Here is a 55598-nt window from a genome sequence, read left to right as displayed (position 1 = left end):
TGAACGACGCACTGGCCGGACCGAAGGTGATGCGTCCCCTGATGAAGGTCACGGGGATGGTGCCCGACCCGGAAGCCGCCGCCGATGCGTGGACCAGGATCGACGGTTTCTTCGGGGAGCACCTGGGTTGATCCGTGAGTCTTTCGGCGCAGACCCGGTCCTTGAGGTCCGGGATAGCCGATCTGGATTTGTCGGACCCTGTGGCTAGTGTCTGGGTCATGGCGCGGAGGGTGGTGAAGCGGGCGTACAAGTACCGTTTCTATCCGACTGCGGTGCAGGCGGAACAGCTTGCTCGGACGTTCGGGTGCACCCGGTATGTCTACAACCGGGCGTTGGCCGAGCGGACGCGGGCCTGGTCGCAGGAGCAGCGACGGGTCACCTACACGGACACCTCGAAGATGCTCACCGGATGGAAACGGGACACCGAGACGGAGTGGTTGGCGGAGCCGTCGAAGGGGCCGTTGCAGGAATCGCTGCGGCAATTGCAGGGCGCCTTCGAGAAGTTCTGGCGCAACCAGGCCCGCTACCCGCAATTCAAGAAGAAGGGCCAGTCGAAGGATTCGGCGACCTACTATTCGAATTGCTTCACCTACCGCGGCGGGCAGATCCGGTTGGCCAAGCAGTCCGAACCGCTGGATATTCGGTGGTCGAGGCCACTGCCGGAGGGGGCGACACCGTCGCAGGTGACGGTGTCGCGCAATGCTCGCGGTCAGTACCATGTTTCGATCCTCGTCGAGGACACGATCGCCGAACTCGAGCCGGCCGATCGGGTGGTCGGGCTCGATGCCGGGATCACGAGCCTGTACACGCTCTCGACGGGGGAGAAGATCACCAACCCGCGCCACGAGCGCGCGGATCGTGAGCGGCTGGCGAAGGCGCAGCGCATGCTCGCCAGGAAGCAGAAGGGATCCCGGAACCGGGCCAAGGCCCGACTGAAGGTCGCCAAGATTCATGGCCGGATCGCCGATCGGCGCCGCGATTATCTGCACACACTCTCCACTCGGCTGGTGCGCGAAAATCAAGTGATCGCCATCGAGGATCTGAGTGTGCGGAACATGATCAAAAACCGGTCGTTGTCTCGGGCGATCTCCGATGCGAGTTGGTCCGAGTTCCGGTCCATGCTCGAATACAAGGCCGACTGGTACGGGCGGCGGGTGGTGGCGGTCGACCGGTTCTGTCCGTCGTCGAAGACCTGCTCGGTGTGCGGGGAGATCGCCTCGGCGATGCCGCTGGAATGTGCGGGAATGGACATGCCGATGCGGCGCCGTCCACAACCGGGACGTGAACGCCGCTAAGAATATTTTGGCCGTCGGACTGACGGTGACAGCCTGCGGAGACGGTGTGAGACCGCCCCGCACCTAAGGTGCGGGGCGGCAACCGTCGGTGAAACAGGAACCTCGGGACGCGAGTCCCGCGGGGAATCTCGGTCGTTCACGGCCGAGAGGACGTCAACAGTGGATGTACTGGCGGGCGGGTGGCGTGCCGGTAGTCGAGTCCGCACGCCCGGACGACCTGGCCGAGGCTGAGGTATCCCTCGATGCTCGTGGCCTTCGCGAACTTGCCGTCGGCCCGTACCGACACCGTGACGCTGGACGCGACCGAATCGACCCGAGCGAGTTCGTACTCGTCGACGCCGCCGGCGGCCTGAGCCACACAGGTGACAGCGCCCTGGGCGTACGCGATCTCGATCAGGTCCTCGATCATGTGCAGGCTCCTCGCCTCGAAGTAACGAAATGAGGTTAGCCTTAGCTACTCGGCTTCTGTCAAGTCCCCGGCGTAACGTGACGCACGCTTTCGGACGGTGACAGCAAGGACTGAGAAGGGTTGCAGGTGTTCCATGGCTGACCGCACTTCCTCGACGGACTCGATCGGATCGGGCGGCGACCCAGGGACGGGAGCGGGCGGCGAACCGCATCTCTCCAGGCAGCTCGCCAACCGGCACATCCAGCTGATCGCGATCGGCGGAGCAATCGGCACGGGCCTGTTCATGGGGTCCGGGAAGACGATCTCGCTGGCCGGACCGTCGGTGATCTTCGTCTACATGATCATCGGCTTCATGCTGTTCTTCGTGATGCGGGCAATGGGGGAGTTGCTGCTCTCCAACCTGCACTACAAGTCGTTCTCCGACTTCACGGCAGACCTGCTCGGCCCCTGGGCCGGGTTCTTCACGGGGTGGACGTACTGGTTCTGCTGGATCGTCACGGGGATCGCCGACATCATCGCGATCTCCGGTTACGTGCGGTACTGGTGGCCCGACCTCCAGCTGTGGATCCCGGCGCTGATCGCCATCGCGGCGCTGCTGCTGCTGAATCTGCCGACAGTCCGGGCGTTCGGCGAGACCGAGTTCTGGTTCGCGCTGATCAAGATCATCGCCATCCTCAGCCTCATCGTCGTCGGACTCGTGATGGTGTTCACGCACTTCACGTCGCCGGGCGGCTCGGAGGCGGGATTCGACAACCTGTGGAACGACGGCGGCATGTTCCCGACCGGCGCGATGGGCTTCGTGGCCGGATTCCAGATCGCGGTCTTCGCGTTCGTCGGTATCGAACTCGTCGGCACCACGGCGGCCGAGGCGAAGGATCCGGAGAAGAACCTGCCGAAGGCGATCAACTCCATCCCGATCCGCATCCTGCTGTTCTATGTGGTGTCGCTGATCGTGATCATCTCGGTCACGCCGTGGCGTGAGGTCGTCCCCGGGGAGAGCCCCTTCACGGCGATGTTCACGCTCGCAGGTCTGGGAATCGCGGCGGGAGTCATCCAGTTCGTGGTGCTGACGTCGGCGGCGTCCTCGGCCAACTCGGGAATCTATTCGACGTCCCGGATGGTCTACGGCCTCGCGCAGGAGGGGGACGCACCGGCCAGACTCGGTAGGCTCAGCTCCCGCAAGGTCCCGGCCAACGCGCTGATGTTCTCGTGCGCCTTCCTGCTGTCGGCGATCGCGCTGCTGTTCTCCGGCGACTCGGTCATCGAGGCGTTCACGACTGTGACGACAATCTCATCGGTGCTGTTCATCTTCGTGTGGACGATGATCCTGGCCAGCTATCTCGTGTACCGGAAGCGCCGCCCCGAACTGCACGAGGCCTCGAAGTTCAAGATGCCCGGCGGGGTGGTGATGTGCTGGGTCGTGCTGGCGTTCTTCGTCTTTCTCATCTGGGCCCTGACCCAGGAGGACGACACCCTCGAGGCGCTCCTCGTCACCCCGGTATGGTTCATCGTGCTCGGGATCGCGTGGGCGGTAATTCGCCGGCGCGCCCCGCACCGCGCTCGGTACGCCGCCTTCAAGGCGGAACTCGAGGAGCGCCGAACATAAACGTTCGGTAACGGTGGCGCGGACCTATATCGTTTTGTTACATTCGTCGCCAGACAGAGGAGCCCACCCCGGACGGGGAGGGCTGCAATCCGACGACTGACGAGGTATTTACTGTGGGTTCCCACCACCGGGCGAGCGGGTCTTCCATTCGCTTCGAGATCGATCCGGACGCGGCGCGCGGGCGCCATCGCAACCAGCAGGCCGGAGCGGGTGTGGGCATCAAGGCCGCGACTGTCGCGGCCGCCACCGGAGCCATCGTCGTCGGTGCAGCCCAGCTGGGTGCCGGAAACGCCGCCGCCGCCCCCGTCGACTCCCACGAGACGAACGGTGCGCAGACCCTGCCGGGCCTGCCGTTCGAGATCCCGGCCGGTGTCCTTCCCGCCGGCTTCGAATTGCCCGCAGACCTGGGCACCGCCGCCCAGAACCTCGGGGGCCCGGACCTCGGCGCCCAGGCTCAGCAGTGGCTGTCCTCCGTCAACCCGGTCAAGCCCCACACGGTTCAGCCGGTTTCGGGCAAGCTGACCTCCGACTTCGGTTCCCGCTGGGGAGCCCACCACGGCGGCATCGACATCGCGGCGCCCATCGGCACGTCGGTGCTCGCAGCGGCCGACGGCCAGGTCATCGACGCCGGCGCGGCGTCCGGCTTCGGACTGTGGGTGCGTCTGCTGCACGACGACGGCACCGTCACCGTCTACGGACACGTCAACGACTACACCGTGAGCGTGGGGCAGCGCGTCACCGCAGGGCAGGAAATCGCCCACGTCGGCAACCGCGGCCAGTCCACCGGACCGCACCTGCACTTCGAGGTGCACGACGCGAACGGAAACAAGATCGATCCTGGCCGCTGGCTGCAGGAGCGCGGCGTGTCCGTCACCTGGGGCAACGCGGGCGCCAACGCGTAAGGGCCTACTCCGGCTCGAGATCGTCGTCGTTGCGGAACACGAGTGGTCCGCTGTCGAGGGCGATCGCCCAGCGGCGTGACACGGCCCAGTCCCGGCCGTACGAATCGTTGCTGATGTCCTGGACGCCGGCGAAATCGTCGACGATGACGCCGGCCTCCAGGGGCCACTTCTTCTCGGCCAGTTCGTGATCGGCCGAGTGCCGCGTTTTCACGCGCGTGCCCACGGAGAACTCTGGTTTCTTCTTGGAGTCGGTATCAGGCGTCATCTCCGGTCCTTCCGCTCACCAGCGTCTGGTTCGAGGTTAGCCCGCCATCCCGCATTCGCGCGGGCTGAACGGATATGCTCCCCCGTGAGCGCAGTTCGACGCGCAGTTGGGGAGTGGTATGGGTCGCGAAGTGACGTCTCGGACATTCACCCGAGAAGACCGGCGCCTGTTCCGGCAGAAGGTGCTCATGTGCGTCGACGCGCTCGAGAGGATGCTGCGGGAGGGGGCGTTCGCCGACGACGTCGACCCGCCGAGGCCCATGCTGGGCATGGAGATCGAGTTCAATCTCGTCCACTCCGACATGACGCCCGCGATGTCCAATCTCGCGGTCCTCGAGTCGATCGACGACGATGCCGTGTTCCAGACCGAGCTCGGCCAGTTCAACGTCGAGATGAACGTCCGCCCCGGTCCGCTGAACGGTGAGGGGACGTTCGAGCTCGAACGCACCCTGCGGGCGTCGCTGCACGTCGCCGACGCCCGGATCCACGGCCACGACGCCCAGTTGGTGATGGTCGGCATGCTGCCGACGCTGGAACTCGAGCATCTCGGCCGCGAGTGGATCACCGCGAACCCCCGCTACGAGCAGCTCAACGACCAGATCTTCGCCGCGCGCGGAGAGGACATCGAACTCGACCTCGAGGGCGTGCCGCTCGAGGGGCGGTCTGCCGAACAGCTGAAGGTGGACGCCAATTCGGTGCTCCCGGAGGCCGCGTGCACGTCGCTGCAGTTGCACCTGCGCGTCGCGCCGGACGAATTCGCCGCCCACTGGAATGCCGCGCAGTGCCTGGCAGGCGCCCAGGTGGCGCTCGCGGCGAACGCACCGTTCATGGCAGGCAAGGCGTTGTGGCACGAATCCCGCATCCCGATCTTCGCGCAGGCCACCGATACGCGTCCGCTGGAGTTGAAGAACCAGGGTGTGCGGCCGCGCGTGTGGTTCGGCGAGCGGTGGATCACGTCGGTCTTCGACCTGTTCGAGGAGAACTCCAGGTACTTCCCGGCGCTGCTGCCGGAGGTGTCCGACGTCGACCCGTCGGCCGAACTCGACGCGGGCCGGGTGCCGGACCTCAACGAACTGCAGATGCACAACGGCACCATCTACCGGTGGAACCGCCCGGTGTACGACAGCGACGACGGCAAACCGCACCTGCGCATCGAGAACCGGGTGCTGCCCGCGGGCCCGACCGTGCTCGACACGATGGCGAACGCCGCGTTCTACTACGGTGCGCTGCGCGGGCTCGCCGAATCGGATCGGCCGGTGTGGTCGCGGATGTCGTTCAACGCCGCCGAGGAGAACCTGCACGCCGGCGCGAAATTCGGCATGGACGCCGAACTGTACTGGCCCGGTGTCGGATTCGCGGGCGCCGACGAACTCGTCCTACGGCGGCTGCTGCCCATCGCAGACGAGGGACTCGCGGCGTTCGGGTTGTCGGCGAAGGCCCGCGACCGGTACCTCAGCGTCATCGAGGGCCGGTGCGTCACCCGGCAGACGGGGGCGTCGTGGCAGCGCGCGCAGGTGGTCCGGCACGAGAACGCCGGGCTGAGCCGCCGGGAAGCCCTCGCCGCCATGTTGCGTCAGTACGTGGAGAACATGCGGGAGGGCAGCCCCGTCCACACCTGGCCGGTGTGAACGGCGCCGCGCCCGCAGTCACACGGTGGCCGACCAGCTGTCGGGGCCGAACACCTCGTAGTGGATGTTCTCGGCGGGCACATCCTTGGCGAGGAGCGCTTCGCGTATTCCCAGCATGAAGGGCAGCGGGCCGCACAGGTAGGCGCGGGTGCCGGGCGCGATCGTGACCTCGCCGAGGTCGGCCCGTCCCTCCCGCAGGCCGCCCACGGGACGTCGGGTGCCCAGGTCTTCGTACCAGCGGTGCATCACCGCGAACGGCAGACGTTCCACCAGTTCGGTGAGCTCCGCGCGGTGCGCGTGACTGCTGGCGGACCGGTCGGCGTGGAGCACCGAGATCGGGCGGCTGTCGTCGGTGTCGGCGAGGTGGCTGAGCATCCCGATCATCGGGGTGCACCCGATGCCCGCGGACACCAGGAGCAGCGGCGCGTCGTCGTCCTGCAGGACGAGATCGCCGAACGGCGTCGACACCGTCAAGACATCGTCTTCGAAGACATTGTGGTACAGGAAGTTCGACACCTCGCCGGCGCGTTTCACCGAGATCCTCCAGTCGCCGCGCGACGGGGCCGACGACAGGCTGTACTGGCGAATCTGGCGTGCGCCGTCCGGCAGGCGAACGGCGACGGACAGGTACTGCCCCGGAGTGAACGACGGAAGCGGCGAGCCGTCGACGGAGGTGAGCACGAACGACACCGTGTCCGCGGACTCGTGCCTGCGCTCGCGGACCCGCACGTCGCGCCACACGTCACCGGCGGCCACTCCCGCCGAGGCGTACAGTCCGGCCTCCATCGCGATCAGGGTCTCCGCCATCAGCCAGTACACCTCGTCCCAGGCGGCAGCGACCTCGGGAGTGACGGCGTCGCCGAGGACCTCGACGATGGCCGCGAACAGGTGGGTGTGCACGATCGCGTACTGGGAGGGTTCGATCCCCAGCGAGGCGTGCTTGTTGGCGATCCGCGACAGGATGAGGTCGACGCGCGCCTGATCGGGCTCGAGTTGGAGGGCGGCGAACGCGGCGATGGCGCCGGCCAGCGCCTTCTGCTGTTCGCCCTGCTTCTGGTTCCCGCGGTTGAACAGGTCTCGTTCGAGTTCGGGATGAGCGTCGAACATCTTGCGGTAGAACAGCGTCGTGATGTCCGAGATCGCGGCGCCGACCACGGGCAGGGTGGCGCGGATGACGTCCGTCGAGGTGGGCGAGAGCATGTCATTCTCCGATCGTTCGAGAAAACTGGGAAGTTGAGGTGGCCACCCGGGGGAGGGCGAGCAGCACGGTTCCGGTGGGGGTTCGGGTGAGGTCTTCGACGGTGAGGCCGTCCAGCGACTCGAAGAACGCGTTCTGCGCGCGCCGGAGCGCCGACCGGAGCAGGCACCCCGATCGCAGCGGGCACGGCTGGGCGCCGTCGCAGTCGACGACCTCCGCGTCGCCTTCGAGTCGGCGGGCGAGCCAGCCGACGGACGCGGTGCGCCCGAGTTCGGTGATGGCCAGGCCGCCGGCGCGTCCGCGGCGTGCGTCGACGATGCCGAGTTCGCCGAGTCGGGTGATCACCTTGGCGGCGTGGGTGTACGACACCGACAGTTCCTCGGCGATCGCCCGGCTACCCGGTCGTTCGCCGTCCCCGGCCACGGCCAGTCGCATGACCACCCGCAGTCCGAGGTCGGTGAACTGTGTGAGTTGCATGACCCGAATGTACTTTAATTCGCATCTTGGATACCAAATTTGTGACCGAGATCGCTCGTGATTTTCTGGGCCGAAAAAGGCAGTGGCCCAGTAATATTCGACGAGACACACGCCTCCATTTCTCATTATCGCCTAATCGGGCCGCTGCGGCTACGGCCGGAGAGCCCGAATCGATGGGGACTTAAGTCCCCACGTCGAAAGGTGAAGGGCGGCAGACGCGAAAAGGAGGCCGGGGATAGTGTGAAGCCATGAGCACACGGGACCGCAACAGCGTCGTCGTCGGCGTCGACGGATCGGACAGCTCGAAGTCCGCTGTCCGGATGGCTGCCGAACTCGCCACCGAACGTGGACTGAACCTGAAGATCATCCACGCACTCGACTTCGCTCCGTATGGGTTCGGTGGCCCGTACATGGATTCGGGCGGCGTGTACGAGTGGGTCGAGGCGAGCGGCAAGGCGATTCTCGCCGAGGCGCAGGAGCGGGCGTTCGCGGTCAATCCCATCATCGAGGTCTGCACCGAACTGTCGATCGGGAGCAGCGCTCAGTGGCTCGTCGACCTGTCCGAGAACGCCCGGATCGTGGTGGTCGGCGCGTCCGGGTCCGGGGCGGCGGCCACCGCGCTGCTCGGGAACACGGCGATCAACGTCACCAGCCACGCGCACTGCCCGGTCGTCGTGGTCCGCGGCGACGCCCACGCGGACGGGCCCGTCGTGGTCGGCGTCGACGGCAGCGCCACCAGTGAGCGGGCGATCTCGGTGGCCTTCCAGGAAGCGTCGATGCGGAATGCTCCGCTCGTGGCCGTCCACGTGTGGAGCGACCTCGGATCGAAGGCGTTCGAGGATCCGCGGGCCGCGGCCCTCGTGCCGCAGGGACTCGAGGAGGACGAACGTGCCGTCCTCGCCGAGAGCCTCGCCGGCTGGCAGGAGAAATACCCCGACGTGCGGGTCACCCGCGAGGTGTACATCGACAATCCGCGGGCACGGTTGCTCGACTGGTCGAAGAAGGCGCAACTGCTGGTCGTCGGCAGCCGGGGGCGCGGAGGATTCAAGGGGATGCTGCTCGGTTCGACCAGCAACAGCCTGGTCGGTGGTGCGCATTGCCCGGTAGTCGTCGTGAGGCCTGCACGCCCCTGAGGCGACTACGCGCAGTAGTGTTCTGGAACGAAGCAGGAACAGGTTGCAGGTAACGCCAGGATTGGGGAACGACGTGCGCATAGGTATGGGCTTGAACTACAGCGGCGGTTTCGCCGAGACGGTCGACGAGGTCGCCGACCTGGAGAAAGCCGGACTCGACATCGCGTTCGTGCCCGAGGCCTACTCGTTCGACGCGGTGAGCCAGATCGGCTACCTCGCCGCCAAGACCACCACCCTGGAACTCGCTTCGGGCATCTTCCAGATCTACACCCGCACGCCGAGCCTGACCGCGATGACGGCCGCCGGCCTCGACTTCGTGTCGGATGGGCGCTTCGTGATGGGACTCGGCGCCTCCGGTCCGCAGGTGATCGAGGGTTTCCACGGCGTCAAATACGACGCCCCGCTCGGACGCACCCGCGAGGTCGTCGAGATCTGCCGCAAGGTGTGGCGCCGCGAGAAGGTCGAGTTCCAGGGCAAGTACTACCAGATTCCGCTGCCCGCCGAGAAGGGCACCGGGCTGGGCAAGCCGCTGAAGATCATCAACCACCCTGTGCGTGACCGCATCCCGATCGTCATCGCCTCCCTCGGACCGAAGAACGTGGAGTTGACCGCCGAGATCGCCGAAGGCTGGGAACCCATCTTCTACCACCCGGAGAAGGCCGCGAGCGTATGGGGCGAGCCGCTGGCCAAGGGTAAGGCGAAGCGCGACCCGAGCCTCGGCGACCTGCAGGTCTTCGCGTCGCCCGCCCTCGCTATCGGCGACGACGTCGACCACATGCTCGACTGGGTCCGCCCCGGTCTGGCCCTGTACATCGGCGGCATGGGCGCGAAGGGCAAGAACTTCTACAACGACCTCGCGGTCCGGTACGGCTACGAGAAGGAAGCCGAGACCATCCAGGACCTCTACCTGTCGGGCAAGAAGGACGAGGCCGCAGCCGCGGTGCCGGACGACCTGGTGCGGGCCGTGTCGCTGATCGGTCCGGAGAGCTACGTCGCGGAGCGGGTGGCCGCGTTCGCCGAGTCCGGGGTCACCACGCTCACCGTCACACCGCTCGCCGCGGATCGTGCGGGTCGTGTCGCGTTGGTCGAGAAGCTCCGCAAGATCTGCGGGTAGCACCCGCACACCTCAGCAGTGCACAGCCGGAAGAATCAGGAAAGGTGACCATGACTGGAATCAAGCCGATCGTCGTGGGTGTGGACGGATCCGAGTCGGCGTCGGCCGCTGTGGCGTGGGCCGCTCGGGCCGCCGCCGCACTGTCGCTCCCGCTGCACATCGTGACAGTGGTCCACATTCCTGCCTTCTATTACACCGAGCCGTATCTGGCCGAGAGCTTCAAGGAAGAACTCGAGGACACGGCGAAGGCCCGGCTGGGCAGTGCGCGGGTGCACGCCAAGCAGACGGTGGACGAGCCGCTCGACATCACCACCGAACAGTTCGAGGCCAAGGTGAGTCAGACCCTCATCGAACTGTCCGCCAACGCGCACATGGTGGTGCTCGGCTCGCGCGGGCACGGCGAGTTCACCGGCCTGCTGATCGGTTCCACGACGTCCGCGGTCGCCGCGCACGGCCACTGCCCGCTAGTGGTCGTGCGGGGGCGCACCCTGGACGGGCAGCCGCCGACCGAGGGGCCGATCGTGGTCGGTGTCGACGGTTCGGAAAGCAGCAGGGCCGCGTTGGAAGTGGCGTTCGAGCAGGCCGCCGCCCGGGGTGCGAGCCTGGTCGCGGTCAACGTGTGGAGCGATGTGAGTGTGCAGCCGTCGCTCGGTGCCAGTCCGGACGACCCGCTGTGGAGCAGCATTCAGACGGGCGAGGAAGTGGTGCTGTCGGAGCGTCTCGCCGGGTACCAGGAGCGGTATCCGGACGTGACGGTCGAACGCGTCGTCGCGCGCGACCGCCCCGTGCGGGTGCTCAGCGAATTCGCCGAGAAGGCGCAACTGATTGTCGTGGGCAGCCGCGGCCGGGGTGGCTTCAAGGGAATGCTGCTGGGCTCCACCAGCAACGCATTGCTCCACACCGCGGACTGCCCGGTGATGATCGTCCGGCCGGACAGCTAGGTCTTCGAGGTGCGTCAGCGGGCCGCGATGCGTTCGCCGAGACGGGCCTCGCGGGCGAGTGCGCGATCCCGGGACTCCTCGAACCGGGATGCCTTGGCCTCCATGCCGTGCAGGAACGTCGCCAGCTCCTCGCGGCAGCGTTCCCCTTCCGGACCGAAATCGTTGCGCTCGAACATGTTCCACTTTCGAAGCACGGGCAGTACGACGTCGTCGAGGTGCTGGCGCAGGTCGTAGATGCCGCCCTTCGCGATCAGGACCGCATTGCGGCGGAAGTTGTGCATGCCCGCGCCGGGCATCTGGAAGTTGGTCACCACCTTGTGGATCGCGGCGATCGCCTGATCGGGAGCGATGTCCAGGGCTGCGCCGACGATGTTGCGATAGAACATCATGTGCAGGTTCTCGTCGGCCGCCACCCGGGCGAGCATGCGGTCCGCGACCGGATCACCGCATGCCTTACCCGTGTTGCGGTGCGACACCCGGGTGGCCAGTTCCTGGAACGTCACATACGACACCGAATCGAGCATCGACCCGCCGCCGGGATCGAAGCCCTGTGTCATGTGGGCCATTCGAGCATGCTCGAGCGCTACCGGGTCGACCCCTCGCGTCACGACCAGATAGTCCCGCATCACGATCGAATGCTTGTTCTCCTCCGCGGTCCACCGGCCCACCCACGTGCCCCACGCGCCGTCGAGTGAGAAGTGCTGGGCGATCTCGCGGTGATAGGACGGCAGATTGTCCTCGGTCAGCAGATTGGTGATCATCGCCGCCCGCGCGGTGTCGCTGAGCTGGGATTGTTCCGGATCCCAGTCCTCGCCGCCCAGCGCCGCGAAGTTGCGGCCGTCGTCCCACGGAACGTAGTCGTGGGGGTGCCAGTCCCTGGCCATGGCGAGGTGCCGGTTGACGTTGTCTTCCGCAACGTCCTCGAGTTCGTGCAGCAGTTCGCGGTCCGTGAGTACGCGGCTCACAATGGCGCTCCGTTTCTGTTCTGTCAGTATCCGATTCGCAGGATCAGCTGGGGATGGCCCGGCAGGTTCAGTCGATTCGCGAGCCGAGGAGCCGAGTCGTCGACGCGCAGCGGGTGGGAGAGAACGGAGGCGCCGAGCCGGGCGTCGACGGCGGTGAGCCACGCACGTTCGACCGCGATTCCGGTGCGGACCAGGTCGATCGACTCCTGCGTGTCCGATGCGAACACGAGGACGGTCTCGCTCTCGATGGCGGCGGCGAGGCGTGCCGAATCGGGGACGCCGCGGGTGACGACGGTGCGGATCGTGTCGAAAGACTCGTGACCGCCCCGCGGCAGCCAATGCGACGTCCACGGGAAGAGATCGCGCTGGTGGCCCGGATCCTGCCGAACCCGGTCGGCGGAATAGAGCAGCACGTCGGCGAGCGCGGGTGCCTCGTCCGCGGCGAGCAGGCGAGCGCAGACACCCTCCATCTCGGCCGCGTCGACGATGTCGGCGACGGTGGCCGCGGGAACCGGTATGTCGGCGAACGCCTCTCGATGACTTCGGCGGCGGGCCATGGCGGAAAAGAGCCTCAGATCGGTGCTCGACGGCGAAGCCGTCCCCACTGCGCGAACGGTTGCGACGAGTTCGGGCCGGCGCGGATCGGGCAGCAGATCGGTCTCGATCTGCCTGCCGAGTGCCCGCAACGCGAGTTCCACGTTCGTGACACCAGCGCCACACGAGATCACGCGGTCGGCGCGCGGTGTGTCCGTGAAGCCGCGGCGCTCGCTGATCTGCGCGCACGTGCCGTCCAGCCGCAGATCCCACGGCTGCGTGTCGTGGACCGACGGAGCCGAGACGATGGCGCGGGAGACCACCTCGATGTCACTGAGCGACCAGCTGTTCATCGCGACCTCCAGTAGTGGTGTCCGGGTGTTCCCCCGCATCCTCAGCCTTCCGGTCGCCGGCGTGTCCGCGCTGGGGTCGAAGGTCCCGTTGTGTGCGGGAGAGGTCCCGGATCGGTGGATACCCGGGGTGTGCGCGGTACGGTTCGATGAGTAGACGGTGGAGGTGCACACATGACCACGCGGGTGTTCCTGGTCGACGACCACGAGATCGTGCGACGAGGCCTGGTCGATCTACTCGGCAGCGTGCCCGACCTCGAGGTGGTCGGGGAGGCCGCGTCGGTCGGTGAGGCGATGGCGCGGATCCCGGGCAGCGGCGCCGACGTCGCCGTGCTCGACGTCCGGTTGCCGGACGGCAACGGTGTCGAGCTGTGCCGGGACCTGCGCGCTGCGCTGCCCGAACTGCGGTGCCTGATGCTGACGTCGTATTCCGACGACGAGGCGCTGTTCGACGCCATCATGGCCGGGGCGTCCGGATTCGTCCTGAAGCAGATCCTCGGCACCGACCTGGTGGCGGCCGTGCGGACGGTCGGGGAGGGCGGTTCGCTGCTCGACAGCAGGGCGACGTCGGCGCTGATGAACCGGATCAGGTCCGCCCGCCGGGACGACCCGCTGGCGCAACTGTCCGAGCAGGAACGCGCCGTGTTCGACCTGATCGGCGAGGGGCTCACCAACCGGGAGATCGCCGAGCGGCTCTTCCTCGCCGAGAAGACGATCAAGAACTACGTGTCGCGGCTGTTGTCCAAATTGGGGATGCAGCGGCGCACGCAGGCGGCGGTGCTGGCCACCGAGTTACGCAAAGAGCACTGACAGTTTCGTCACGTCAACGGTACCCGCCACGTGACGACGGTTCCCCCGTCGGCGGAATCGACGGTGCAGGTGCCGCCGCAGTGCTCGGCGCGCCGATCGAGATTGTCCAGTCCGCTGCGCCGGGCGCCGTCGGCGATCCCGATGCCGTCGTCCGCGACGGTGACAACGAGGTCGTCCGCGGCGGCCACCGAGATGTCGATGGTGGTGGCCCGCGCGTGCCGCAGCGCGTTGCTCAGGGCTTCGCGCAACACCGCCTCCGCGTGCGGGTGGATGCGGCTGGGCACGAGAGTGTCGATGGCGCCGGTGAACTGGACGTTCGGCGCGACCGGCGAATGGGAGGTGAGGTCGCCGATCACGTCGAGCAGGCGGCGGCGCAGACTGGTCGCCGACGCGATGCCGGTGGCCTGCAGATCGAAGATGGTGGTGCGGATCTCGCGCACCGTCCGATCGAGTTGCTCGACCGCAGTGGAGACGATGGAGCGCACGCCGTCCGGAACGTCCCCGACCGCGTGCGTGCTCTGCAGGCTCATGCCGGTGGCGAACAACCGCTGAATCACGTTGTCGTGCAGGTCGCGCGCGATCCGGTCGCGGTCGGCGAGCACCGACAGCAGACGTTGCTTGCTCTGCTGATCGGCGAACTCCACCGCGACGGCGGCGAGGTCGGCCACCGATTCGAGCCGGGCCACCTCGTCCGGATCCCACGGAGCGGTGCCGCGCGCCGTGACCACCAGGACCCCGCCGACCCCCGACGCCGTCGACAGCGGCAGCACCGCGGCCCGGCCCGCCTCGGCGGAGAACGGTGCGAGACCGTCGATCCCCGTCAGCAGTGCGGGGGTGCGGGAGCGCAGCACTGCGGCGAACGGTTCGGCCTGGGTGGCGCTTCGGAAGTTGGTGCGCAGCGGCCGCACCGTGCTGTCCGCCCCGACCACCGCGCCCTCGCCGAGCGTGACGACGATGAAGACCTCGTCACCGCTGGACAGTTCGCGTACCTCGGCGGCGAGCGTGTGCAGCGTTTCGTCGAGTGATCCGCCGACCATCAGCCGGGAGGTGATCGCCGCGACGGCCGTCAACCACCGCTCCCGCGTCCGCGATTCCTCGAACAGCCGGGAATTCTCCACCGCCACGCCTGCCGACGTCGCGAGCGCGCGCAGAATGACCTCGTCCTCGTCGGTGAACTCGGGTCCGCTGAGTTTCTCGGTGAGATAGATGCTTCCGAAAACTTTGCCCCGCATCATGATCGGCATGCCCAGAAAGCTCTTCATCGGTGGATGATTGGGCGGGAAGCCGATCGACCCCGGGTGATCGGCCAGGTTGGCGAGGCGCACCGGGCGGGGGTCGTGGACCAGCAGTCCCAGCAGCCCGCGGCCCTCGGGCAGGTGGCCCATGCGCGCACGCTCCTCCGGCGTAATGCCCTCGTAGACGAACTCCGAGAGCCCGCCGTCGGGGGCGTGGACACCGAGCGCGCCGTAGCGGGCCCCGAGGAGGGACGTGGCCGAAGTGACGATGCGCTGCAGGGTGGAATCCAGCTCCAGCCCCGACCCGACCACGAGGACCGCCTCGAACAGGCGCTGCAGACTTCGGCGGGTGGGGACCACGTCGGCGAGCCCCTCCCGGAACTCACTGATCCTCGCCTCGTGCCCACCATCCGATCCCATGCCAGCAGCATAGGTCTGAGGGACGCGTAACACCGCGAACCACGGCGTCGATAAGAGCTCGAGTGTTTACTCATCCGAACTAATGCTTACCCATTGACGTGACGAGGGAGAAGAAGAATGAATCGACGGCACTTCGCACGACGTATCGCGGCAGGTCTGACCGCTGCAGTGGCAGCGACGATGATGTTCACCGGTGTCGTGTCGGCGCAGCCCGCAGATTCCGCTCCCGTCGTCGACCCGGCGACCGCGATCACGAAGCTGCGCACCGTGGCCGCCGGAAACCCCGAGGCGGAGGCCGCCATCGAGCGACTTGCCGCATCCCCGACCGACACGGCGGCGACGAACATCGCCCTGCCGGGTCAGATCTTCCAGGTCCCGGCGTACTCCGACACCGGGCAGGGCGGTCCCGTTCTCGGACAGCTGTACGGAGCGGGCGTGGCGACCAACATGAGCAACCAGTTCCGCTTCGGATTCTTCGGCGGACCGGGCGTCATCGCGAACGACCAGACCGGCGCCGAACTCGACGTCGTGTACTACAGCTTCGCCACCGGTGCCAGCGGCATCGTGAAGCTGGACCAGAACAACGTCGCGGTTCCCACTGTCGTCTCCACTCCGCCGGTCGCCGGGCTCGGCAGCGGTCTCGTCGTGGCGGCCGTGTACGGCTCGCTGAACCACCAGGTGGGGCCGAACGTCGTCAAGAGCACGATCTGGTGGCCCACACTGGGCACCGTGCTCGCCTGACCGGTCGAGAACTCAGGTGGCAGGTTCGGCCCCCGGCCGGGCCTGCCACCACTCCGTCCAGCGCTGCTCGAGTTCGGCCCACTCCTCGTCGTCCAGGCCGTAGGCGGCCAGGAGGATCTGCGCACCGCCGTTCGGACGCGCCGCGTTGACGGGCTGCTCGCCGAACTGCAACAGTCCGGGGCCGAGATCGTCGACGCTCACCGCGGTCTGGTGCTCGCCGACGAAACACACCACCCCGTGCAGCAGGTCGCCCGTGTCGGCGACCGCGGTGAAGTGATCGCCCACCGTCAGGCCCGCGAGCTTGTCGAGGCCGAGCAGGTGCCGCGCCGAATCTCCGTCCGCGACCGGGCCTTGCAGAAACAGTGTGCGACGCTCGTCGAGTCCGTGCCGTTCGATGCCGAACTTGAGGAACTGCAGAAACGTGGTCCAGCCCTCGGTGACGTCGTCGTACCAGTCGTCGGCGGCGGGATCGGCGCCCCGGGGCGGCCGGGTGATCCGCACCAGCGTGGTGCCGTCGAGCTCGTGGAGGCTGAACCGGTCGGCGCCGCCGAGGGCGAGGATGAAGGCCTCGGCGTCCTCCGTCACGTCGTCGCCGAAGTAGATTTCCCTGATCTCGTCGTCCAGGCCCTCGCAGTCCCAGCCGTGCCAGCGGCGAAGCAACTCCGGGTCGCGCAGGGCAGGCCATACGACCGACGGCGCCGCAGCCACCGATACCTCGATCACGGGTGGGGTTTCCGTCATGCGCTCTCCTGCGTCTCCACTGTTGCCGGTCCGACCTGCACCACCGACCGCCAGAGATGCACCACCATGACGACGAACGCCACGCACCACACGGTGAATGCACACCACAGTTCGGCACTACCGACCATACCGACGAGCGGGATGTGATCCGCCCGGCCCAGGTAGATGCCGGCGACCGCGTACATGCCGAGGGGGAAGACGATGCTCCACACGGTGGCGTCGTAGCGCAGCGGCACCTTGTTGGTGATGTGACGCCACCATCCGGCGGCCACCAGGACCGGGATGAGCCAGGTCGCGAACGCCCAGAACACCACCGCGAATCCGCCGATGAGCCCACGTGTGGCGTTCACCATCGGCGCGTCCTCCATCTCGACGATGCGGGCGCCGGCCAGGACGGTGATCGCACACGCACCCATCGCCACCCAGTACGGCGCCGTGAGGTCGCGCGGCCGCAGCGGATACAGCAACATCCGTGCGGCGACGAAGATCCCCGCCGCGCCGTACAGGCACACCCCGATCGACCAGGTGAAGACGGCGACCACGGCCAGGAACCGGCGGGCGCCGTCGTACACCGGTTCGAGGGTCGCGGCGGCCACGGCCACCGACTGGGCGGCGACCACCCAGATGAACCAGGTTCCATTGGCACGTGCCACCACCGGACGTTCGGACGTGCCCAGGACGGCGGTCCACGGGACGACGTAGCCGAGCACGATCCAGGTCAGCCCGGCGACGGTGAGCAGCACCGCGGTGGCAGCGTGGTGGCCGTCCATCGCCAGGCGCACGCCGAACACATCGGTCCCGGCGATGAACGTGAAGAAACCGAATCCGCGGCTCGCGTCCGTCAGGTCGTCGACGACCTGACGGCGATACGCCGCGATCCGCCAGATCGTGAGGATCACCAGCGTCACGTAGGCCGCGGCGCAGACGATGAACAGCAGAACCGAGAGCACGTCGAATCCGCCCAGTTTCATGCCCACCGAGATGATCCCGCTGGCCATGACGATCGCGAAGTAGCCCGGGTTCAGGCTCCGAACGGAATCCTCGAGACGATCGCGCACGACCGTCACATGGCGACGGTGAGCAGGAACGCGACATCCTCGATGGCCTCGACGCTGTGCCGGTCCGTCGGGAGGACCAGCAGATCGCCGGTGGAACCCTTCCACGAGTCCTCGCCGGCCACGAGGTTCAGTTTGCCGCTGAGAATGAACAGGGTGGCCTCGCCCGGGCTCTCGTGTTCGGCCATCTTCTGACCCGCGGCCAGGGCGACGACGGTCTGCCGGAGGCTACGTCGATGCCCGCCGTACACGGTCTGCGAACTGCGGCCGCTGGACGTCCCGCCTGCCAACTTCAGTTGCTGACGGGCAAGGGCGGTCAGTGACTTCTTGTCCATGCTGTGAGTATGAACCACTGCGCCCATCGTCACCCGTCGAATCGGGTAACGGTGCGGTGGCAAACAGGTGGCCGGTCAGCGCCGGGTGTAGGTGATCCAGCGGTACCGGGTGCCGTCCTTCGCCGACGTGAGCCACTCACCGGTGTCCTGTGCGTGCCAGGACTCGTCGATGGGGGGTGCCCAGGCGTCGCCGTCGATCGTCACGTCGATCTCGGAGACCAGCAGCTGCGTGGCGAACGGCATTGCCGCCGTGTAGATCTGGCCGCCGCCGATGACGCAGACGTCCTCGTCGGTGAGCGCGAGCGCCGAGGCGATGCCGTCGGCGGACTCCGCCCCCTCCGCAGCCCAGTCGGGCTGACGGCTGATCACGATGTTGCGCCGACCCGGCAGGGGCCGGAATCGCGGGGGCAGCGAGTCCCACGTCCTGCGGCCCATGATCACGGGGTGGCCCTGCGTCACCTTCTTGAAGTACGCCATGTCCTCGGGGACGTGCCACGGGATCGTGTTGTCGCGACCGATGACGCCGCCGACACCCTGCGCCCAGACCAGCTTGACCTCGCGGGCCACTAGACGGCCACCGGCGCCTTGATGGCCGGATGGTGCCGGTAGTCGACGATCTCCACGTCCTCGAACGTGTAGTCGAAGATCGAATCCCGCCGGTTCAGTTTCAGCGTCGGATACGGCAACGGCTCCCGGCTCAACTGCTCGGTGACCTGGTCGACGTGGTTGTCGTAGATGTGGCAGTCGCCGCCTGTCCAGATGAAGTCGCCCGGTTCGAGCCCGGCCTGCTGCGCCACCATGTGGGTGAGGAGCGCGTAACTTGCGATGTTGAACGGCACGCCCAGGAACATGTCGGCGCTGCGCTGGTACAACTGGCACGACAGCTTGCCGTCCGCGACGTAGAACTGGAAGAACGCGTGGCACGGCGCCAGCGCCATCTGCGGGATGTCGCCGACGTTCCACGCCGACACGATGATGCGACGCGAATCCGGGTTCGACTTCAGTGTCTCGATGGTCTGGCTGATCTGATCGATGTGCTCGCCGGACGGGGTCGGCCAGCTGCGCCACTGCACGCCGTAGACCGGGCCAAGTTCGCCGTCCGCGTCTGCCCACTCGTCCCAGATCGTGACGCCGTTGTCCTGGAGCCACTTCACGTTGGAATCGCCGCGCAGGAACCACAGCAGTTCGTACACGATCGACTTGAGGTGCACCTTCTTCGTGGTGATCAACGGAAACCCGTCCGCGAGGTTCCAGCGCATCTGATGCCCGAAGACGCTCTTCGTGCCGGTCCCGGTGCGGTCGGCCTTCGGGGTGCCCGTGTCCATGACGAGTCGGAGCAGGTCTTCGTACGGGGTCGGCACAGATGTCACGGTACGAGCATAGGCGGCTCCGCCACCCGTGCGCCTTTCCGGTAGCTGGAGCAACCGGAAAGGCGCACGAGCGTTAGCCTCGCCACATGCGTGAACTCTTCGTGATCGGAATCGGCGCCGGCGACCCCGACCAGGTGACGGTCCAGGCGATCAAGGCGATGAACAAGGCGGACGTGTTCTTCGTCATCGGCAAGGGCGACGAGAAGCAGGACCTCGTCGATCTCCGCACCGGCATCCTCGAGGAGCACGTCGCCGGCCCGTACCGCGTCGTGGACATCGTCGACCCGCCCCGCGACCGCACGCCGTCCGACTACGAGGGTGTCGTCGACGACTGGCACGAGCGCCGGGCGGCGCTGTTCGAGGCCGAGTTCGCGTCGGAGCCGGGGGTCGGGGCGATCCTGGTCTGGGGCGACCCGTCGCTGTACGACAGCACGCTGCGGATCGTCGAGCGGGTGCTCGCCCGCGGCAACGTGTCGTTCGACTACTCGGTGATCCCGGGCGTGACCAGCGTGCAGTCGCTGGCCGCCCAGCATCGGATCGTGCTCAACCGGATCGGCGAACCCGTCCACGTCACCACCGGACGCCGCCTCGCCGAGGGGCTGCCCGACGGCGTCGACAACGCGGTGGTCATGCTCGATGCCCACTGCACGTTCACGCAGGTCCCCGGCGACGACGTCCAGATCTGGTGGGGCGCCTACCTGGGCACCCCCGACGAGGTGCTGATCTCCGGTCGCCTCCGCGACGTCGAGGACGAGATTCAGCGGGTGCGCGCCGAACTGCGCGAACGCAAGGGCTGGATCATGGACACCTACCTCCTCCGCAGGTGAGTGCGAAAGTGTGGAGGAGCACACTTTCCCGCTCACATGCCGTTAGCCTGGGAACATGCCCGAGCTGCCCGAGGTGGAGGCGTTAGCCGAGTTCCTGCGTGAACACGCCGTGGGAGCGGTCGTGGGCCGGGTGGACGTGGCGGCCCTGAGCGTGCTGAAGACGTTCGACCCCCCGATCACCGCCCTGCAGGGCCGCGACGTCACGGGTGCCGCCCGGTTCGGCAAGCACCTCGCGCTCGACTGCTCCGGGTTGTGGCTCGTCACCCACCTGTCGCGTGGGGGCTGGCTGCGCTGGACCGACAACCCGTCTGTTGCGCCGCCGAAACCGGGCAAGGGCCCACTGGCGCTGCGGGTGCACTTCTTCACCCCGGAGGGCGCGACGCCGGCGTTCGACCTGACCGAGGCTGGCACGAAGAAGCGGCTCGCGGTGTGGCTGGTGCACGACCCGCAGGAGGTGGAGGGGATAGCCCGGCTCGGGCCCGATGCCCTCGCCGTCACCGAACCCGAGTTCGCGGCGCTGCTGTCCACCACGTCGGCGCGGATCAAGAACGCGCTCGTCGACCAGTCGCTGCTCGCCGGCGTCGGCAACGCCTACTCCGACGAAATCCTGCACACCGCAAAGATTTCCCCGTTCGCGACGTCACGCACCCTGCCGGAAGACCAGGTGCACGTGCTGTACGACGCGATGCGTTCCGTGCTCACCGACGCCGTCGACAGGTCGCTCGGCCAGGACGCGGCACGGCTGAAGGGGGAGAAGCGGTCCGGGATGCGCGTCCATGCCCGAACCGGTCTGCCCTGCCCCGTCTGCGGTGACACCGTGCGAGAAGTGTCGTTCGCGGAGAAGTCTTTTCAGTACTGCGCGACGTGCCAGACCGGAGGCAAGGTGCTCGCCGACCGCCGGATGTCGCGGCTGCTGAAGTAGGCGCTGGTGCGAAACCGTGCCCGCATAGAGAAACTGTGCCCGCATATAGTTGTGACTATGCGTGAACAGGCACCCGGACGGTTCGGTACCCCTCTGACGGCAGGCGCGACCCGCGTCATGCTGCTCGGGTCGGGTGAGCTGGGCAAGGAGGTGATCATCGCCCTCCAGCGGCTGGGGGTCGAGGTGATCGCCGTCGACCGCTACGACAAGGCGCCGGGCCATCAGGTGGCGCACCGCGCGCATACGATCGACATGAGCGACCCGGAGGCGCTGCTTCGGCTCGTCGACGCCGAGAAGCCGCATTTCGTGGTGCCCGAGATCGAGGCCATCGCCACCGATGCGCTGGCCACGGTCGAGGAGCGCGGCGTCGCGGTCGTGGTGCCCACCGCGCGGGCGACGCAGCTGACCATGAACCGCGAGGGAATCCGGCGGCTCGCGGCGGAGGAACTGGGACTGCCCACGTCGCCGTACGAGTTCGCAGAATCGCTCGAGGAGGTCCGGGCGGCGACCGGACGCATCGGCTTTCCCTGCGTGATCAAGCCGGTGATGTCTTCGTCCGGCAAGGGGCAGTCCACGGTGCGTGCCGCCGACGACGTCGAGAAGGCCTGGGACTACGCGCTCGCGGGCGGCCGCGTCAATTACGGCCGCGTCATCGTGGAGGGGTTCGTCGACTTCGACTACGAGATCACCCAACTCACCGTCCGGGCGATCGGCTCCGACGGCGAGGTGGGCACCTTCTTCTGCGAGCCGATCGGGCACCTGCAGGATTCGGGTGACTACGTGGAGTCGTGGCAGCCGCAACCGATGAGCGACACGGCGCTCGCCCGCTCGCGCGAGGTGGCGGAGAAGGTGACGTCGGCGCTGGGCGGCCGCGGGATCTTCGGGGTGGAACTGTTCGTGAAGGGTGACGACGTGTATTTCTCGGAGGTCAGCCCCCGCCCGCACGACACGGGACTGGTCACCCTTCGGACGCAACGACTCTCGGAGTTCGAACTGCATGCCCGTGCGATCCTCGGGTTGCCCGTCGACACCACCCTCACGACACCCGGTGCGTCCGCGGTGATCTACGGAAAACTGGATGCCGCCGGGATCGGCTTCGAGGGTGTCGCCGACGCGATGGCCGTCCCCGAGACCGACCTGCGGCTGTTCGGCAAGCCGGAGAGCTTCGCGCGGAGGCGGATGGGCGTCGCCGTGTCCACGGGGCCGGACGTCGAGACCGCCCGCAGCCGTGCGCGGGAGGCGGCGTCCCGCGTCGAGCCCGTCGCGTGAGTCCGGGCGCAGAAGTCCTCGTCGGCCTGGCCATCGTGGTCGGGCTCGTCGGGATCGTCATCCCGATCCTGCCCGGCACGATCCTCATCTTCGCCGCAATCCTGGTGTGGGCCATCATGACCGGCGGTGCGACGGCGTGGACGGTGTTCGCGGTCGCCACGCTGTTCCCCGTGATCAGCGGTGTCGTCAAATACACCTGGCCCGGCAAGCGGATGCGCAGCGCCGGCGTGCCCAACGTGTCGCTGATCGTCGGTGGGCTGCTCGGGATCGTGGGGTTCTTCGTCGTTCCCGTGGTGGGACTGTTTCTCGGGTTCATCGCGGGAACGTATGTGGGCGAGCTGTACCGGTTGCGTGCCCACAACCGGGCGTGGGCGTCGACGTGGCACGCGTGCAAGGCCGTCGGACTGTCGATGCTGATCGAACTGCTCGGCGCCCTGATCGCGTCGGGGGTGTGGCTGACCGCGGTGGTCGCGACGTAGGTCGCCGAAATCGTCGCCGGGGGTATCCAGGAGCGACCTCCACCTGCGATGATGAAATGCGGATGTTGATCTTCCCGGCTAGCGGAGGAATGCGCCGTGAACAAGAAGACGACCTGGATCCTGGCCCCGCTCGCTGCCGCGACCCTCGCACTGAGTGGCTGCGGCAACGACTCGTCCGACTCGTCCGCGCCGAGCGCCACCAGCGCCGCGGAGGCCACGAGCAGCGGCGCAGCGGCGCCCGCGTCGAACATGATGGAGAAGATTCCGTCGCCCTTCGTGATGACCCCGCAGATGGACCCGACCTATGTCGGGTCGGTCGACGGATCCGACGCATACGTTGCGCTGGCCAGGTCGGGGAACGACATGGTCGCCTTCCTGTGCGACGGGGACCAGATGTGGACGTGGATGACCGGCACCATGGAGGGTGACAAAGCGACGCTGTCTTCGCCGGACGGGGCGACGCTCACCGCGTCGATGAGCAACGGCACCGTGACGGGGCAGGTCAGCGCGCCGGGCATGCCCGACAAGGCGTTCACCGCTAAACCTGTCGCCGCGGAGGACGGGCTGTTCCGGGCCACCACCAACCACGACGGCACCGACTACACCCTCGGCTGGATCATGACCCCCGACGGCGTCCGCGGGCTGGAACGGCAGGCCAACGGCTCGACCACCGGTGGCATCGCCGTCGACCGGAACGGCGACGACATGGACGACCGGCAGCGGGAGCGGCGGCAGGAGCGCCGCGAACAGCTGGACTGCGATCAGATGCAGAACTACAACACGTGGCTGGTGTCGCAGCCGCAGACGCCGCCGGTGGCCGAGATGGTGTCGATGAACAGCGTGCAGATGGAAGGCTGCTGACGAGGGGCCTGCGTGCTAGCAGCGTCCGTCCGGAGTGTCGCAGCGGTACCACGCACGCGCGTTGCCGCCCATGACCTTGTCGAAGTCGTCGCCGACGGCGTCCGCCACGATGTCGATGTCGCTGTCCTGGAACACTCTTCGGGATCGGCTGCCCGGTAGGTCGGTGCCGAACATCAGCGCCTCGGGGTTGACGGCGTGGATCTTGCGCAGCACGTCGCCGACGTTCTCGATGGTGGTCCGCCCGAACCCGGTGGCCTTCACCCGGACTCCCCGGTCGACGAGATCGAGGAGGTACGGCAGGCCCCGCGTCGACATCCCCAGATGGTCGATGCACACGGCGGGCAGTTTGGCGAACACCGGCTCGAGCGACAGCAGCAGGGTGGCGTCCACGTAGAACTCGGCGTGCCAGCCGGCCAGCTCGTACGCCCGCAGGGCCTGTTTGGTGAGGAGCTTCACGTCGGTCGCGCTGCGCCGAAGGTTGAACCGGACGGCCCGGACCCCGGCGCGGTCGAGTTCGAGGATGCTCTCGTCGGTGGTGTCGAGTTCCATCTGGGTGACGCCCACCCAGCTGGGGCCGAGCTCCTCGAGCGCGGCTTTCAGGTAATTCTGATCGGTGCCCTGGTACGAGGCCGTGACGACGGCGCCGCCGTCCACGCCGAAGCCTGCCGTGCGGGCGCGGTAGTCGGCGACGGTGAACGGCTCCGGAAGGTAGCCGTGGTTCTCGACCACCGGGAACCGGGGATCGATGATGTGAACGTGGGCGTCAAACACGACTCATATCCTGCCTTCTGCGGGCGACGGCGCGGGGCATCGCGTCAGCAACCGGGGTGAGCCTCGCGGCCATCCGGAGACACCTGGTCCGAGACGACGGAAGGGAACCTCCCGCGGGAGGTTCCCTTCGCACCGAGTCGGAAGATCAGGCCTTGTCGGGCTCGCTGGCCTTGAGCATGTCCTCACGCTCGACGACCTTGATCCGCTCGCGGCCCTCGGGCTCGCCCAGGCTGCGCTCGTGCGCGTCGAGGCGGTACCAGCCCTGCCAGGTGGTGTAGGGGACCTGCTTGCCCTCGAGGAACTCGATGATCGCGTCCTCGCCCGGGTTCGCGGGCTCGGGGAAGCCGGTCCGGTCCTCGAGCAGGTTCGCGACGGTCTCGTTCGCGTCGCCCTTGGTGTGTCCGATCAGGCCGACCGGGCCGCGCTTGATCCAGCCGGTGACGTAGGTGGCCGGCATGAACCGGGCGTTGCCCTCGGCGGTGTCGTCGGCGATGACGCGTCCGGCCTCGTTCGGGACGGTGCCCGCCTGCTCGTCGAACGGCAGCTTCGCGATGTTCTGCGACAGGTAACCCACGGCGCGGTACACGGCCTGGACGTCCCAGTCGTTGAACTTGCCGGTGCCCTTGACGTTGCCGGTGCCGTCCAGCTGGGTGCGCTCGGTGCGCAGACCGACGACCTTGCCGTCCTCGCCGAGCACCTCGGTGGGCGACTCGAAGAAGTGCAGGAACAGCTTGTGCGGGCGGTTGCCCACGTCGCGGATGGCCCAGTCCTGCAGGGTGTTGGCGACCATGTCGACCTGCTTGGAGTTGCGGCGCGCCTGCTCGGAGCCCTCGTCGTAGTCGATGTCCTCGGGATCGACGATGACCTCGATCGTCGGCGAGTGATCGAGTTCACGCAGCTCGAGGGGGGTGAACTTGGCCTGCGCCGGTCCGCGGCGACCGAACACGTGGACCTCGACGGCCTTGTTGGCCTTGAGTCCCTCGTAGACGTTGGCGGGGATCTCCGTCGGCAGCAGTTCGTCGCCGGTCTTGGCGAGGACGCGCGCGATGTCGAGGGCGACGTTGCCGACACCGAGGACGGCGACCTTCTCGGCCTCGAGGGGCCAGGTGCGCGGGACGTCGGGGTGGCCGTCGTACCAGGAGACGAAGTCGGCGGCGCCGTAGCTGCCGTCGAGTTCGATGCCCGGGATGTTGAGGGCGCGGTCGGCGTTGGCGCCGGTGGAGAAGATCACCGCGTCGTAGAAGCTGTGCAGGTCTTCGAGGGTGATGTCGCTGCCGTAGTCGATGTTGCCCAGCAGGCGGACCGACGGCTTGTCGAGCACCTTGTGCAGGGCGGTGATGATGCCCTTGATGCGCGGGTGGTCGGGGGCGACGCCGTACCGGATCAGACCGAAGGGGGCAGGCATCCGCTCGAAGAGGTCGATGCTGATCCCGCCGTCAGACGCGGCATCGGATTTCATGAGTGCGTCGGCTGCGTAGATACCGGCGGGGCCGGCACCCACGATCGCAACGCGCAACGGACGTGTCTGATCAGTCATCTGGAGCGAACTACCTTCTGAAGGGCGGACAACGAAACCTCAGCTTAAATTAAGCCCAGCCTAATCGGGTGGCCGAGGTGCAGCAGACAGGGCAAAGCCCATTCTCGGGACTCACGCCTGTAGAGGGTAGTCGCCTCCGCGTTGGGGGGTCACAAACACGATTTGTAGGGGCAGCTCTATACACTCGTGGCCAGCCGAGATCGAAGGGAAGTCATGTCCGGTTCGAGCGAATCGCCTCAGCACGACGTGGGAGGCGCGGAAGATTCGGTGGATCCCCGGCGCATCACGGCGGTGCCGTTCATCGCCGCCGTCACCGTCATCGTCGTCATCCTCGTCGCCATCGTGGTGTCCAGCATGCTCTCGCCCGCCGACGAGAACGTCACGGAAGCGGACCGCATCAACCGTTCGGTCGCCGACTTCATCCAGGCCCACAACCACGACGACGCCGATCTGCAGAAGACGCTGGTCTGCCCGACGTGGTCCGACGACCGGTCCGTGCTCCGGGGCAGGGAAGGCGACGTCACGCTGCAGGGCGTCGAGTCGTCCGAGGTCAACGGCGACCGTGCCCGGGCAGAGGTCCGGGTCAGCGCCGACGACGGCAAGGGCGAGACGACGGATACCTGGCAATTGACGCGGGACGGCGAGACATGGGTCGTCTGCAACTGACCGTTGCCCGGAAGGGCGCACAGAACAGGGTTGTGAAAAGCTGACATGGTGAGTTACGCAGGCGACATAACGCCGGAGCATGCCTGGGAGCTGCTCCGCGACAATCCCGACGCGGTGCTGGTAGACGTGCGGACGGACGCCGAGTGGAAATACGTCGGAGTCCCCGACACGACCTCCCTCGGGCGGAAGACCGTGCTGATCGAATGGGTCAGCTACCCGACGGGCAGTCGTAACGACAACTTCGTGGACCAGCTGAAGGAGGCCGGGATCGCGGGCGGCGACAACGCCCCGGTGATCTTCCTGTGTCGCTCCGGCCAGCGGTCCATCGGTGCGGCGGAAGCCGCGACAGCGGCGGGCATCGGCCCGTCGTACAACGTGCTCGACGGTTTCGAAGGCGGCCTGGACGCCGACGGTCATCGTGGGGCGGTCGGCTGGCGGGCTCTGGGCCTGCCGTGGAGGCAGTGGTGAGTGCAATTCCTCAAGGCGGCGCGTTTCAGAAGGCGCTGCCGGACGACATCGGCCAGGGCACGATCAGCGTGCGCGGAGGAACCCTCCGTTCCGGCTTCGAAGAGACGTCCGAAGCGATTTTCCTGAACTCCGGTTTCGTGTTCGAGAGCGCGGGAGCGGCCGAGGCGTCGTTCACCGGCGACATCGACCACTTCGTCTACTCCCGGTACGGCAACCCCACCGTCAAGATGTTCGAGGAGCGGCTGCGCCTCATCGAGGGCGCGGAGGCCTGCTTCGGCACCGCCAGCGGAATGTCCGCGGTGTTCACCGCACTCGGTGCGCTGCTCAAGGCAGGCGACCGACTCGTCGCGGCGCGCAGCCTGTTCGGCTCCTGCTTCGTGGTGTGCAACGAGATCCTGCCCCGCTGGGGTGTGGAGACGGTGTTCGTCGACGGTGAAGACCTCGACCAATGGGAGAAGGCTCTGTCCGAGCCGACCACCGCGGTGTTCTTCGAGACACCATCGAACCCGATGCAGACACTCGTGGACGTGCCCCGGGTGGCGGAACTCGCACACGCCGCCGGCGCCAAGGTCGTGCTCGACAACGTGTTCGCGACCCCGCTGCTGCAGCACAGCCTGGAACTGGGCGCCGACATCGTCGTCTACTCCGGCACCAAGCACATCGACGGCCAGGGCCGCGTGCTCGGCGGGGCGATCCTCGGTCCGAAGGACTACATCGAGGGACCCGTCCAGAACCTCATGCGCCACACCGGGCCGGCACTGAGCCCGTTCAACGCGTGGACGCTCCTCAAGGGGCTCGAGACGATGCCGATCCGGGTGCGGCACTCCGTCGGCTCGGCACTGGAGATCGCCCAGTTCCTCGAAGGCCACTCCGCCGTCGACTGGGTCAAGTACCCGTATCTCGAGTCGCACCCCCAGTACGACCTCGCCAAGCGGCAGATGAGCGGCGGTGGCACCGTCGTCACCTTCGCGCTGAACGCGCCCGAGAGCGAAGCGAAGAAGCGGGCGTTCGAACTCCTCGACGCCCTGCGGCTGGTCAACATCTCCAACAACCTCGGCGACTCCAAGTCGCTCATCACCCACCCGGCCACCACCACCCACCGGGCGATGGGCCCGGAAGGTCGTGCGGCAGTGGGCATCACCGACGGCGTCGTCCGGCTGTCCGTCGGACTGGAAGACACCGCCGACCTCCTGACCGACCTGGAGCAGGCACTGGGATAGGCGCTTCGCGCCCGTGCGCCTTTCTGGTTGTTCCAGCAACCAGAACGGCGCACGAGCCCGGAGGGCCTAGAGGTCGAGGCTCGTGGCCGGCGCGACCGCGTGGAGGCGCTCGGCGGTCGTGGCGTCCTGGGTGTCGTATCGGTGGGCGCACTCGACGAGTGTCGCCGACATCTCGGCGAGGGTGCGCTGCAACGACTCCTGCCTGCCGTCGAGGTAGGACGTGAACAGGGCGAACCCGGCACCGGCCGCGTCCGGCCACGCAGCCCCCGAGTCGGCGACGGCAGCGTCGATGGGGTTCAGCCGTGAGAGTGCATCGTCGAACAGGGCGTCGAGCTGACCGGCCGCTGCGCGCAGGGTACCGGTGTCGACGTGGGTGGAACCGCTCATTTTCGATCCTTCGTGTCGGTCGAGACGAGATCGGACTCCCGCGGGCGCGATCGATCCGCTAGGGTACGGGCATTATGCATCCTGGGGGGGATCGTGAATCTGAGGGACATAACCCAGTGGGACGTCCGCGCGCTGCAGGCCGTGCAACGGTCGCTGTCCGAGCGGGCGGCGACCATCGCGTTCGTGCAGGACGGTCTCGCCGACATCGGCTGGTTGCCGGCGTGGCAGGACGAGGCTGCGGACGCCGCACGTGAGCGGTTCCGGATCGCCGCGGATGAACTGAGCGGCGAGGCGGCGTCGGTCGCCGTCGTCGAATCGCTGACCCGCGAGTTGTTCGACGCGGTCACGCACTTGCAGACCGAACTCGACGGCGTCCGGGACACTGCTCTCGCCCACGGTATGGCAGTGTCGGACAACGGGGACGTCGAGGACGTACCGGGACCGCCGGTCGACGTGCCGGACGCGTCGGGGCGCGAGGAAATCCGCGCCGAACTGGGTGCCGCGGCCCGGGCGTTGATCCTGCAGGCGGAGGACCTCGTCGACGACGCGGCTGCCGTCCTGACGCGGGCCGCGGACGGCGGTGTCGAACCCGGTGAGGTGGGTCGCGGCCTGTCCGCCCCCGCGCCGCCACCAGACGGTTCCCCGCTCGCCAACCGCGAGTACTGGGATGCCCTGCCCACAGCTCAGCGGCGCGAGGTGATCGAGCGGCATCCCGAGTGGGTGGGCGCCCGTGACGGCATTCCGTCCGCGGTGCGGCACGAGGCGAACGTGAGCCGATTCGCCGACGAGCGGTCGCGGTGGGAGTGGGAACGGGACCGCCTCCGGGAGAGGCTGGACCACAACGTGTTCGGTGGCGCGTTCACCGACGACGATGCACACCTGTGGTATGCCGAGCAGAAGCTGCAGGACCTCGACCACCTCGAGGCACTCGTCCGCGACCACCCGGACGGCAGGCTGATGCTGCTCGACCTGCAGTCGGGTGAACGGACGATGGCCGCGTTCGCGCTCGGCGACCCCGACACCGCCGACCACATCTCCGTCACCACCCCGGGCATCGACACCACCGTCGGCTCCCTCGCCGGAATGACCGACGAGGCGAGGGCGCTGAAGGCGGAAATCGAACGGCAGCTGGACCTGTCCGGACACACCGGCGACACGGTGTCGACGATCGCGTGGCTCGGGTATCAGCCGCCGACCACCACGGGCCCGGGCAATTACGACGTCCCGTTCATCGACCAGAACCTCGGGCGCGGATGGCTCCTCGATGCATGGCAGTCCGACCGCGCGACCGCGGGAGCCCCGAAGCTCGCCTCGTTCTACGAGGGTCTCGACGTCGCCTCGCAGACGCCCGACCCGCACATCACCGCCCTCGGACATTCGTATGGTTCGTACACCCAGGGCCTGGCCCTGCAGGTAGCGGGACCGCGGCAACCGGTGGACGACGCCGTGTTCTACGGTTCGCCCGGCTTCGATGCGAACGACGAATCGGACCTCGGGCTGGCACCCGGCCACGGGTTCGTGATGCGCGCGCACGACGACCCGATCACCGTGGCTGACGGGTTCGGCCGGCTCGGACCGGATCCGGTGCAGACCGATCTCGAGCAACTGTCGGTGCGTGCGGCGACGACCCCCGACGGCGTCCGGCGGGAAGATGCCAACGGGCACAGCGAGTATCCACGGCCGAGTGACAACGGCGAACTCCGGGCGTCGGGCTACAACATGTCCGTGATCGCGGCGGGTCTGCCGGAACTGGCGCTCCGGTGACGATCCGGTGGGTGACGAAGACGGTCGCCGTGATCGGCGCGGCGATCCTGACGAGCGGATGTGGTGGCATGACGGACAACCCGTACAACTTCGGCGACGAGGAGATCGCGGCGGCGGCCGAGAGCCTGAGCGGCAGGCCGACGCTCGCCGTCACCGAGAGACACGTCACCGATGCGCTGGTGCGGATCAGCGAAGCCGTCGGCGCGCTCGCTCCGGATGTCCAGTGGCGGTGGCATCGTGAACGCAGCCAGGGTGGCGGATGCCCCGGACCGTATGCCTACACGGCGGGGAAGTCCGTCACCACGCGAGCGCTACTGTCCGACAACCCGATCCGCGACGACGACTGGACGGCGGTGCTGGCGGCGGCCCGCGCGGTCGCCGCCGACGCCGGGATGGATCGGCTCGACGTCCACGTCGACGAGCCCGGACGTCACGATGTGACGTTCGCCGGTGGAGACGGGAACCGGATCACGTTCGGGACGTACAAGGCAGCCTCCCTCCGCGGCGTCACCGGCTGCCGCCACCCGTAAGTACTTGTTAACGTCCGGCGGTTAATAAGTACTCACGGGTGGCGCAGCCGCATCGCCGAACGGATCCGACGTGCGGCCGACCAGGTCGGCGACCGATTTGAGGACCGCGGTGGGGCGGTAGGGGAACAACTCCACCGAATCCCGCGTCGAGATTCCGGTGAGGACGAGGATGGTCTGCAGCCCGGCCTCGAGACCGCAGACGATGTCGGTGTCCATGCGGTCACCGATCATCAGTGTGTTCGCGGAGTGCGCGCCGATGGCCCGCAGGGCCGAGCGCATCATCAGCGCGTTCGGCTTGCCCACGTAGTACGGGTCGCGGCCGGTGGCCCGGCTGATCAGTGCCGCAACGGATCCCGTGGCCGGAAGGGAACCCTCGCGCGACGGTCCGGTGGGGTCGGGGTTGGTGGCGATGAAGCGAGCGCCTCTCTCCACCAGTCGAATTGCGGTGGTGATGGCCTCGAAGGAATAGGTGCGGGTCTCGCCGAGGACCACGTAGTCGGGATCGTTCTCGGTGAGGACGTATCCGATGTCGTGCAGTGCGGTGGTGAGCCCGGATTCGCCGACGACGTAGGCGCTGCCGCCGGGGCGCTGGTTCGCCAGGAACGTCGCGGTGGCCAGGGCGGACGTCCAGATCGATTCCTCGGGAATGTCCAGGCCGGTGCGGAGCAGCCGGGCGCGGAGATCGCGCGGAGTCCTGATGGAATTGTTGGTCAGGACGATGAACGGGGTGCCGGACTCCCGGAGTTCGGCCAGGAACAGGTCGGCGCCGGGGACCAGATGCTCTTCGTGGACGAGAACGCCGTCCATGTCCATGAGATAGGTCCAGCCCGGGTGCTCTACTTCGTTGCTCACCGACTCAGTATGGGGGAGCGGGAGGGTGCATGCGTGACTATGCGAGCAGCCGGAACAGGCCGATGAGACCGACGACGACGATGGTTCCCCGTAGTGCGGTGGGGGACAGGCGGCGGCCGTAGCGGGCGCCGAGGACGCCTCCGAGCAGCGAGCCCACCGCGATGAGGCCGGCGGCCGCCCAGCTGATCCGGTCGAAGGCCACGAGCGTGTACGCGGTCGCCGCGACGACGTTGACGATGAGCGACAGCAGATTCTTCGCGCCGTTCATCCGTTGCAGGCTCTCCGGCAGGATCGCGCCCATCACGCCCATCAGCAGAATGCCCTGCGCAGCGGTGAAGTATCCGCCGTACACGCCGACGGCGAACGTGCCGACGGTCAGCAGGGTGAGTCGCGCCGTGCTCAGGCCCGCCTCGTGGCTGCCACGCTGCTTCGCCCAGGCCTGGATCTTCGGCTGCAGCACCACCAGGATCAGGGCGAGGATCAGCAGCACCGGGACGACGAGTTCGAACACCGTTTCGGGGAGGTGCAGCAGCAGCCACGAGCCGAGAACCGCACCGCACAGGGACGCCGGGATCTGCCACCGCAACCGCGGCCCCTGCCCGGCCAGCTCCCGCCGGTACCCCCACGTGCCGGACACGCCACCGGCGACCAGGCCGATCGCGTTCGACATCGTCGCGGTCACCGGAGGGAACCCGAAAGCCACCAGGGTGGGGAAGGTGATGAGCGTGCCGCTGCCGACGATGGCGTTGATCGCGCCCGCGCCGACGCCGGCTACCAGGATCGCGATGACTTCGAGTGGTGTCACCGAGGCGACGTTACAAGGGCCTCGGACGGCCCGGCAGCCGGGTCACGCGGCGGTGGCGATACGCGACTGCTCGTCTCATCCAACCGCATCTCCGACCACTTGTCAGCACTTCTGCGCACGGTGATTCTTGCGTCCGCTCGACGCCATTTCCCCTGTGTTGCAGGGAAATACCCCGTGTTGACGACGTCCGGGAATGCAGCTAGTGTTCGCTTCAACCATCCAGAGCGACCGAGAGACCTGGCTCGTTGACGTCGCAGCAACCCTTCCGAATTTTTCGGGTGCGGGTGCTACCGCCGGGATCGATGGAAGGCAGCACATGAACTACCCCGCGCGCCCTGCGTGGCGCAGACGGCACATCGACCTGTGCCGTACCACCTCCTGCCACTGTTGACGAGGTCTCACCGCACGCTCACCGGGTAAAACGCCAGGTGAGCGCCTGACGCGCGCCCGCATCCCGCGGAAGACGCGCCCTCTTCCCCGTCCCGTCTCCAGGTGAAAGGCCGCCTCAGTGATGTCTGTTCCCAGTGGTGAGCGAGCGTGAGCGCCCCCGTCCGGGCGCGTTCGGCCGCGCCCCTTGATTCCGAACCGTCCGGCAATGGTGACCGGCCCGCGGACGCCGCGCTGGAGGTCGCACGGCGGTGGCACCCGTGGCGGTGGGTGGTCAGCGCCGCCGTGCTGGTGCTGCTCGCCCAGTTCGTCCACGGCCTCGCCACCAACCCGGGGTGGGACTGGGCGACGTTCGGCAAGTACTTCACCGCCGGCTCCGTGCTGCAGGCCCTGTGGATGACGGTGAAGCTGACCCTCTGGGGGACGGTCCTCGGATTCGCGCTCGGTGTGGTGCTGGCGGTCAGCCGCCTGTCGCACAACCCGGTGCTGCAGGTGATCGCCTGGGTCTACATCTGGGCGTTCCGGTCGATCCCGCTGATCGTGCAACTCCTGTTCTGGTTCAACATCACGTACCTGTATCAGACTCTGTCGCTGGGAATTCCGTTCGGACCGGGCTTCTTCACGTTCGAGGTCAACGGCGTCATCAGCGGCTTCACCGCCGCCGTCATCGGTCTGGCCCTGCACCAGGCCGCGTACTCCGCCGAGATCATCCGTTCCGGCATCATCTCGGTGGACCACGGGCAAATCGAGGCGGCGCAGTCGCTGGGTATTCCGCGTCGTCGCCAGTTCTTCAAGATCGTTCTGCCGCAGGCGATGCGCGGCATCCTGCCGAACGCCGCGAACGAGGTGATCAGCCTGTTCAAGGGCACGTCGATCGTGTCGACGATGGCGATCGCGGAACTGTTCTACCAGGTTCAGGTGATCTTCGGCCGCAACGGTCGCGTCGTGCCCCTGCTGATGGTCGCGACGATCTGGTACATCATCCTGACCACGCTGTTGTCGGTCGGCCAGTACTACGTCGAGCGGCACTACGCCCGCGGATCGGCTCGGGCACTGCCCCCGACTCCGTGGCAGAAGGTCACCCGGAAATTCGCCGAGATCCGCGACGCCGGCGTCTCCGTACCGAGAGGGGCCACGAAATGACGACCGACACCCAGCAGGCAGAGTTCGCGGTGGAGGTTCGCGGAGTCCACAAGTCCTTCGGCGCACTCGAAGTCCTCCAGGGTGTGGACCTGCTGGTCCGCAAGGGCGAGGTGACGGTGATCCTGGGCCCGTCGGGTTCCGGCAAGTCCACGCTGCTCCGCACGCTCAACCACCTGGAGAAGGTCGACCGGGGCACCATCCGGATCGACGGCGACCTCATCGGCTACCGGCGCAAGGGCAACAAACTCCACGAACTGCGGGAACGCGACATCCTGAAGCAGCGGTCCCGGATCGGATTCGTGTTCCAGAACTTCAACCTGTTCCCCCACCTCACGGTGCTGGAGAACGTGGTCGAGGCACCGGTGTCGGCGCAGGGCCGTGACCGGGCCGAGGTCGAGGCCGAGGCGATCGCCCTCCTCGAACGGGTCGGCGTGGGTGACAAGGCCCACGAGTACCCGCGGCAACTGTCCGGCGGCCAGCAGCAGCGGGTCGCGATCGCCCGGGCCCTCGCACTGCGCCCTGCGGTGATCCTGTTCGACGAGCCCACGTCGGCGCTCGACCCGGAACTGGTCGGCGAGGTTCTCGCCGTCATCAAGCAACTGGCACGCGACGGCGCCACCCTCGTCATCGTCACCCACGAGGTGGGTTTCGCGCGGGAGGTCGCCGACACGGCCGTCTTCATGGACGCCGGAGTCGTCGTGGAGCAGGGCCCGCCCGCGCAGGTCATCGACGACCCACAGCACGACCGCACCAAAGCTTTTCTCTCCCGAGTTCTCTGACCTCCACACCCCGGTGTGGATCCCCGAAAGGCACACATGTCCACCGCACGGTTCCGTAAGAAGATTCTGGCCTCGGCTCTCACCACCGTCGCGCTCCTCGCCGCCGCGTGCGGGGGCGGCGACGTCGAGGACGAGGGATCGGGGCCCACCTCGGCCGCCGGCTACAACCTCACCGCCGATCAGAATCGCATCACCACCGACGAGGTCGAGTCGATCGCCGCGAAGGTTCCCCAGCAGATCCGCGACCGCGGCACGCTCGTCGTCACGGGCAGTGCCGGTTCCGCCCCGCCGCTGCGCTTCTACGCCGACGACGACAAGACGCTGATCGGCTCGGAAACCGACTTCGCATACCTGATCGGCGACGTCCTCGGCCTGAAGGTCGATCTCCAGGCCGCGGACTGGGCGCAGAACTTCGTCCGGATCGACTCGGGGGAGGCCGACGCCTTCATCTCCAACGTCACCGTCACCGAGGAGCGGAAGGAGAAGTACGACTTCTCGACATACCGCCTCGACACGGTCGCGTTCGAGACGAAGAAGGACAGCGGCATCCAGATCAAGGAACCCAAGGACGTCGCGGGCCTGAAGATCGCGGTCTCCTCCGGCACCAATCAGGAAGCGCTGCTGGTGAAGTGGAGCGAGCAGAACGTGGCGGCCGGTCTCGAACCCACCGACATCACCTACTACCAGAACGCCACCGACTACTACCTGCCGCTCGCGTCGGGGCGGATCGACGCCTACTTCGGCCCCAACCCCTCCTCGTCGTTCCACGTGGCGCAGGCCGGGGAGACCGAGATCGCCGGAACGTTCTCGGGCGCCGGCGACGCACTCCAGGGTGAGATCGCCGTGCTCACCAAGAAGGACAACGGGCTGATTACCGCCGTCAACGAGGCCATCAACCATGTCATCGAGAACGGCACGTACGCACAGGTTCTCGACCGCTGGAACATCGCGAACGAGGCCGTGAACACGTCGGTCGTCAACCCGCCCGGGCTCCCGAAGACCAGCTGACAGGAGGAACAGTGAGCGAGAGGACCGACCCCGTGCAGACCGTGTTCGTCGATCAGACCGATCCACTGGCCGCGCCGCTGCTCGAAGAACTGGCGACCGAATACAGCACTCGGTACGGGCGGTCCCGCGACCAGATGTACGAGGATCTCAGCACGTATCCGGCGGAAGAGTTCGCCGCGCCGGGGGGCGCGCTGCTCGTCGTGGTCGAGGACGGGATGTCGGTGGCGGGCGGGGCCTTCCGCCGCTACGACGACACGACCGCGGAACTCAAGCGGATCTGGACCTCGTCCTCGCACCGCAGGCGCGGACTCGGGCGCATCGTGCTGCGGGAACTCGAGGCCGAGATCGTCCGGGCCGGCTACTCGCGCATCTTCCTCACCACCGGGCCGCGGCAACCCGAGGCGGTGGCCCTGTACCTGGCCGCGGGGTACACGGCGCTGTTCGACCGCTCCCTCCCACCGCAGGAAATCGGGGTCCACGGATTCGAGAAGCTCCTGCACACCGCCCTGCCTTCCGACTGCGCCGCAAAGGAGTACGAGTCCGTATGAAGTTTCTGCTGATGAGCCTGATCACTCACCACCCGGATCCGGTGACCGGGGAGAAGATCGGCACCGCGGCCAGGCTGCGGGAGGTCGTGGAATCGGCCGTCCTCGCCGAGCAACTGGGGTACGACGGTTTCGCGGTGGGCGAGCGCCACGAACACCCCTTCCTGTCCTCGTCGCCGCCCGTGGTGCTCAGCGCCATCGCGGCGCGGACCACCACCCTGCAGTTGTGGACCGCGGTGACCACGCTGAGCCTGCTCGACCCGGTCCGTGCGTTCGAGGACTACTCGACGCTCGACAACCTGTCGGGTGGCCGGCTGCAGCTCATCATCGGCAAGGGAAACGGCACCGCGCAGGCACAGCTGTTCCACGTCACGCCGGACGACCAGTGGGACCGCAACCGAGAAGGGTACGAGCTGTTCCGGAAGTTGTGGGAGAGCGAGGACGTCACCTGGGAGGGCACGTTCCGGCCGTCGCTCGAGCACGCCGTCGCGCTGCCCCGCCCGTTGCAGCGGCGGATCCGGATCTGGCACGGCAGCGCGACGAGCAAGGAATCGGTGGATCTCGCCGCCCGCTACGGAGATCCGATCTTCTCCGCGAACGTGACGTATCCCATCGACTCCTACGCCGAACTCGTCCGGCACTACCGCGAACGGTGGACCCATTACGGTCACGATCCCGCCGACGCCCTCGTCGGCGCCGGGACCGCCGGGTTCTACGTCACACCGAACTCGCAGGACGCGCTCGACGTGTGGCGGCCGATTCACGCCGCCCGGCTCGACTTCGCCCGCAGGGCAGGACTTCCCGTGGTATTCGAGACCCTCGAGGACTTCGTCGAACGCAGCTCCGCGCTGATCGGCAGCCCGCAGCAGGTGATCGACAAGGTGCAGCGCTACCACGAGCAGTTCGGCCACGAGGTGATCCACCTGAGCGCCGACCGCGTCGGCAGCGACAAACAGCACCGCGAGAGCCTCGAGCTGTTCCAGGCCGAGGTGGCGCCCGTGTTGCGCGAGACCATTCCGAGCCGCCCCCTCGCGGCCGACACAGAGGAGGAACGGCCATGAGCCTGCATCTGGGCATCGAACTCGACGGCGAGGGAACGCATCCCGAGGCCTGGCGGCGCGCCGCGCACACACCCGACCGGTTGCTGACCGGGCGAACGGTGGCGGACCGGGTCGCTGCGGCGGAGAACGCCGGTTTCACATTCGCCTCCTTCGACGATTCGCTGCTGCCGCCCGGCGCCGTCGGGGGACCCGTCGGCCGGATCGACGCCGTGAACCGCGCCGCGTTCGTGGCCGCGACCACCAGCACGATCGGTCTCGTACCGGTGGTCGGCACCACCTACGCCGAACCGTTTCACACGTCCTCCCAGCTCGCGACACTCGACTACGCGTCGCGGGGCCGCGGCGGCTGGATCGCCGCACGCGACACCGACCCGCGGGTCGCGGGCGCACTGGGCCGGACCGAGATCACCGCACCCGCCGACCTCGCGCGGGAGGAGCGGGACGCGATCGCCGTGGTCCGGAACCTGTGGGATTCCTGGGAGGACGACGCGGTGATCCGCGACTACGCCACCGGCCGTTTCGTCGACCGCGACCGGCTGCACTACATCGACTTCCGGGGCGAGACGTACTCGGTGAAGGGTCCGGCGATCGTGCCGCGGCCGCCGCAGGGGCAACTGGTGGTGTTCGGACTCGACGGGCAGACCGATCCGACCCAGGTCGACGTGGTGCTGGTGTCCGGGACGACGCCCGGTGACATCGCCGACGCCGCCGCGCGGGCGAAGGACCGCGGGGCGGCGCTGGTGTTCGCCGAACTCGACGTGGCGCTGGGCGCAGCCACTCCCGCCCCGTCGAGTGAGCGGCTGTCGTTCGCCGGCGAGGCCACCGGACTGGTGGAACTGCTGCGCGCACTGGATTCGCAGGTCGACGGTGTGCGCCTGCATCCCGCCGTGGTCGACGAGGACCTCCCGGTGCTGGCGCGGTACGTGATCCCGGCACTCCTGCGCGCCGGTGCCGCCCACCGTCCCGTTCCCGGTTCGACTCTGCGCAGCACGCTCGGACTCGACCGCCCCGCCAACCGATTCCGGGCCGAGCGCCTCGCAGAATCCTCTCGCTGAAAGGTTGTGGAGATCATGACCGACGACTCATACGCCCGGCCCGAAGCCCAGGTGCATTTCGGGGTCTTCTTCCAGGGCGTCAACCACACGACGATCTGGTCGGATCCGACGAGCGGATCGCAGATCGACTTCGAAACGTTCCGTCGGGTGGCACAGACCGCCGAGCGGGGCCTGTTCGACGCCTTCTTCCTGGGTGAGGGTCTACGCCTGCGGGAACAGGAAGGCAAGATCCTCGATCTCGACATCGTGGGCAGGCCGGATGCGATCACCCAGCTCTCGGCGCTGGCCGGCATCACCCGGCACATCGGGCTGGTGGCCACCCAGAACACCACCTACAACGAACCGGCCGACCTCGCCCGGCGACTGTCCGGGCTGGACCTGCTGTCCGGCGGACGCGCCGGCTGGAACGCCGTCACCACGGACAACGCGTGGACCGGTGAGAACTTCCGGCGCGGCGGCTTCCTCGATCACGCCGACCGGTACGAGCGGGCCGGGCAGTTCCTGGGCACCGCGCGGGCGATCTGGGACGCGTGGGCCGACGGCGCCGTCGCGACGAGCACCGAAGCGCCGTCCTGGGCCACCGCGGGCAGTGTGCAGGACGTGTCGCGGCGCACGTCGCAGTTCGACGTCACGATCACCCCCACCCTGCCGCGCAGCGCCCAGGGCCATCCCGTCATCTTCCAGGCCGGCGACTCACCGGCAGGCAGGGACTTCGCGGCCACGCACGCCGACGTGATCTTCTCCCGCCACGGAACCCATTTCGACGAGGCGCTCGGCTTCGCCGAGGACATCCGGGCGAGACTGCGCCGCGCGGGGCGCCCCGAGGACGACGTCAAGATTTTGCCGGGCACCCAGATCGTGCTCGCGGAGAACGCGTCCGAGGTGGAGGACAAGGTCCGCTGGGTCCGCGAAGGCCAGTACACCGGGCAGACGGCGCTGTCGCTGGTCGGTCAGGTGTGGGGCCGCGATCTGTCCGATCGCGACCCGGACGGTCCACTGCCCGAATTCGATCCGGTGCCCGCACCGATCTCCGTCACCCGCGGGGCCGCCCGCGACGGCAAGGACCCGCTCGCCATCGCCCGCGAGTGGCGCGCCCTGGCGGAGGCGCAGAACCTGTCGCTGCGGCAGGTCGCGATCGCGACCACTCAGCGGTCCGGTTTCGCGGGCACCCCCGGGCAGGTCGCCGACGAACTCACCCGGTGGGTTCGCAGCGGGGCGACCGACGGATTCAACATCTCGCCGTACCTGGTGCCCACCGGACTCGACGAGATCGTCGACCTGCTCGTGCCCGAACTGCAGGAGCGCGGCTCGTACCGAACGGAATACGAAGGCGCGACCCTGCGTGAGCATCTCGGTCTCCGCCCGCCGCTGTCGCGACGGGAACTCCCGCCCCGGCAGGCAGTCGGGTAGCGGGGGCCGTGTGGCGCGGCGACCGGCGATCTCTTACACTCGGTAACGACCATCCAGAGCGACCGAGAGACCTGGCTCGTTGACGTCGCAGCAACCCCCCCGCCCCGCGGGTGCGGGTGCTACCGCCGGGATCGATGGAGGAACCATGTTGACCGAAGGCTTCGTGAGCGCCTGGGGGCGTCTGCACGTCGATCTCTGCCGGTTGTCCACCTCCATCTGTCACAGCTGATCTGACACCCCGGCAGACATCCGGGGTTCTTGCTCTACACACCGCATCCGCGTCGGATCCGGTGTCCCTCACCTTTCTGTGCGCGTGAGCGCTGCCCACTCGACGGGTAGCGCGCACGGCACTTCTTCGAGATCACGGAGTTCTCGGTGCCATCAGTGCCTTTGTCCTCGTCCCACCGCGGCCGCATCGCGGCAGGTATCGGCGCCGCCGCCGTGCTGGCCACGGCGCTCACCGCCTGCGGTGGCGGCTCCAGCAGTTCCTCCGCGGACGCGGGCCCGCCCCAGCCCGGCGGCACCCTCCGCTACGGCCTGTCCCAGGCACCCACGTGCGCCGACCCCGCGCAGTCGGGCACCAACCAGACGATCTACGTGGCCCGGCAGGTGGTGGACTCGCTCACCGACCAGGACCCGGAGACGGGCGAACTGAAGCCGTGGCTGGCCGAGAGCTGGGACACCGACGCCGACGCGTCCTCCTTCACGTTCCATCTGAAGGAGGGGGTGACGTTCAGTGACGGAACGCCTTTCACCGCGGAGTCGGTGAAGAAGAACCTCGACGCCATCGTGAACACCCTCACCGGGGCCAAGGCCGCACTGGGTGCCAGCTACCTCACCGGGTACACGGGCACCACCGTGATCGACCCGCAGACCGCGCAGGTCGACTTCGCCGCACCCAACGCGCAGTTCCTCCAGGCGTCGTCCACCCCGCAGCTCGGCATCCTGTCCGACGCGTCCGTCGCGAAGTCCGCCGAAGAGCGGTGCACCGGCAACATCTCGGGCACCGGGCCGTTCACGTACGCCGACTACCAGCAGGACAAGTCGGTCACCCTCGCCAAGCGCGCCGGATACAACTGGGGTTCCGACGTGTTCGCCCACGACGGCGAGGCCTACCTCGACACCATCGAGTTCACCGTCGTCCCCGAATCCGGTGTCCGCACGGGCAGCCTGTCCTCGGGACAGCTGGACGCGATCAGCGACGCGCTGCCGCAGGACGCCCCGCAGATCGAAGGTGCGGGCGGGCAGGTGCTCACCACCTCGAATCCCGGAACCCCGTTCGGCTTCCAGCCCAACGTGACCCGCGGACCGCTCGTCGACCCCGTCGTGCGCAGCGCGCTGGTGCCGGCGATCAACCGGCAGGAACTGGTCGACACCGTGCTCGGCCCCAACTTCAAGCCGGCCACCAGCACCCTGGCCAGCCGCACCCCGGGCTACGTGGCACTGCCCGGCGTGACGTACGACCCGGAGAAGGCGAAGTCGATCCTGGATCAGGCGGGCTGGGTGCCCGGCGCCGACGGCATCCGCGAGAAGGGTGGTCAGAAGCTCGCCTTCCCCGTTCTGTTCAGCTCCGTGTTCGCCGGCAACCAGGCCATCCTCGAACTGGTGCAGCAGCAGCTCAGAGCGGTGGGAGTGGACCTGCAGCTCGACCTCGTGTCGACCCCGGAGGCCACCGCCCGCCAGAATTCCAAGGACTTCGACGCCACCTACTACAACAGCACCCGTGCCGACGGCGACATCCTGCGCACCCAGTTCGGGCTCGAAGGCCGCAACCTGAACAGCCGCGGCCCGATTCCCGCGCTCGACGACGTGCTGGCGAAGCAGCTCGCCACCACCGATCCCGCCGCGCGGAGCGCGCTCGTCGCCGACGCCCAGCAGCAGATCCTCGACAACGGCCTGTGGATCCCCACGGTGGAGTTGTCGCAGGCGATCGGCGCGGGCCCGAACGTGCAGGACCTGAAGTTCGAGGCCTCGGCCCGGCTCCAGTTCTTCGACACCTGGATCAGCGGACGCTGAGCCATGATTCGCTACCTCGGACTCCGCGTGCTGCAGGCGATCGCCGTCCTGTGGGCGACGTTCACCGTGTCGTTCGCCGTGCTGTTCCTCCTGCCGTCCGACCCGGTGAGCATCGCCGTCGACTCGGCGTCCACCGGGACGACGGTCGACGCGGCGGCCGTCGCGGAACTGCAGGCGCGGTACGGACTCGACCAGCCGGTGTGGGTGCAGTACTGGAACTCGCTGAGCCACGCCGTCCGCGGTGACTTCGGGTACTCGATCGCCACCGGGCAGTCGGTGACCGAGGCCATCGGCAACGCGGTGCCCAGCACTCTCGCGCTGGCGTCCGCGGCGCTGGTCCTCGCCGTCGTGTTCGGGGCGGGGGTCGCGTTCCTCGCCACCTACACGCGCGTCCACTGGGTGCGGAACCTGCTGTTCTCCCTGCCCCCGCTCGGTGTCGCGGTGCCGACGTTCTGGGTGGGCCTGATTCTGCTGCAACTGTTCTCGTTCCGGCTGAAGGTCTTCCCCGCGTTCGGCGATCAGGGGGTCGCGACGCTGGTGCTGCCGGCGGTGACGCTCGCGCTCCCGACCGGGGCCGTCATCGCCCAGGTGCTCGCGGCGAGTCTGCAGACCACGTGGCGGCAGCCGTTCATCGAGGCCGCGCGGGCGAAGGGGGCGTCGCGCTGGCAGATCCAGACCCGGCACGCGCTGCGCCTGTCGAGCATTCCCGCGTTCACCATCGCCGGTGTGCTCGTCGGCAATCTGCTGGCGGGATCGGTCGTCGTCGAGACGGTGTTCTCCCGCGCCGGGGTGGGGCGGCTCACCCAGACTTCCGTGATGGCGCAGGACATTCCGGTGGTCCAGGGCATCGTGGTGTTGAGCTCGCTCGTCTACGTCCTCGTCAATCTCGCCGTGGATCTGCTCTACCCGCTGATCGACCCCAGGATCGTCGAGGGCAGGCGGAGTTCCGAGCGCAGCGACACCGTCGCGAATGTGGAGGAGAAGGTTCATGTCTGACATCCTCACCAGAGAACTGATCGAGGAGGCCGAGGGTTTCGGCCCTCCGCCGGTCGACGCGCCTCCCACAGTCGCGCCCCGTCCGCACGGCCGCGGACGCCGCGTGGTGGCGTGGTGGCGTCGCAACCTCGTGCTCGTCGCCTCGGCGGCGGTGCTCCTCGTCGCGGTCGGATTCGCGGTGGCGCCGTCGGTGTTCGCGAGCGGCGACCCGCTGGTCGGGGTGCCCGCGCAGAAGCTGCAGGCGCCGAGTGCCGCGCACTGGTTCGGCACCGACAACATCGGACGCGACGTGTACACCCGGGTGGTGCACGGCGCCGGATTGTCGCTGACCGCGACACTGCTGGCGGTGGGCATCGCACTGGTCGTCGGTTCGCTGATCGGACTGCTGTCCGGCGCCCTCGGAGGTGCTCTGGACGCCGTCCTGATGCGGGTCGTCGACGTCCTCCTGTCGATTCCCGCGCTGCTGCTCTCGCTGGCACTGGTGACCGCACTGGGATTCGGCACGGTCAACGTCGCGATCGCGGTGGGCGTGTCGCTGATCGCGAACTTCGCCCGCGTGATGCGGTCGGAGGTGCTGCGGGTGCGGCGGTCGCTGTACGTCGAGGCCGCGTTCGCGTCGGGTGTCCGCTGGCACACGGTGCTGCGCCGCCACGTGCTGCGGAACTCGTACGCGCCGGTCGTCGCCCTCGCCGCCGTCGAGTTCGGCATGGCGGTCCTCGCGGTGTCGTCGCTGAGCTTCCTCGGGTTCGGCGCGGTGCCGCCCACCCCGGAATGGGGCTCGCTGATCTCCGAGGGCCGGAACTACCTCGCCACCGCGTGGTGGATGACAACCCTGCCCGGACTGGTGATCGTGGCCGTCGTGCTGTCGGCGCACCGGCTCGGGCATGCACTCGAACAGAGAGAAGTGCGATGAGCGCGAACGACACTCCGCTGCTGCAGGTCTCCGGACTGCGGGTGGCGTACGGGAGCGCCGGCGAACCCATCGTGGCCGTGCAGGGCGTCGACCTCACGGTCGCGCGCGGTGAGGTGGTGGCCGTGGTCGGCGAGTCCGGCTCCGGAAAATCCACCACGGCGCACGCCATTCTCGGACTGCTCAGCGGATCCGGGCGGGCCGTCGCCGGCACCGTCACGTTCGACGGTGAGCGTCTCGACACCAAGTCGGAACGCGCACTCGAACGCGTCCGCGGCGCCCGGATCGGCCTCGTTCCGCAGGACCCGACGACGTCGCTCAACCCGGTCCTGCGGGTCGGCGCCCAGGTGGCGGAGGTGCTCCGGATCCACGGTCTCGCCGACCGGCGGACGGCAGGCATCGAGGCGGTGCGCATTCTGGCCGAGGCCGGGATCGACGAGCCCGAGGTGCGGGCGCGGCAGTACCCGCAGGACCTGTCCGGCGGGCAACGGCAGCGTGTCCTGATCGGGATCGCACTGGCGTGCAGCCCCGAACTCGTGATCGCGGACGAACCGACCAGCGCCCTCGACGTCACCGTGCAGCGCCGGATCCTCGATCATCTCGACGCGCGGATCGCCGAATCCGGCACCGCGGTCCTGCTGATCACGCACGATCTGGGTGTCGCGGCCGACCGGGCGGACCGGATCGTGGTGATGAGCCAGGGCGAGGTGGTGGAAGCCGGCCCGACCCGTCAGATCCTCGCGAACCCACAGCACGAGTACACCCGCACCCTGCTGGCCGCGGCGCCGAGCCTGTCGGTGGGACAGGACCGCACCCGCGGCGAGGAGGCGGGCGGAGCCGGCCCCGACGTCCTGCTGCGCGTCTCCGGGGTGTCCAGGACGTTCAGGATCGACCGGCGCACGTCCATCGACGCCGTCCGGGACGTATCGTTCGAGGTCCCCCGCGGGCGCACCCTGTCGCTGGTGGGGGAGTCCGGGTCGGGCAAGTCCACGGTGGCCCGGATCGCGATCCGGCTGGAGTCGCCCACCGCGGGCCGCGTCGAGTTCGACGGCCGGGACATCACCGGTCTGCGCGGCGGCGCGCTGCGGGCACTGCGCCGGCGGGTGCAGATCGTGTACCAGAACCCGTACGCCTCCCTCGATCCGAAACTGGCGATCGCGGACATCGTCGCGGAACCGCTCGGTGCGTTCGATGTCGGAACCAGGGCGGAGCGGGCCGCGCGGGTGGCCGAACTGCTCGAACAGGTCGCGTTGCCGCGCACCTACCTCGAACGCCGGCCGGCCGAGCTGTCCGGCGGGCAACGTCAACGGGTCGCCATCGCCCGCGCGCTCGCTCTGCGCCCCGAACTCGTGGTGCTGGACGAACCGGTGTCGGCCCTGGACGTCTCGGTGCAGGCGCAGATCCTCGGACTGCTCGAGAGCCTGCAACGCGACCTCGGGCTCAGCTACCTCTTCATCTCGCACGACCTCGCCGTGGTCCGGCAGATCAGCGACACGGTCGCGGTGATGCGGTCCGGCCGCATCGTCGAATCGGGCACCGCGGCCGACATATTCGACAACCCGCGCCACGACTACACCCGGCAGCTGCTCGACGCCATCCCGGGACGGTCCGTCGGGCGCCCACGTTCCGCACAGCTGGAGGAATCGATTCATGCCTGAGCCACACCGTCCCCTCGTCGCCGTCGATCTGTACGGCACGGGGATTCATCCGCAGTCCTGGCGTCGCCAGGACTCGCGCGCCGAGGACCTCTTCACCGCCGCCTACTGGACCGGCCTGATCGGGCAGGCCGACTCGGCCGGCGTGGACCTCGCGTTCGTCGGCGATTCCTTCGCGATCGCCACGACCGGACATGCCGATCAGCGTGGGCAACTGGACGCCGTGGCGATCACCGCCCGGGCCGTCGCGTCCACCGAGCGCATCGGCCTCGTCCCCACGGTGACCGTCACGCACACCGAACCGTTCCACGTGTCCAAGGCGATCGCCAGCCTCGACCACGCGTCGGGCGGCCGGGCCGGGTGGCAGGTCGACGTGTCCTCCGGTCAGGTCCAGGCGGATCTGTTCGGGCGCAAGGACGCGCAGGACGCCGAGAATCTGTGGGCGGAGGCGGCCGACGCGATCGAGGTGGTCGGCCTGCTGTGGGACAGCTGGGAGGACGACGCCGAGATCCGCGACGTGGCCACCGGCCGTTTCATCGACCGGGACAAGCTGCACTACATCGATTTCGAGGGAGACCACTTCTCCGTCAAGGGTCCCTCGATCACGCCGCGGTCGCCGCAGGGGCAGTCGCTGATCGTGATCGGTGCGCGGGACGAGCACTCCACCCGGGTCGCCGCCGCCCGCGCCGACGTGATCCGCATCGCCGCGCCCACCGTCGACGCCGCGCGCGACGTCGCGGTCCGGGTGCGACGTGCTGCGGCCGAGGCCGGTCGCGACCCCGCGACGCTGCGGATCCTGCTCGACGTCGAGGTGGTGATCGCCGAGACCGCCGATGCCGCCGAGCGTGACCTCGCGCAACTCGAGAACTGGTCCGGCGCCCGGTACGAGCCGGCGTCGGTTCTCTACCGCGGCGACGCGCCGGGACTGGCCCGGCTGATCACGGACGTGGCGGCCACCGGGGACGTCGACGGCGTCACCCTGCGGCCGCTGGCGCTGCCGTCCGGCCTGGATGCCATCACCGGCAGCGTCCTGCCCCTGCTGCGCTCGAACGACCCGGCCCCGGGCGGCGGACTGCTCCGGGAACGACTCGGCTTCACCCGTCCCGCCAACCGCTTCGCCGGACAGGACTGACAGCATGAGCAACCAGCGCAAGCAGATTCACCTCGCCGCACACTTTCCCGGCGTCAACAACACCACCGTGTGGAGCGACCCCGAATCGAAGAGCCAGATCGACTTCGACTCGTTCGTGCACCTCGCGGAGACCGCCGAACGCGGCCTGTTCGACTTCTTCTTCCTCGCCGAGGGCCTGCGCCTGCGCGAGCACCGGGGCCGGATCCACGACCTCGACGTGGTGGGCCGCCCCGACACGTTGACGGTGCTCGGCGCACTCGCCGGCGCGACGACCCATCTGGGCCTGGCCGGGACGATCAACACGACGTTCAACGAACCGTACGAGCTGGCACGGCAATTCGCTTCACTCGACCACCTGTCCGGTGGCCGGGCCGCCTGGAACATGGTGACGTCCTCGGACGCGTTCACGGGGGAGAACTTCCGGCGCGGAGGATATCTCGACAAGGCCGACCGCTACGTCCGCGCCGGCGAAGTGATCCAGGGCGCCCGAAAGTTCTGGGACAGCTGGGATCGGGACGCACTGCAGATCGACCGTGCCCGGGGAGTGTTCGCCCCGGACCAGTCGATCCGCGAGGTCACGCACTCCGGCGCACAGTTCGACATCCGGGGACGCTTCACCGTTCCCCGGAGCCCACAGGGGCACCCGGTGTTGCTGCAGGCCGGCGATTCCGACGAGGGCCGTGAATTCGGCGCCGCCCAGGCCGACGCGATCTTCACCATCCACGGATCACTCGAGGACGGCCGGAAGTTCTACTTGGACGTCAAGGGCAGGCTCGCGAAGTACGGGCGCGGCCACGACGACCTCAAGGTGCTGCCCGCAGCGACGTTCGTACTGGGCGACTCCGCGGCGGACGCGGCCGAACGCGCCGACCACATCCGGCATCAGCAGGTGGGACCGCAGACCGCGATCGCGTTCCTCGAACAGGTCTGGGGGCGTGATCTTTCCGGGTACGACCCGGACGGACCGCTGCCGGACGTCGAACCGGCGGAAGACTCGACCATCACCCGCGGCCGGGTCCGCCACGCGAAGGACCCGCGCGAGATCGCGGGCCAGTGGCGGGCGAAGGCGGAAGCCGAGAAACTCAGCATCCGGGAACTGATCATCGCCGTCACCACCCGCCAGCAGTTCGTCGGAACTCCCACCGAGGTGGCCGAGGAGATCGACCGCTACGTGCAGGCCGACGCGTGCGACGGCTTCATCCTGGTACCGCACCTCACCCCGGCCGGGCTGGACGAGTTCGTCGAGAAGGTGGTCCCGGAGTTGCAGAACCGCGGCAGTTTCCGCTCCGAGTACTCGGGGACGACCCTGCGCAGCCATCTCGGACTGCGCCATCCGCATCATCAGACAGAAGGAGTTCGGGCATCATGACCGCAGTCACCGAAGACGCGACATTCGAGCAGGGCTGGCAGGACTGGCATTCGGCGCGCGAGGACTACTTCCGCGAACCGCTGGGCTGGCTGAGCCTCACGGCGCTGCACTGGCTCGTCGAGACCGACACCACGTTCCCCGACCTGCCCGGCAAGTGGCGGGCCGACGCGGACGGCCTGATCGTCACGGCCCCGGCCGACGCCGGTCTCGAGATCGACGGCGAGACGGTCGACGGCACGGCGACGCTCGCACCGCAGGAGGGCGCCCCCGGTCTGCTCGTACGCCACGGCAATCGCACCGTCGAGGTGATCCGCCGGACCGGCGACGTCGCCCTGCGGATCCACGACCCCGAGGCCGCCACCCTCGCCGCGTTCACCGGCATCCCGGCGTTCCTGCCGGCACGGCAGTGGGCGGTGCCGGCAACGTTCACCCCGTTCCCGCAGTCCCGCGTCGTGACGACGGGTGCCGTCGTCGAAGGGCTCGAGCACCACCACACGGCGCTGGGGTCGCTCGCCTTCGAGCACGACGGCGCCGCACACGAACTCGTTGCGTTCGCGGGCAAGGACGGTGGGCTGCAGGTGCTGTTCACCGATGCCACCAGCGGGGTCAGCACGTACCCCGCGGCGCGGTCACTGGCCGTCGACGCCCCCGCCGCGGACGGCCGGGTGATCCTCGACTTCAACCGGGCGTCCAACCTGCCGTGCGCGTTCACCGACTACGCCACCTGCCCGGTCGCGCCCGCCGAGAACCGGCTGACGCTCGCGGTCGAGGCCGGCGAGAAGAACCCGCGGTAGGCATGACCGACAAGCAGGTCGTGCTCGGGGCGGCGGCGCCCGCGGGCCGGACGGATTTCGCCGTCCTCGCGGACGCCGCCCGCACCGCGGAACGGGGACGGTTCGACTTCTTCCTCGCCGACGGCGTCATCGCGGCGAACGCGCTGGCCGGATTCACGGACGCGGTGGGGCTCGCGGCGACGCTGGACACGACCTCCGCCGAACCCTTCGACGTGGCCCGCCGGTTCGCCTCGCTCGATCACCTGTCCGGCGGCCGGGCGGCGTGGAACACCGTGGCCCCTGCCGGCGGGCGGGCCGCCGAGTTCGTCGGCACCGCCCGCACCCTGTGGGATTCCTGGGCCGAGGGCGTCGTGACCCTCGACCGCGGCGCGGGGCGGTTCGTGTCGGATCCCACCGCAGGCGCGTTCTATCACCGGGGCAGGCACTTCGACATCGGCGGACGCTTCACCGTCCCCCGCAGCCCGCAGGCGCAACCGGTGGTGATCGTGTCCGGCGACGGCCCGGAAGCCCGGGATCTCGCCGCCCGCCACGGCGACGTGATCATCGCTCCGCTGGGCACGTTCGAGTCCGCTCACGCCGCCTACACCGACGTCGCGCGCCGGACGGTCGACGCAGGCAGGCCCGCCGGTGCGGTGAAGGTCCTGTTCAGTGCGACGTTCGCGGGCACCGCCGTATCCGTCGCGGACCGGATCGTCCGGTGGGTCCGCGAGGACGCCGCGGACGGGTTCGTCCTGCCCTCCCTTCCCACCCCGGACGGACTCGACCCGTTCGTCGACACGGTGGTGCCGTTGCTGCAGGACCGTGGTGTTCTGCGCACCGACTACACCACCGCCACGCTGCGGCAGCACCTCGGACTCGGTGCCCCGCCCAGCCATCGTGCCGTCAATCCCCGCTCTCTCCAGAAAGTGCCCTCATGACCACTCCGTTGTCCGTTCTCGATCTGTCGCCCGTCAGCGAGGGCGCCACCGCCCGCACGGCGCTGCGGAACACCGTCGACCTCGCCCAGCACGCCGAGGCGTGGGGATACAAGCGGTACTGGGTGGCCGAGCACCACTTCGTCGGTGTCGCCAGTTCCTCGCCGGCCGTGCTCGTCGGGATCCTGGCCGCGGCGACCAGCACGCTCCGGATCGGTGCCGCCGCCGTGCAGCTGGGGCACACCACCGCGGCCGCCGTCGTCGAGGCGTTCGGCACAGTCGACGCGCTGTACCCGGGTCGCCTGGACCTCGGGCTCGGACGGTCGGGCCAGCGGCGGGCCGAGGCGTTGAAAGCGGTTGCCGAACGCAACAACCAGCCGGCCCCGCCCCGCAGGGAGACCGAGATCCGCGACGGCGTGGTGATCCCGGCGCCGTTCGACCCGTCCGGGCTCCTGCTGTCCCCGCGGCTCGCGGCGGCGCAGTCGGTGCTGCAGCAGCCCGGCGCGCTGTCGCCCGCATTCGACCAGCAGGTCGACGACATCCTGGCACTGCTCGGCGGCACGTACCGCACCCCGGACGGGATCGAGCTGCACGCGAGTCCCGGTGAGGGCGCGGACGTCGAGGTGTGGGTGTTCGGGAGCAGCGCGGGGCCGAGCGCCGAACTGGCAGGCCGGCTGGGGCTGCCGTTCGGCGCGAACTATCACGTGAGCCCGTCGACGACCCTCGAAGCGGTCGAGGCCTACCGCGCCGCGTTCCGCCCGTCGCCGAGTCTGCCGAAGCCGTACGTCGTCGTCTCCGCCGACACGGTCGTGGCGGAGGACGACGCGACCGCGCAGGAACTGGCGTCGACGTTCGGGCACTGGACGCACAGCATCCGTAGTGGGCACGGCGCGATCCCGTACCCCGACCCCGCGCACACCGCACCGCTGGGCGACACGGAACGCGCGCTCGTCGAGGACCGGCTGATCACCCAGTTCGTGGGGGCACCGGCCACCGTCGCGGACAAACTCGACAGTCTGCGAAGGCTCACCGACGCCGACGAACTGGTGATCACCAGCGTCACCCACGATCACACCGACCGGTTGCGCTCCTACGAACTGCTCGCGGCCGAGTGGGGACTGCCGAGGTTGCTCGCCGCCTGAGAGCGCGATGATTGAACGCTGGTCCAATTGGGAATCCCAGGCCCATGGACACAGCAAATGCACCTGTGCCCGAGTCCCATGACGAGCTGGTCGAGCAGCTACGGCAGTACCTGAGCTCGATCACGTCGACGGAACTCGGTCCCGACGACGACTACTTCACCCTGGGACTGGTGAGTTCGTTGCGGGCACTGGAGATCGTCACGTACATCGAAGGCTCCCACGACGTCGTGGTCGAGGTGGAGGATCTCGACCTCGACAACTTCCGCACTGCGGCCCGGGTTGCGGGGTTCATACGGAGGAAGCGGGGCGAGCAGCTTCGTGCGACGGACGGGGCGTCGCCGTGATCGGAATCGACACACTTGTCGCCTCCGCCGAGATCGACGCCGGCAACTGGGACGAGACCGGGCTGCCGGTCGAGGTCATCGAGGCCGCCGCGAAGGCGGGTGTCCTCGGGCTGGACCGGACGACGGAGTGCCGGGGGCTGGGCCTGAACGCCGCCGAACTCGGCTCGGTCGCAGAAAGACTGGGGGCGGTCTGCACGTCGTTGCGGTCGCTGCTGACCGTGCAGGGGATGGTGAACGCCGCGGTCGATCGGTGGGGCACCGCCGAACAGCGGGCGAGGTGGTTGCCCGCCCTGACGACGGGTGAGCTCCTCGCCGGATTCGCCGCCACCGAAACCGGGGCGGGCAGCGACCTCTCCTCTGTGGCTACCAGTTTCGAGGAGCACGGCACGGACCACCGCATCACGGGGCGGAAACTGTGGGTCACGTTCGGCGAGGTGGCGGACGTCCTGCTCGTCCTCGGCCGGTCGCAGGCCGGGCTGACCACCGCACTGGTCGAGACGGACGCGCCGGGGGTGACCGTCGAACCGCTCCACGGTCAGCTGGGCATGCGCGGCGCCCGGATCGCGCACATCGCGCTGGACGGCGTCGTCGTCCCCGCCGACCACCTGATCGCACCGCCGGGATTCGGGCTGTCCCACGTGGTCGGAACGGCCCTCGACCACGGCCGGTACACCGTGGCGTGGGGGTGCGCCGGCATGGCGCGCGGGTGCCTCGCCGACGCCGTCGCACACGCCTCCACCCGGGTGCAGGGCAGTGCCGTGTTGTCCGAGCACGACTCGGTCCGTGCGATCCTCGGGCGCAGCTGGGTCGACGCGGCCGGCGCCCGCGCGCTGTGCGAACGGGCCGCCGAACAACGCGATGCGCGTGAGCCGAGCGCGCTGTTCACGACGATCGCCGCGAAGTACGCCGCCGCCCGCGTCGCCGCATCGGTGAGCCAGCAGGCGGTCCAGGTGCTCGGTGCCGCCGGGTGTGCCCCCGGCAGCAGGGTGGGCCGCTTCTTCCGTGACGCGAAGGTCATGCAGATCATCGAGGGCTCGACCGAGGTCGCCGAACTCCAGATCGGTGACTACGTGCTCGGGGGAGGTGTGCGATGACGGCAGACCCGCCGGTCACGATCGAGTCCGTCGCGCTGTGGTTCCCCGACGACGAGGTGACCGTGGCGGGACTGCCGGAACTCGACGAACTCCCGATCGCGCAGCGCGAGCACGCGCTGGCACTGGGCATCGACACGGTGCGGATCGGAATCGGTCTCGCCGAGGTGGATCTGGCGCAGGCCGCGGCGGAGGAGGCGCTCCGCACGTCCGGCCTCGACGCCACCCAGCTCGACGCGCTGCTGCTCGTGCAGGGCCGGGTTCCGCAGTATCTGCTCGCGTCCGAGGCGACGCGGCTGCAGCACCGACTCGGCGCGACCCAGGCGTTCACGACCGGGGTGGGGGACCTCGGGTGCGTGTCCGTCTCGGCGGCGTTCACGCTCGCGTCGGCGATGCTCCGCGGCGACCCCCGCTGCCAGAACGTGCTCGTCGTCGCGGCGGCGAAGACACCCACCCGGTCGCGGTACCGGCCGCCGATGACGCTCCTCGGCGACGGCGCCGCCGCGGTCCTGCTGACGAAGTCGGGGACCGGACGGTACGAACTCGTCGACCAGATGATCCGCAGCGACGGAAAATACGCCGACCTGTTCCACATCGACTACCGCGACGTCCGCGAAGCCGACTGGATCGAGGAATGCGCCGACGAACCGACGTACTCGTTTCGCCTGGCGGTCGAGAGCAGGAAGCGGTTCACGGAGATCAACGCGGAGCTGCTGGCCCGGAACGGGGTGCAGCAGGACGGGATCGGCGTGTTCCTCATGCAGAACCTGTCGCTCGGTGCGTTCGCGTTCTGGCAGGAGGCACTCGACGTCGCGATCGATCCCGTCTGCCGCGACAACCTGGCCCGGTACGGCCATCTCGGCTCCGTCGACGTGGTGGCGAATCTCGAGCGCGTGGCGTCCGCGCAGGCGCCCGGCGACTACTGCGTGATAATGAACAGCAGTCCGGTCGCGGCGTGGAGCAGTGCGCTGCTCCGGCGCCTGCCGGACCGGCCCGGGCGCGGGGCGTGATCGCGATGGCGCCGACGGTCAAGTGCATGGTCTGGGATCTCGACGACACCATCTGGGACGGCGTCGTCCTCGAACAGGACGCCCCGGTGCCGACCGCGGACGCCCTCCGCGCCCTGGACGTGCTCGATCGGCGCGGAATCCTGCACGCCGTGGCGAGCCGCGGCGAATTCGAACCCGCCGCCGCGCACCTGCGGATGCACGGCATCGAGGAACTGTTCTGCGCCATCGACGTCGGGTGGGGCCCGAAGTCGGAGGCCGTGCGCCGCATCGCGGAGACCCTGAACCTGGGTCTCGACACCATTGCCTTCGTCGACAACGATCCCGTCGAGCGCGCCGAGGTGTCCGAGGCGCTGCCCCCGGTGCGGTGTTATCCCGCCGAGCAGATCGCGTCGTTCCCCGACCTTCCCGAGTTGACCCCGCCCGCCGTCACCGCGGAGGCGAGGCAGCGGAGGGCGCTGTACCGCGCCGAACGGATCCGGCAGGTGAGCGAACAGGAGTTCCACGGGTCGAACACCGAGTTCCTGGGCTCGCTGGACCTGGTCATGACGGTCCGCAGGGCGAACGAGGACGACCTCGAACGCGCGCACGAACTGACCGTGCGGTCTCATCAACTCAACACGACGGGACGCACTTTCGGGATCGACGAACTGCGCGGGCTCTGCGCCTCCGACGATCACGAGGTGCTCGTCGCGTCGCTCGCCGACCGGTTCGGCGGGTACGGCACGATCGGTCTCGCGGTCTCGGAGATCCGCGGCGACGATTCCGTCCTGCAACTGCTGCTGATGTCGTGCCGGGTGATGTCGCGTGGCGTCGGGACGGCGCTGATCCGGCACGTCGTGGAGCGGGCCCGCGCCCACGGCAGGCGGGCGCTCGCCGAGTTCGTGCCGACCGACGTCAACCGGGTCATGCTGGTGACGCTGCGATTCGCGGGCTTCGACGTCGTCGACCCGAATCCCGGCCGGATGCTGCTGCTGTGCAACGACATCCGGAGTGCGGCGGCACCGAACGCCGATCACGTCACGGTCGTCTCGGGAGACGTGACGCCATGACGGACGTGGTCTCGAGCGGCGGAGTGACGTCCGGGATCCTCCGCCAGTGCAGGCGGGTTCCCGGCCGGATCGCGGTCGTGGTGGGCGACCGTGCGCTGACGTACCGCGAACTCGACTCGGCGAGCGAGGCATTGGCGCGCAGGCTCGCGGCCCTCGGCGTGCGACCGGGCCAGGTTGTGCTGATCCATCAGCGGCAGAGCGTCGAGACGGTCGTCGGGATGATCGCGGCTCTGCGGCTGGGCGCGGCGTGGTGCGTGATCGAGCCCGGACATCCGGTGGGGCAACTCCGCGCACTCCTCGGCGACATCGACTGCGGTGCCATCGTCTTCGGGTCCGCGGATCCCAAGACGTCGCCGGAGACGATTCGGGCACTGGCCCGTAGTGCGGGCGGACGTGTTCCGGGACTGCACGACCGGGATGCGAGCCCCGCGCCCGGAGACGAACCGGCGGCCGAACTTCCCGCGGACGTGCCCGCGGCCACCCCGGCGTACGTGATCACGACGTCCGGTTCCACCGGCATCCCCAAGGCCGTCGTCGCGAGCCGCGCCAACCTCGCGAGCATGGTCGACGGCCGCAACTACGACTACGACGAGGACGACCTGGTCACGTTCTCCGCGTTCCGCCTCACGTGGGACGGCTCCCTGCTGAAGACCCTCTGGGCGCTGTGCGCCGGCGGCACCAGCGTGCTCCCTGCCGCGCACGAACTGATGGACGCCGAGGCGGTCGCCGCGCTCGCCCGGACGTGGCGGGCCACCCACCTGGTGGCGACTCCGTCGTTCTACCGGCTGCTGCTGCCGCACCTCGCCCCGCTGCGCGAGCGCCTGCGGTTGGTGACGCTTGCGGGAGAAGCCCTTCCGGGGGTGTTCGTCGCCCAGCACCGGGCAGTGCTGCCGGGTGTTCCGCTGAG

At 68.5% G+C, this 55598-nt stretch carries 59 protein-coding genes, 1 pseudogene and 2 riboswitches (2 of these 62 running past the window's edge); of the genes and pseudogenes, 43 read left to right on the top strand and 17 right to left on the bottom strand.

Annotated elements, in window-relative coordinates:
* Together JWS14_RS11825 and JWS14_RS11820 are read left to right on the top strand one after the other, a co-directional pair.
* Positions 1-131: the 3' end of a dienelactone hydrolase family protein gene (locus JWS14_RS11825; RefSeq protein ID WP_206013220.1), read on the top strand. It extends 640 nt beyond the left edge of the window; 131 of the gene's 771 nt are visible here — the last part of the coding sequence; its start codon lies off the left edge, out of view; the stop codon is at positions 129-131.
* 87 nt (positions 132-218) lie between these two features.
* Positions 219-1362, top strand: a pseudogene (locus JWS14_RS11820) (RNA-guided endonuclease InsQ/TnpB family protein).
* Positions 1363-1431: 69 nt separating this feature from the next.
* Here the strand turns inward: JWS14_RS11820 and JWS14_RS11815 are convergent.
* Positions 1432-1704, bottom strand: coding sequence for a hypothetical protein (locus JWS14_RS11815; RefSeq protein WP_241031321.1), 273 nt, complete (start codon positions 1702-1704; stop codon positions 1432-1434).
* A gap of 133 nt (positions 1705-1837) precedes the next feature.
* On the opposite strand from JWS14_RS11815, the gene cycA reads away from it, so the two are divergent.
* Both cycA and JWS14_RS11805 read left to right on the top strand, forming a co-directional pair.
* Entirely contained in the window at positions 1838-3310 is a 1473-nt protein-coding gene (cycA, locus tag JWS14_RS11810) for a D-serine/D-alanine/glycine transporter (RefSeq protein ID WP_072947180.1), read from the top strand.
* Between the two features lie 113 nt (positions 3311-3423).
* Positions 3424-4212, top strand: a complete 789-nt coding sequence (locus JWS14_RS11805) for a M23 family metallopeptidase (RefSeq protein ID WP_072947179.1) — start codon at positions 3424-3426, stop codon at positions 4210-4212.
* Between the two features lie 4 nt (positions 4213-4216).
* On the opposite strand, the gene JWS14_RS11800 is transcribed toward JWS14_RS11805, so the two are convergent.
* Positions 4217-4477, bottom strand: a complete 261-nt coding sequence (locus tag JWS14_RS11800; protein WP_005251602.1) for a hypothetical protein — start codon at positions 4475-4477, stop codon at positions 4217-4219.
* Positions 4478-4595: 118 nt separating this feature from the next.
* Here JWS14_RS11800 and JWS14_RS11795 point away from each other — a divergent pair, with 118 nt between their 5' ends.
* Positions 4596-6104, top strand: a complete 1509-nt coding sequence (locus tag JWS14_RS11795; RefSeq protein WP_206013218.1) for a glutamate-cysteine ligase family protein — start codon at positions 4596-4598, stop codon at positions 6102-6104.
* Between the two features lie 18 nt (positions 6105-6122).
* Here the strand turns inward: JWS14_RS11795 and JWS14_RS11790 are convergent, their stop codons facing one another.
* Positions 6123-7304, bottom strand: a complete 1182-nt coding sequence (locus JWS14_RS11790) for a globin domain-containing protein (protein WP_072947177.1) — start codon at positions 7302-7304, stop codon at positions 6123-6125.
* A gap of 1 nt (position 7305) precedes the next feature.
* Complete coding sequence (locus JWS14_RS11785; RefSeq protein ID WP_072947176.1) at positions 7306-7779, bottom strand: RrF2 family transcriptional regulator; 474 nt, start codon at positions 7777-7779, stop codon at positions 7306-7308.
* A gap of 248 nt (positions 7780-8027) precedes the next feature.
* Between JWS14_RS11785 and JWS14_RS11780 the strand changes: the two genes are divergently transcribed.
* The 3 genes from JWS14_RS11780 to JWS14_RS11770 all read left to right on the top strand — a co-directional run bounded on the left by JWS14_RS11780 (position 8028) and on the right by JWS14_RS11770 (position 10967).
* Positions 8028-8912, top strand: a complete 885-nt coding sequence (locus tag JWS14_RS11780) for a universal stress protein (RefSeq protein WP_206013216.1) — start codon at positions 8028-8030, stop codon at positions 8910-8912.
* A gap of 73 nt (positions 8913-8985) precedes the next feature.
* Complete coding sequence (locus JWS14_RS11775; RefSeq protein ID WP_012689174.1) at positions 8986-10026, top strand: LLM class F420-dependent oxidoreductase; 1041 nt, start codon at positions 8986-8988, stop codon at positions 10024-10026.
* Between the two features lie 50 nt (positions 10027-10076).
* Positions 10077-10967 carry a universal stress protein gene (locus JWS14_RS11770; protein ID WP_072947174.1) on the top strand — a complete coding sequence of 297 codons (891 nt, stop codon included), beginning with the start codon at positions 10077-10079 and terminating at the stop codon, positions 10965-10967.
* Between the two features lie 14 nt (positions 10968-10981).
* On the opposite strand, the gene JWS14_RS11765 is transcribed toward JWS14_RS11770, so the two are convergent.
* Positions 10982-11932: an acyl-ACP desaturase gene (locus JWS14_RS11765; protein ID WP_206013215.1), complete on the bottom strand. Its 951-nt coding sequence runs from the start codon at positions 11930-11932 to the stop codon at positions 10982-10984.
* A gap of 23 nt (positions 11933-11955) precedes the next feature.
* A complete protein-coding gene (locus JWS14_RS11760; RefSeq protein WP_206013213.1) occupies positions 11956-12819 on the bottom strand; it encodes a nitroreductase family protein in 864 nt (287 codons plus the stop codon).
* 171 nt (positions 12820-12990) lie between these two features.
* Here JWS14_RS11760 and JWS14_RS11755 point away from each other — a divergent pair, with 171 nt between their 5' ends.
* Entirely contained in the window at positions 12991-13626 is a 636-nt protein-coding gene (locus JWS14_RS11755; RefSeq protein ID WP_072947172.1) for a response regulator transcription factor, read from the top strand.
* Between the two features lie 8 nt (positions 13627-13634).
* On the opposite strand, the gene JWS14_RS11750 is transcribed toward JWS14_RS11755, so the two are convergent.
* Positions 13635-15281, bottom strand: coding sequence for a sensor histidine kinase (locus tag JWS14_RS11750; protein ID WP_206013211.1), 1647 nt, complete (start codon positions 15279-15281; stop codon positions 13635-13637).
* Positions 15282-15398: 117 nt separating this feature from the next.
* Here JWS14_RS11750 and JWS14_RS11745 point away from each other — a divergent pair, with 117 nt between their 5' ends.
* Positions 15399-16022, top strand: a complete 624-nt coding sequence (locus JWS14_RS11745) for a Tat pathway signal protein (protein ID WP_206013210.1) — start codon at positions 15399-15401, stop codon at positions 16020-16022.
* Between the two features lie 12 nt (positions 16023-16034).
* On the opposite strand, the gene JWS14_RS11740 is transcribed toward JWS14_RS11745, so the two are convergent.
* From JWS14_RS11740 to JWS14_RS11720, 5 genes are all read right to left on the bottom strand, one after another.
* Complete coding sequence (locus JWS14_RS11740; protein ID WP_206013208.1) at positions 16035-16763, bottom strand: SRPBCC family protein; 729 nt, start codon at positions 16761-16763, stop codon at positions 16035-16037.
* The gene (locus tag JWS14_RS11735; protein ID WP_206013206.1) at positions 16760-17830 is read right to left on the bottom strand and encodes a tellurite resistance/C4-dicarboxylate transporter family protein; all 1071 of its coding nucleotides are present in this window, start codon (positions 17828-17830) and stop codon (positions 16760-16762) included. The genes JWS14_RS11740 and JWS14_RS11735 overlap by 4 nt, the downstream gene beginning before the upstream one ends.
* A complete protein-coding gene (locus JWS14_RS11730) occupies positions 17827-18153 on the bottom strand; it encodes a cupin domain-containing protein (protein ID WP_012689167.1) in 327 nt (108 codons plus the stop codon). The genes JWS14_RS11735 and JWS14_RS11730 overlap by 4 nt, the downstream gene beginning before the upstream one ends.
* 75 nt (positions 18154-18228) lie before the next feature.
* Entirely contained in the window at positions 18229-18720 is a 492-nt protein-coding gene (locus JWS14_RS11725) for a dihydrofolate reductase (protein WP_074933895.1), read from the bottom strand.
* Positions 18720-19478: a thymidylate synthase gene (locus tag JWS14_RS11720; RefSeq protein WP_236580952.1), complete on the bottom strand. Its 759-nt coding sequence runs from the start codon at positions 19476-19478 to the stop codon at positions 18720-18722. Before JWS14_RS11720 ends, JWS14_RS11725 begins: the two co-directional genes overlap by 1 nt.
* Positions 19479-19609: 131 nt before the next feature.
* Here JWS14_RS11720 and cobF point away from each other — a divergent pair, with 131 nt between their 5' ends.
* The 5 genes from cobF (at position 19610) to JWS14_RS11695 (ending at position 23881) form a co-directional block, all read left to right on the top strand.
* Entirely contained in the window at positions 19610-20350 is a 741-nt protein-coding gene (gene cobF / locus JWS14_RS11715) for a precorrin-6A synthase (deacetylating) (protein ID WP_072947156.1), read from the top strand.
* Between the two features lie 55 nt (positions 20351-20405).
* Positions 20406-21272 carry an Fpg/Nei family DNA glycosylase gene (locus JWS14_RS11710; protein WP_072947155.1) on the top strand — a complete coding sequence of 289 codons (867 nt, stop codon included), beginning with the start codon at positions 20406-20408 and terminating at the stop codon, positions 21270-21272.
* Between the two features lie 57 nt (positions 21273-21329).
* Positions 21330-22541, top strand: a complete 1212-nt coding sequence (purT, locus tag JWS14_RS11705) for a formate-dependent phosphoribosylglycinamide formyltransferase (protein WP_206013205.1) — start codon at positions 21330-21332, stop codon at positions 22539-22541.
* Entirely contained in the window at positions 22538-23020 is a 483-nt protein-coding gene (locus JWS14_RS11700) for a DUF456 domain-containing protein (RefSeq protein WP_206013203.1), read from the top strand. The genes purT and JWS14_RS11700 overlap by 4 nt, the downstream gene beginning before the upstream one ends.
* Before the next feature lie 96 nt (positions 23021-23116).
* Positions 23117-23881: a hypothetical protein gene (locus JWS14_RS11695; RefSeq protein WP_206013202.1), complete on the top strand. Its 765-nt coding sequence runs from the start codon at positions 23117-23119 to the stop codon at positions 23879-23881.
* Between the two features lie 15 nt (positions 23882-23896).
* Here JWS14_RS11695 and JWS14_RS11690 read toward each other — a convergent pair whose 3' ends face one another.
* Both JWS14_RS11690 and JWS14_RS11685 read right to left on the bottom strand, forming a co-directional pair.
* Positions 23897-24652: an amidohydrolase family protein gene (locus JWS14_RS11690; protein ID WP_072947151.1), complete on the bottom strand. Its 756-nt coding sequence runs from the start codon at positions 24650-24652 to the stop codon at positions 23897-23899.
* A gap of 145 nt (positions 24653-24797) precedes the next feature.
* On the bottom strand, positions 24798-26189 hold the full coding sequence (locus JWS14_RS11685; RefSeq protein WP_072947150.1) for an FAD-dependent oxidoreductase: 1392 nt from the start codon (positions 26187-26189) through the stop codon (positions 24798-24800).
* Between the two features lie 213 nt (positions 26190-26402).
* Here JWS14_RS11685 and JWS14_RS11680 point away from each other — a divergent pair, with 213 nt between their 5' ends.
* Genes JWS14_RS11680 through JWS14_RS11670 form a run of 3 tightly spaced genes read left to right on the top strand, consistent with a single transcriptional unit; the run spans position 26403 to position 28543 of the window.
* On the top strand, positions 26403-26855 hold the full coding sequence (locus JWS14_RS11680) for an Rv0361 family membrane protein (protein ID WP_206013200.1): 453 nt from the start codon (positions 26403-26405) through the stop codon (positions 26853-26855).
* A gap of 48 nt (positions 26856-26903) precedes the next feature.
* The gene (locus JWS14_RS11675; RefSeq protein ID WP_072947168.1) at positions 26904-27323 is read left to right on the top strand and encodes a rhodanese-like domain-containing protein; all 420 of its coding nucleotides are present in this window, start codon (positions 26904-26906) and stop codon (positions 27321-27323) included.
* Positions 27320-28543 carry an O-succinylhomoserine sulfhydrylase gene (locus tag JWS14_RS11670; protein ID WP_083395780.1) on the top strand — a complete coding sequence of 408 codons (1224 nt, stop codon included), beginning with the start codon at positions 27320-27322 and terminating at the stop codon, positions 28541-28543. Before JWS14_RS11675 ends, JWS14_RS11670 begins: the two co-directional genes overlap by 4 nt.
* Before the next feature lie 66 nt (positions 28544-28609).
* Here the strand turns inward: JWS14_RS11670 and JWS14_RS11665 are convergent, their stop codons facing one another.
* Complete coding sequence (locus tag JWS14_RS11665) at positions 28610-28930, bottom strand: WXG100 family type VII secretion target (RefSeq protein WP_206013198.1); 321 nt, start codon at positions 28928-28930, stop codon at positions 28610-28612.
* Positions 28931-29023: 93 nt separating this feature from the next.
* Between JWS14_RS11665 and JWS14_RS11660 the strand changes: the two genes are divergently transcribed.
* Both JWS14_RS11660 and JWS14_RS11655 read left to right on the top strand, forming a co-directional pair.
* Entirely contained in the window at positions 29024-30694 is a 1671-nt protein-coding gene (locus JWS14_RS11660; RefSeq protein ID WP_206013196.1) for an alpha/beta hydrolase, read from the top strand.
* Positions 30695-30705: 11 nt separating this feature from the next.
* The gene (locus tag JWS14_RS11655; protein WP_241031320.1) at positions 30706-31224 is read left to right on the top strand and encodes an LppA family lipoprotein; all 519 of its coding nucleotides are present in this window, start codon (positions 30706-30708) and stop codon (positions 31222-31224) included.
* A gap of 21 nt (positions 31225-31245) precedes the next feature.
* Here the strand turns inward: JWS14_RS11655 and JWS14_RS11650 are convergent, their stop codons facing one another.
* Together JWS14_RS11650 and JWS14_RS11645 are read right to left on the bottom strand one after the other, a co-directional pair.
* On the bottom strand, positions 31246-32037 hold the full coding sequence (locus JWS14_RS11650) for an HAD-IIA family hydrolase (RefSeq protein ID WP_072947135.1): 792 nt from the start codon (positions 32035-32037) through the stop codon (positions 31246-31248).
* A gap of 76 nt (positions 32038-32113) precedes the next feature.
* The gene (locus JWS14_RS11645; RefSeq protein ID WP_072947134.1) at positions 32114-32881 is read right to left on the bottom strand and encodes a sulfite exporter TauE/SafE family protein; all 768 of its coding nucleotides are present in this window, start codon (positions 32879-32881) and stop codon (positions 32114-32116) included.
* A 212-nt stretch (positions 32882-33093) separates the two neighbouring features.
* Positions 33094-33190: riboswitch (SAM riboswitch) on the top strand.
* 7 nt (positions 33191-33197) lie between these two features.
* On the opposite strand from JWS14_RS11645, the gene JWS14_RS51730 reads away from it, so the two are divergent.
* From JWS14_RS51730 to JWS14_RS11540, 23 genes are all read left to right on the top strand, one after another.
* Positions 33198-33272: a putative leader peptide gene (locus JWS14_RS51730; RefSeq protein ID WP_369426197.1), complete on the top strand. Its 75-nt coding sequence runs from the start codon at positions 33198-33200 to the stop codon at positions 33270-33272.
* 146 nt (positions 33273-33418) lie between these two features.
* Entirely contained in the window at positions 33419-34411 is a 993-nt protein-coding gene (locus JWS14_RS11640; RefSeq protein WP_072947133.1) for an amino acid ABC transporter permease, read from the top strand.
* A complete protein-coding gene (locus JWS14_RS11635) occupies positions 34408-35190 on the top strand; it encodes an amino acid ABC transporter ATP-binding protein (protein ID WP_206013192.1) in 783 nt (260 codons plus the stop codon). Before JWS14_RS11640 ends, JWS14_RS11635 begins: the two co-directional genes overlap by 4 nt.
* A gap of 36 nt (positions 35191-35226) precedes the next feature.
* Positions 35227-36198, top strand: coding sequence for an ABC transporter substrate-binding protein (locus JWS14_RS11630; protein ID WP_072947131.1), 972 nt, complete (start codon positions 35227-35229; stop codon positions 36196-36198).
* A gap of 11 nt (positions 36199-36209) precedes the next feature.
* Positions 36210-36746 (top strand): GNAT family N-acetyltransferase, encoded by a 537-nt coding sequence (locus tag JWS14_RS11625; protein WP_072947130.1) that lies wholly within the window; start codon positions 36210-36212, stop codon positions 36744-36746.
* Positions 36743-37804: an LLM class flavin-dependent oxidoreductase gene (locus JWS14_RS11620; RefSeq protein WP_206013191.1), complete on the top strand. Its 1062-nt coding sequence runs from the start codon at positions 36743-36745 to the stop codon at positions 37802-37804. Before JWS14_RS11625 ends, JWS14_RS11620 begins: the two co-directional genes overlap by 4 nt.
* Positions 37801-38859 carry an LLM class flavin-dependent oxidoreductase gene (locus JWS14_RS11615; protein ID WP_072947128.1) on the top strand — a complete coding sequence of 353 codons (1059 nt, stop codon included), beginning with the start codon at positions 37801-37803 and terminating at the stop codon, positions 38857-38859. The genes JWS14_RS11620 and JWS14_RS11615 overlap by 4 nt, the downstream gene beginning before the upstream one ends.
* A gap of 15 nt (positions 38860-38874) precedes the next feature.
* Complete coding sequence (locus JWS14_RS11610; RefSeq protein ID WP_095862736.1) at positions 38875-40269, top strand: NtaA/DmoA family FMN-dependent monooxygenase; 1395 nt, start codon at positions 38875-38877, stop codon at positions 40267-40269.
* 46 nt (positions 40270-40315) lie between these two features.
* Positions 40316-40410: riboswitch (SAM riboswitch) on the top strand.
* 4 nt (positions 40411-40414) lie between these two features.
* Positions 40415-40498 (top strand): putative leader peptide, encoded by an 84-nt coding sequence (locus JWS14_RS51725; RefSeq protein WP_310794466.1) that lies wholly within the window; start codon positions 40415-40417, stop codon positions 40496-40498.
* 155 nt (positions 40499-40653) lie between these two features.
* Entirely contained in the window at positions 40654-42285 is a 1632-nt protein-coding gene (locus JWS14_RS11605) for an ABC transporter substrate-binding protein (RefSeq protein ID WP_206015981.1), read from the top strand.
* A gap of 3 nt (positions 42286-42288) precedes the next feature.
* A complete protein-coding gene (locus JWS14_RS11600) occupies positions 42289-43281 on the top strand; it encodes an ABC transporter permease (RefSeq protein WP_206013189.1) in 993 nt (330 codons plus the stop codon).
* Complete coding sequence (locus tag JWS14_RS11595) at positions 43274-44194, top strand: ABC transporter permease (RefSeq protein WP_095862453.1); 921 nt, start codon at positions 43274-43276, stop codon at positions 44192-44194. Before JWS14_RS11600 ends, JWS14_RS11595 begins: the two co-directional genes overlap by 8 nt.
* The gene (locus JWS14_RS11590) at positions 44191-45849 is read left to right on the top strand and encodes a dipeptide ABC transporter ATP-binding protein (protein WP_206013188.1); all 1659 of its coding nucleotides are present in this window, start codon (positions 44191-44193) and stop codon (positions 45847-45849) included. Before JWS14_RS11595 ends, JWS14_RS11590 begins: the two co-directional genes overlap by 4 nt.
* Positions 45842-46978 (top strand): LLM class flavin-dependent oxidoreductase, encoded by a 1137-nt coding sequence (locus JWS14_RS11585; protein ID WP_206013186.1) that lies wholly within the window; start codon positions 45842-45844, stop codon positions 46976-46978. Before JWS14_RS11590 ends, JWS14_RS11585 begins: the two co-directional genes overlap by 8 nt.
* A gap of 4 nt (positions 46979-46982) precedes the next feature.
* The gene (locus tag JWS14_RS11580; RefSeq protein WP_206013184.1) at positions 46983-48347 is read left to right on the top strand and encodes an NtaA/DmoA family FMN-dependent monooxygenase; all 1365 of its coding nucleotides are present in this window, start codon (positions 46983-46985) and stop codon (positions 48345-48347) included.
* A complete protein-coding gene (locus JWS14_RS11575; RefSeq protein WP_072947121.1) occupies positions 48344-49141 on the top strand; it encodes a DUF1684 domain-containing protein in 798 nt (265 codons plus the stop codon). Before JWS14_RS11580 ends, JWS14_RS11575 begins: the two co-directional genes overlap by 4 nt.
* 2 nt (positions 49142-49143) lie before the next feature.
* Positions 49144-50058 carry an LLM class flavin-dependent oxidoreductase gene (locus JWS14_RS11570; protein ID WP_206013182.1) on the top strand — a complete coding sequence of 305 codons (915 nt, stop codon included), beginning with the start codon at positions 49144-49146 and terminating at the stop codon, positions 50056-50058.
* Entirely contained in the window at positions 50055-51197 is a 1143-nt protein-coding gene (locus tag JWS14_RS11565) for an LLM class flavin-dependent oxidoreductase (protein ID WP_072947119.1), read from the top strand. Before JWS14_RS11570 ends, JWS14_RS11565 begins: the two co-directional genes overlap by 4 nt.
* A gap of 44 nt (positions 51198-51241) precedes the next feature.
* Positions 51242-51541, top strand: a complete 300-nt coding sequence (locus JWS14_RS11560; RefSeq protein ID WP_072947118.1) for an acyl carrier protein — start codon at positions 51242-51244, stop codon at positions 51539-51541.
* Positions 51538-52635 carry an acyl-CoA dehydrogenase family protein gene (locus JWS14_RS11555; RefSeq protein WP_072947117.1) on the top strand — a complete coding sequence of 366 codons (1098 nt, stop codon included), beginning with the start codon at positions 51538-51540 and terminating at the stop codon, positions 52633-52635. Before JWS14_RS11560 ends, JWS14_RS11555 begins: the two co-directional genes overlap by 4 nt.
* Positions 52632-53642, top strand: a complete 1011-nt coding sequence (locus tag JWS14_RS11550) for a 3-oxoacyl-ACP synthase (RefSeq protein ID WP_206013181.1) — start codon at positions 52632-52634, stop codon at positions 53640-53642. The genes JWS14_RS11555 and JWS14_RS11550 overlap by 4 nt, the downstream gene beginning before the upstream one ends.
* Complete coding sequence (locus JWS14_RS11545; protein WP_206015979.1) at positions 53639-54691, top strand: HAD-IIIC family phosphatase; 1053 nt, start codon at positions 53639-53641, stop codon at positions 54689-54691. The genes JWS14_RS11550 and JWS14_RS11545 overlap by 4 nt, the downstream gene beginning before the upstream one ends.
* Positions 54688-55598: the 5' portion of an amino acid adenylation domain-containing protein gene (locus JWS14_RS11540; RefSeq protein ID WP_206013180.1), read on the top strand. It continues 664 nt past the right edge of the window; the window shows 911 of its 1575 coding nt (coding positions 1-911); it begins with the start codon at positions 54688-54690; its stop codon lies beyond the right edge, outside the window. The genes JWS14_RS11545 and JWS14_RS11540 overlap by 4 nt, the downstream gene beginning before the upstream one ends.

Origin of the sequence: Rhodococcus koreensis (assembly GCF_017068375.1) — a bacterium.
Lineage (GTDB): Bacteria > Actinomycetota > Actinomycetes > Mycobacteriales > Mycobacteriaceae > Rhodococcus_F > Rhodococcus_F koreensis.
This window is presented reverse-complemented; position numbering and strand designations above follow the sequence as displayed.

Coding starts and splice junctions, on each gene's coding strand:
- JWS14_RS11710 (WP_072947155.1), top strand. CDS start 20,406: ATGCCCGAGCTGCCCGAGGTGGAGGCGTTAGCCGAGTTCCTGCGTGAA.
- JWS14_RS11685 (WP_072947150.1), bottom strand. CDS start 26,189: ATGACTGATCAGACACGTCCGTTGCGCGTTGCGATCGTGGGTGCCGGC.
- JWS14_RS11600 (WP_206013189.1), top strand. CDS start 42,289: ATGATTCGCTACCTCGGACTCCGCGTGCTGCAGGCGATCGCCGTCCTG.
- JWS14_RS11780 (WP_206013216.1), top strand. CDS start 8,028: ATGAGCACACGGGACCGCAACAGCGTCGTCGTCGGCGTCGACGGATCG.
- JWS14_RS11740 (WP_206013208.1), bottom strand. CDS start 16,763: ATGACGGAAACCCCACCCGTGATCGAGGTATCGGTGGCTGCGGCGCCG.
- JWS14_RS11755 (WP_072947172.1), top strand. CDS start 12,991: ATGACCACGCGGGTGTTCCTGGTCGACGACCACGAGATCGTGCGACGA.
- JWS14_RS11790 (WP_072947177.1), bottom strand. CDS start 7,304: ATGCTCTCGCCCACCTCGACGGACGTCATCCGCGCCACCCTGCCCGTG.
- JWS14_RS11580 (WP_206013184.1), top strand. CDS start 46,983: ATGAGCAACCAGCGCAAGCAGATTCACCTCGCCGCACACTTTCCCGGC.
- JWS14_RS11665 (WP_206013198.1), bottom strand. CDS start 28,930: ATGAGCGGTTCCACCCACGTCGACACCGGTACCCTGCGCGCAGCGGCC.
- JWS14_RS11795 (WP_206013218.1), top strand. CDS start 4,596: ATGGGTCGCGAAGTGACGTCTCGGACATTCACCCGAGAAGACCGGCGC.
- JWS14_RS11815 (WP_241031321.1), bottom strand. CDS start 1,704: ATGATCGAGGACCTGATCGAGATCGCGTACGCCCAGGGCGCTGTCACC.
- JWS14_RS11550 (WP_206013181.1), top strand. CDS start 52,632: ATGACGGCAGACCCGCCGGTCACGATCGAGTCCGTCGCGCTGTGGTTC.
- JWS14_RS11570 (WP_206013182.1), top strand. CDS start 49,144: ATGACCGACAAGCAGGTCGTGCTCGGGGCGGCGGCGCCCGCGGGCCGG.
- JWS14_RS11720 (WP_236580952.1), bottom strand. CDS start 19,478: ATGGACACGGGCACCCCGAAGGCCGACCGCACCGGGACCGGCACGAAG.
- JWS14_RS11565 (WP_072947119.1), top strand. CDS start 50,055: ATGACCACTCCGTTGTCCGTTCTCGATCTGTCGCCCGTCAGCGAGGGC.
- cycA (WP_072947180.1), top strand. CDS start 1,838: ATGGCTGACCGCACTTCCTCGACGGACTCGATCGGATCGGGCGGCGAC.
- cobF (WP_072947156.1), top strand. CDS start 19,610: ATGCGTGAACTCTTCGTGATCGGAATCGGCGCCGGCGACCCCGACCAG.
- JWS14_RS11680 (WP_206013200.1), top strand. CDS start 26,403: ATGTCCGGTTCGAGCGAATCGCCTCAGCACGACGTGGGAGGCGCGGAA.
- purT (WP_206013205.1), top strand. CDS start 21,330: ATGCGTGAACAGGCACCCGGACGGTTCGGTACCCCTCTGACGGCAGGC.
- JWS14_RS11800 (WP_005251602.1), bottom strand. CDS start 4,477: ATGACGCCTGATACCGACTCCAAGAAGAAACCAGAGTTCTCCGTGGGC.
- JWS14_RS11745 (WP_206013210.1), top strand. CDS start 15,399: ATGAATCGACGGCACTTCGCACGACGTATCGCGGCAGGTCTGACCGCT.
- JWS14_RS11635 (WP_206013192.1), top strand. CDS start 34,408: ATGACGACCGACACCCAGCAGGCAGAGTTCGCGGTGGAGGTTCGCGGA.
- JWS14_RS11750 (WP_206013211.1), bottom strand. CDS start 15,281: ATGGGATCGGATGGTGGGCACGAGGCGAGGATCAGTGAGTTCCGGGAG.
- JWS14_RS11575 (WP_072947121.1), top strand. CDS start 48,344: ATGACCGCAGTCACCGAAGACGCGACATTCGAGCAGGGCTGGCAGGAC.
- JWS14_RS11595 (WP_095862453.1), top strand. CDS start 43,274: ATGTCTGACATCCTCACCAGAGAACTGATCGAGGAGGCCGAGGGTTTC.
- JWS14_RS11615 (WP_072947128.1), top strand. CDS start 37,801: ATGAGCCTGCATCTGGGCATCGAACTCGACGGCGAGGGAACGCATCCC.
- JWS14_RS11650 (WP_072947135.1), bottom strand. CDS start 32,037: ATGGACATGGACGGCGTTCTCGTCCACGAAGAGCATCTGGTCCCCGGC.
- JWS14_RS11730 (WP_012689167.1), bottom strand. CDS start 18,153: ATGGACAAGAAGTCACTGACCGCCCTTGCCCGTCAGCAACTGAAGTTG.
- JWS14_RS51725 (WP_310794466.1), top strand. CDS start 40,415: ATGTTGACCGAAGGCTTCGTGAGCGCCTGGGGGCGTCTGCACGTCGAT.
- JWS14_RS11585 (WP_206013186.1), top strand. CDS start 45,842: ATGCCTGAGCCACACCGTCCCCTCGTCGCCGTCGATCTGTACGGCACG.
- JWS14_RS11760 (WP_206013213.1), bottom strand. CDS start 12,819: ATGAACAGCTGGTCGCTCAGTGACATCGAGGTGGTCTCCCGCGCCATC.
- JWS14_RS11785 (WP_072947176.1), bottom strand. CDS start 7,779: ATGCAACTCACACAGTTCACCGACCTCGGACTGCGGGTGGTCATGCGA.
- JWS14_RS11630 (WP_072947131.1), top strand. CDS start 35,227: ATGTCCACCGCACGGTTCCGTAAGAAGATTCTGGCCTCGGCTCTCACC.
- JWS14_RS11770 (WP_072947174.1), top strand. CDS start 10,077: ATGACTGGAATCAAGCCGATCGTCGTGGGTGTGGACGGATCCGAGTCG.
- JWS14_RS11560 (WP_072947118.1), top strand. CDS start 51,242: ATGGACACAGCAAATGCACCTGTGCCCGAGTCCCATGACGAGCTGGTC.
- JWS14_RS11590 (WP_206013188.1), top strand. CDS start 44,191: ATGAGCGCGAACGACACTCCGCTGCTGCAGGTCTCCGGACTGCGGGTG.
- JWS14_RS11620 (WP_206013191.1), top strand. CDS start 36,743: ATGAAGTTTCTGCTGATGAGCCTGATCACTCACCACCCGGATCCGGTG.
- JWS14_RS11610 (WP_095862736.1), top strand. CDS start 38,875: ATGACCGACGACTCATACGCCCGGCCCGAAGCCCAGGTGCATTTCGGG.